Genomic DNA, 57,671 nt, shown 5'->3' with positions numbered 1-57,671 from the left:
GACGCTTCAACTAGGAACCCCAGGCTATGAGTTAGCAGATACGGCACCTATTTTAGCGGCCTTTAAAAAAGCCTGTGAGCATGAAGCTGTTGTTTATCAAGGCGCTGCATGTGGAGGCGGCAGCAATGCCAATGTTTATCGCATGCGTGGAATCAATGCGGTCAATCTATCGACGAATATGCAAAATATTCATTCAGTCAATGAACAGATTGCAGCAGCTGATTTGGAAAAAATGCTGACTGTGTTAAAGCAGCTTCTTCAGAAAGTAAAATGATTTTTGTCGGTGAAGCTCACCGACTTTTTTATTTTCAAGTTAACGAACTGATCAATCATCAATCTTTTCAAAATGCTTTCTACCTCGCAAGGCCTTCACATCATTTTTCAAATTCCCGCCAAAAATCACAATCCCCATGCCAAACAGCAGGGTCCCGGCAATTCCGGCGATGCGTGTCATCGGGTCCGTGACCATCCAAACGCTGCCGATGGTCAGGATAAGCGAGAGGATAAAAAAGAAACCACTCTTAATACTTTGGTAAAGCATGCTGGCTTTAGTTGGAGTCGATTGCTTATCGACATTTTCCTGATTATCTAACTGATAGCTTTCACCTAAATATTGCTCGTGATGATTGGAAAAGTCATCAAAGCCAATCGTCGTACCTAAAATATCATCTTCGTTGATCCAGTCTGTCATTTCAAAGGAATCCAATGCATCGAATAATGCTGAAAACGTTGCGAGTATGTCGGCCGTGTTTTCGAAGAAGAAAAGATAATCCAAGTAGATGAGTTCTAGCTTATCGGCGTACTCGCGTTCTTCGGCAATCAGCTCTTGGAAATCTTGGTAGAGCGCCAGCAAATCAGGATAGACCGTCGCAACATACTCTGAGCGAAAATCAAGATTTTGCAGGAACTCTTCAAACGTTAAGTCAATCACTCCGAATTGTTTCTCTGCTAAACGCCGTTCGAATTCTTTTTCTGAGAGTGTTTCAGCCAATTCGAAGGTTTCGAGTTGTTGCGCGAGCAGCTGCAAGTGTTCTTCCGCTAAGCCCATGAGCCAAAATGTCGGCAGACTATTATTTGATTCGAGAATGTGGGTTGTTTCCGTGGTTAAGTAGCAACGATTGCCCATGTCTGCCCCTCCATTTTTCCTTCTATTTAGAAACATCATAACATATCGTTTAACAGTATTTTTGAAGAAAGAAGCTGGACATGACTACTTTTTGAGCGCCACTCCATGTAGAATGGTCTATAACTAGAACAAAAGGAGGAAGCGATGTTTGTACATGAGTTGAAATTGAGTGAGTTGCCAAAGAACATGGAAATGACTTATCCCTTTGGTGTGTTTGCTGTTCAAGAAATTTTGCGAAACGGCGGGTTGCAGTTTGAGCGGCCAGTTACTTTTCTATCTGGCGATAATGGAACTGGCAAGTCCACGATTTTAGAAGCGATCGCGACAGTATATGGGATAAATCCAGAAGGCGGCAGCCAAAATTTTAATTTTCACACGGTAGACAGCCATTCTAATTTATATGAGTTCATCCGCTTAGTTCGAAAAGGCAGCCTGCCTAAAACAAAGTTCTTTCTGCGCTCAGAAACTTATTACAATGTAGCCTCTGAGTTGGAGGAGCTGGCGCGCGATCCGATGGAAGGCGATCTGGCTTTTGCTTCCTATGGCGGAAAATCCCTGCACACTCGCTCTCACGGGGAAGGATTATTATCGATCATTAAAAATCGTTTTGGTAAAGACGGCTTTTACCTATTAGACGAGCCGGAGGCGGGCCTAGCGACAAGCCGCCAATATGCTTTGCTGCAGGAAATCCATCGTTTGGTACAAGCCGGAAGTCAGTTGATTATTGCAACCCACTCTCCAATATTGATGGCTTATCCTGATGCGACGATCTATCAATTTTCCGAAGAAGGCTTGGAAGTTTTGCAATTAGAAGAAACGACCGCTTTTAAAGAAACGAAACTATTCTATGATGATCCCAAGCGCATGCTGCATTATTTGCTGTATCAATAATGATGAGGGCTTTCTTTTTCTCGTGGAGAAGTTCAATGCTAGAATGAAGCTAGCTAGGATCTTGGGAGATGAAGAAAGTGAGCTTCTTGAAAAAATACGGCTTCCATTTTTTACTGTTGGGAGTCATCAGCGATTTTCTAACGCCCTATGTCTTGGGGCTTTTTTATCCTGAACTTAATCAGATGACTGCAGTCATGAGTATGTTTGGCGAGGTGGGGAGCCCAGTTCGCGGCGCCTTTTTGATTTGGTCGGTGGTTGCCGGTTGTTTTTATACGCTGTCTTTGCCAGCAATTTATACGACCTTTAAAGAAACATCTAAACCATTGGCTGGAATCGTTGCTGCGGCGATCGGTTCATACGGTATTGGAGATTGCATTTTTACCGGCTTATTCAGTGTTGATTCTGCGGAGGCACAATGGAATTTTTCTACATGGGTGCATAATATTGGTTCGGGGATCGGCTATGCGGGCTTTTTACTTTTTCCGTTGTTTCTGAGTTTGATTTATAGAAAACAAAAGAACCTACAAGCTAGTCACCGCTATTTTGTTTTATTGCTATTGAGTCTGGCTATTGCAGCGATCTATGGATTAGCCCGCATCCCGCAATTAAATCAATTTACCCTTTTTCAGCAATTAGGCTTTTGGCAGCGGCTCAGCTTTGTATTTAATTATTTGCCGATGGTTTATCTGGCTATTGGAAGACTACAGAAAAAAGTTTGATAAGGCCGAACTTAGAATACCCAATCCATTGATTTGCAATTTTTAGCCGATCGACACGAAGATTACGTTAAATGTTTAGAACAATAAATTAAAAAAATGGGAATAGACGAGGGAATGAAACAATGGTATATTACCCTTGTTCAATCAAAATATGTGATGTTAATCACATATTTAAGGTCTATAGTTCAGTAATTAAAATTATAAAAAAAATTTTAGAAAGGACCAATATAATGAGTCAGACATTAACGAAATTGATGACAGACGATATTACTACGTTGTTCGTTACGGATGGAGACGGGAATATTCTATTAGCTAATGATTTTACTGCCATGACTTTGGGAATTTCTTTGAATGAATTATTGAATTCAAATGTTTATGATTTAGTTGCGAGTGAGATCTATGATACTTCTGCAACCATCGAAGCCTTAAAATCAGGGAAAAACTCTGAAGTTACTCTTACTACACAAGCAAGGTATCATATCAAATCGAAATCAACGCCGATTTTTTATCCAGATGGTACCTTACATTTAGTAGTCACTAAATCGGAGCCGTTGACTCAAGAAGAATTTGAAGCGTTGTCAAATGATGAACACAGTCAACTATCAAAAGAGGAAGAGCCTAATGGAATAGTGACATCAGTAATTGCAGAAAGTAATGAAATGAAAAAAATTATTCGTGTTTGTAGACAGGTTGCTTCTTATAACAGCCGATTATTACTTTTAGGTGAGTCTGGTGTTGGAAAAGAAGTAATAGCGAACTTTGTTCATCGTCATAGTCAAGTCGCGGACAATAAATTTGTTGCTGTAAACTGTGCGGCGATTCCAGAAAGTCTTTTTGAATCAGAATTTTTTGGTTATGAGAAGGGCACCTTTACTGGTGCTGAAAAAAGTAAACCGGGGTTGATCGAAACAGCAGATGGAGGGACACTATTTTTAGATGAAATTTCGGAGATGCCCTTAGAGCTACAAGCTAAACTTTTACGAGTTTTAGAAACAATGACAGTTCGGCGTGTCGGAGGTGTGAACGAAATACCAGTAGCATTTAGATTGATCTCTGCTTCCAATCAAAACATGCTCGAATTGGTCGAGAAGGGGAAATTTCGCCGTGATTTATATTATCGAATCAATGCTATTCCCATAACGATTCCTCCGCTTAGAAAAAGAAAAAAAGATATTTTATCGTTAGCCAATTATTTTTTGGATTCCTTCAATCAAAAATATGAAGCGAATGTCAAACTAGGAAAGCACCATATCCATCATTTAATGACTTCTCAATGGTTAGGAAATGCGCGTGAGTTGAAAAATTATATTGAATACGTTGTTGTAACAGCAGAACTTCCGATAACTTTAGAAGATACTCCTATTGAAGAAAAAAATGGGGAAAGCGATGAGTTACAAGCTTTGGCGGAAGTTTATGATTACCCGGATTTCATTGAATATGTTGAGAAAATCTACTTTCAGCAGAACTTGAAGAAGAATCAATGGAACATTAGCAAGATGGCCGAGGCCAGTAATGTCAGTCGCCCATTTATCTATAAAAAGATGAGGGAGCTTGATTTGGAAAGAAACGATACAAAATGAAGAAAAGAATGATCAAAGTGTAAAAGTTGATTACACTTTGATCATTCTTTTTTTGGATTTTTCTGTACGCAGATGCGTTTTGTTGTTTTGGCACAACATTTGCTTAATAGAAAAGTAGAAACTAATGTGATTCATTTCACTATATTTGACGAATTAGCAAAAGGGGTCTCTCCTTTAGCTAAATAATCGAGAATGAAGGAGGTAAATAAAAGTGAAAATAATCACCAAAGAAGAAGCCGCTTTACTGGTTAAAGATAACGATACTATAGCTGTTAGCGGTTTCGAGTTAGCTTGTGCAAATGAAGAAGTGGCATTGGCTCTTGAAGAACGATTTATTAAAACAGGAAGTCCGCAACAGTTAACAGTCATACATTCTAGTTGTTGGGGAAATCGACAAGAAAAAGGGATGTCGCACCTCTCGCATAAAGGACTGCTAAAAAGATGGATTGGCGGTATTGTTAAAGCTTCATCTCCGCAGCTTTCAGAGATGATCCAAAACAATGAGTGTGAAGCCTATAATTTTCCGCAAGGTGTTCTGGCTCAGCTATATCGAGAGATTGCGGCTAAAAGACCCGGCTTAATCACAAAGATCGGCTTAGAAACATATATTGATCCGAGGCAAGAAGGCGGGAAAATGAATGAAGCAACTACTGAAGAATTAGTAAGGATCATTGATCTGCTTGATGAAGAATGGATGTTTTATCCGAGCTTACCTCTGCAAATAGGCTTGATTCGCGGGACTGTTGCTGATGAAAATGGGAACGTGACATTGACAAAGGAAGGTCTTCATATGGAGGTTTTACCGATTGCCCAAGCTGTGCATAATAGCGGCGGGAAAGTAATTGTTCAAGTGGAAAGGGTAGTCAAAAACGGTACGCTGCATCCTAAAGATGTAAAGGTACCAGGGATTTTAGTGGATTATGTGGTCGTATCAGAGCCAGAAAATCATTTTCAAACAGGTACAACATTATTTGAACCTTCATTCAGTGGTGATATAAAACTGCCGCTTGAAAGTGTTCCGAAGTTATTATTGGATAATCGTAAAGTCATTGCTCGTCGTGCAGCAATGGAATTAAAAAAAGGAACTGTATTGAACTTGGGTGTGGGTATTCCTGTGAATGTTTCTACAGTTGCTGCTGAAGAAAATATCGATAATCAAATCATTTTGACGACTGAAGCAGGTACGATTGGCGGAATTCCTGCGGGGTTAAAAGATTTTGGTCATGCGTATAACAGTGAAATGATTATTGATCATCATGAACAGTTTGATTTTTATGATGGCGGCGGATTAGATTTATCTGTTTTAGGTCTGGCTGAGGTCGATCAGTTCGGTAATGTAAATGTTAGTAAATTGGGAAATCAAGTGATTGGCTGTGGTGGTTTCATTAATATTTCTCAAACTGCTAAGAAGTTAATTTTTGCTGGAACTTTTACGGCAGGTGGACTAAAAACCGAAGTAGCTGATGGACGTTTAACGATTATTCAAGAAGGTAAGTACAAAAAATTTGTTGAATCTGTAACCCAGATTACGTTTAATGGCAGTTATTCTGCTAAAACGAATCAAGAAGTTTTATTTGTTACAGAAAGAGCCGTCTTTACTTTAGAAAACGGAAAACTTATTTTGATCGAAATTGCACCAGGTGTTGATTTAAAAGAACATATCATAGATCAGATAGAGTTTGATGTACGCGTATCAGATGAATTGAAAGAAATGCCGTCAGAGTTATTTATGGAAAATTGGGGTAAGTTAGCTGAAATAATGGAGGAAGATCATGGAAAGAACTAAAAGTGTCGAACAGGTTACCACCAAAGTAAATCGCTGGGTTGTCTTATTTGCATCGGTAGGAATCATTATTTGTCAAGGAGGAATTTACGCCTTTAGTGTGTTCTCTTCTCCACTGGCGGCAGCAAATGGCTGGTCGGTTCCAGATGTGGCATTGGCTTTCACAATTGCTGTGGGGATTTCACCAATACCGATTATTATCGGTGGACGAATCTCGGATAAAGGAAAATCACGTGAGTTAATTTTATTTAGTTCTTTATTGCTAGCAGCGTCTTTTGCATTGGCTGGGTTATCTACACAGTTATGGCAATTATATCTAACGTATGGATTGTTAGGCGGTTTTGGGTTGAACTTAGGTTATATAGCTTGTGTTAACAATTCCCAACGCTTCTTTCCAGATAAACGTGGTTTGTGTTCAGGTATCGTTATTACCGGTATTGGGGCGGGAACAATGATTTTTGCGCCATTAGGTAGCTGGTTGATTGAACATTTTGGTGTTCGGACGACGTTCATTCAATTAGGTGTGATTTTCTTAGTAATTTCATTGATTTGTTCGGCATTAATTAGAAATGCACCAATTGAAAGTACAAAAGAAACAGTGACAGAAGCAAACGATTCAGCTTTAGAGGCGGAGGATTTTGATTGGAAAGGTATGATCAAAACCTTACGTTTCTATCTGGTGGCGCTGCTGTATGCAACAGGTTGTTTTTCTGGACTAGTGATTTCTTCTAATGCAGCAGATATTGGGCAAAACATGTTTGGTTTGACACCCATGGTTGCAGCGACTTTCGTTAGTGTTTATGCCATGTGTAATTGTTTTGGGAGGGTATTGTGGGGGGCACTTTCCGATAAATTAACGCGAATCAATACATTTTTACTTTTATTCATCTTTATTGCAGCTTCATTATTGAGTATGATCTTTATAAAAGCAACCGTCGGCTTTGGAATTGGCTTGATTGGATTAGGGCTTTGCGAGGGTGGAGTGGCTGCGATGATGTCACCATTGACAATCGAAAACTTTGGCTCAAGAAATCAGGGCGTGAATTATGGTTTTGTTTTCTTAGGGTTTTCCATAGCCGCCTTTATTGCTCCTCGACTGACTGCTTTTGCTGGTGAAAAAAATAGTGGTGATTTCACTTCTGCGTTTATTATTGGTGTGATTGTAGCCGTGATTGGATTTATTTTAACCTTTGCATTGAAACAAATTAATTTAGGTTTAGCAAAAAAGAAACGTTAGAATGAGCAATCTAAATAAAGTAATCAAAAAAATAGTCGTTAAAATTTTATCAATAGCAAAATATGGTCGTCAGTTTTAGTTAGGTTGTACAAAGTGGAGGGGAAGAAATGAAATCAATTGTTTTAGATGGTTCAAGTCTATCATTAGAGGATGCCTGGTTAGTTGCGGAAGAAGCAATGAAAATATCAATTTCTGCTAAAGCGTTGAAACGAGTAGAGCGCTCTTACGAATTATTAATGGCTGGAGCAACTTCGGGGACGCCAGTTTATGGTTTAACAGTTGGTGTAGGTTTGAATAAGGATCAAAAATTATTTGATGCATCAGGAGAATTATCACCAGAAGTCATGAAAGCATCAGAAAACTTTAATCGTTCGATGCTTCGATCACATTCGGCAGGTGTGGGTGCGATGATGCCAGATCATTTAAGTCGTTTGTCCATGGTTATTCGGCTGAATACATTGCTTCAAGGCCAAGCGGCGGTTCAACCAGCGGTTGTTGCGTTGTATAAAGAATTTTTGAATCAAGGAATCACACCCTTGATTCCTAGTCGAGGCAGTATGGGAGAAGCTGATATCATGCTTGCTAGTCATGTTGGACTCGTGATGATGGGGGAATGGCAAGCCAATTATCAAGGTGAAACTATCACTGGGAAAGAGGCGCTACAAAAAGCTGGTTTAAAACAGTTAACACCAGTCGGTAAAGATGGTCTAGCAATTTTATCGACCAATAGCGTTTCAACAGCCTACGCGATAGCGGGAGCTCGCAAGGTTCGACAGACACTAGCTGTTAGTCCGCTAGTTTTTGGATTGAGTTTAGAGGGATTAAATGGAAACATCGCGCCGATCCTGCCACAACCAATCAAAGTCCGTCAGTTCCCGTTACTTAAAGAAACTGCAGAAACAATGCGAGAAGCTTTAGTTGGATCTTATTTATGGGAGTTTAACAAAAAGAGACCATTGCAAGATCCGCTATCATATCGAACAACAGTTTATACTTTATCAGAAGCACAGCGAGCATTAGTTGATTTGGATGAAATGCTAACCATTCAAATTAATAGCTCTGATGATAATCCTAGTGTGATTGATGATGCCGAAGGTGAGTATAAAGAATTTGATCAAGTTGCTCAATACTTCGTTGAGGGCGACACAATCTCCGGCGGAATTTTTCCATCAGCCAATTTTGAATCACTACCAGTTGCTCTAGCAGTTCAGAGACTTAGTTTAGCTTTGGGACATATCTCCCATAATATCATCCAAAGGTGTTTGCGCTTGGAGGAAGCGGAGTTTACAGGATTACCGCGTTTTCTAACAGTACCTGAAAATAAAGGTCACGGCTTTGGTTCTTTACATGTTCCTATTGTTGCATTGCATGGAGAAATTATGTCACTAGCCAATCCTATTTCTTTGAATGTTCAACCTGTTGCAGGAGGAGTAGAAGATACTGGCACGAATACTCTGCAAGCGGCTCAACGCTTATTGGAAATCAATGAAAGTATCAATTATTTATATGGTGTCGAATTGATGCATGCAAGTCAGGCAATTGATTTGAGAATGGAAGAATCTATTCTGCCTTTAGGAAAAGAGACAAAACCATTTTTTGAAGCTTATCGAGAAATAGTGAGCTTTGTTAAAGAGGATCGAATTTTTACGATCGATATAGAGGCGTCAAAATGTTTTTTAGAAAATTATCAGTATTAATCATTAAAAAATTAATTGCGAAGGGAAAGTTACAATGAAGAAAATTACAGAAATTCTAGGAATTCAATACCCAATTTTTCAAGGAGCAATGGCACAAGTTTCTAAATATCAATTAGCTGCTGCTGTATCAAATGCAGGGGGATTAGGGATCATCGCTGCTGGCGGTATGAGCGAGGAGCAGTTAAGAGAAGAAATTATTAACTGTAAAAAATTAACGGACAAGCCTTTCGCTGTAAACATTATGCTAATGGCACCAAATGTACCAGATATGGTTAAAGTGGTTATCGAAGAAGGTGTCAAGATTGTTACTACTGGAGCGGGGACTCCAAAGAATTATATGGAAGCTTTCAAAACTGCTGGTGTAAAAGTAATCCCGGTAATCCCAAGTGCTAAGCTTGCAAAAAAAATGGAAGCTTTGGGAGTAGACGCTGTTGTTGCTGAAGGCTCGGAAGCTGGCGGACATATTGGTGAGCTATCAACGATGGTCTTATTACCACAAGTAGTGGAAGCTGTAGCTATCCCAGTCATTGCTGCTGGCGGAATTGCCAGTGGCAAAGGAATGGCAGCGGCGTATGCATTAGGCGCTCAAGGAGTACAAATGGGAACCGCATTCATGTTAGCAGAAGAATGCCCGATTCCGAAAAATGTAAAGGAGTTTATTGCTAACGCCGAAGAAATGGATACAGCAGTAACTGGTCGAAACGGCGGTGCTCCCGTTAGAAGTTTAAAAAATAAAATGATTAATCAATATGTTCAATGGGAAAAGGAAAACATGCCAAGAGAACAGTTGGAAGAATTAACGATGGGCTCTGCCAGAAAAGCCGCCGCAGGAGATATTGAAAATGGTTCAGTTATGGCTGGACAGGTATCTGGTCTTATCAATCAAATCAAGCCAGCAAAACAAATCATTGAAAATATTTTGACCGATACTGAGAAAACAATAAAAGAGTTGTATTTAATTTAAGGAGTTGAATACAGTACAGTTTTTCTATTTAAGAAGAGCCGAAAGAAAAAAATATTTTCTTTCGGCTCTTTGCTATTTTGATAGAATGTTAAGTTTCATTGTTAACTAAAAAAAATTTTGCATATTAGTGTTTGTATAAATTTACCTGTACCTATATGATGGATAAAAGAATCTTTATTAAAAATGCTTGTTCCATTATGGAGGAGAAAACAATGAAAAAGGTTAGAGTGGTTATAGTTATTGCATTAGCCCTGGTACTTTTTGCTGGATGTAAAAAACAGACACAAAAGGATTTTACAGCGGAGTTAGCGAAGCAAAATGAAATGAATGCTGGAAAGTACTCACTCGTGATTGATAAAATGACTTATTCAAATGATGATGCAGATGCTCGGACTCGCGCTTCGATGGATATGGCGTCAAAAATGGTTACCGGCACAAAAATTTCCGGTGATTATCTAAAAGATACTAAGAAGAAACTAGTTGCGATGGATATGACTGTTGCTGTTTTAGGTCAGCAGATTCCAGTAGAATTAGTCAGCAATCAAAAAGATCATTCTATATACGTGAATGCCAATCTAGCGACAGAAATAAACGAAATCCTAAAAGTTTTTAGTTCTGATATTTCAATTGAAGCTAAAGATTTGGAACAGTTAAAAGGGAAGTATATCCTTGCAACAGAAGCGGATTTGAAAAAGATAATTTCAAGCAAGACAGACACCGCTGTTACTGGTAATAAGGTCAATTCAAAACTCTTCAGCGAATATATTGATACGTTAGAACCTGATTCGTTTGAGAAGAAAGAAGATACCATCAAGCGCACATTTACTAAGAAGGATATTCAAGGATTCATTAAATATGCTAAAGAAAATGGAAATAAAGACGAGAAAAAGTCGGTTAAGAGCTTAGAGAAAAATTTTGATCAGTTGAGTAAATACGAACAAACAATAACCTTGAACACAAAAAAACATACGCAAAAAACAACGATGAAGGTTGCTGCGAAAAAAGATGATACTACCGTTTCTGTTGATTTAACCATGGATAACGAAGCAAAAGAATCGGATAAAGAAGTTCAATTACCCAAAAAAGCCAATACTGTATCTATGGAAAAACTAGAAGAAGTTGTTGGTTCTGCTCAAAAGGAAGAATCTCTTATTTCAGAAGAAGACTTCAATGATTTGTTGGAGGTCATCAGAAGAGGTGGCGGACAATTTTCTCAAACAGAAATCGATCAAATTAAACGCACCTACAAACCATATTTAACAGATGAACAATACAAGCAGCTTGAAGAAGCATTGGATCAGGCTGGTCAGATTACTGCTTAATTCAAAGGATCGATCATTTCGGATGATTGATCCTTTTTTGATTCCATTACGGATTATGCTAAAATATTACTGACGACAATCACATTGAAAAGACAAGGAGCGATTTCGGTCCGGCGCACTACTCATTACGCAACTGAAGTAATTTAGTGAAACGTGGAAAAGGATTCTGACAGCAAATAAACTGAAAAATTTTCGCAAGAAAAGACAGTTTATTTGGTGTGCAGAAATTTTTCGCGTTTTTTTGTTGCCTGTTGGATTGTCGTCAGTCAGAAAGAGGAATGAAGAATGATCAATAAAATTAAAATGGACGTACCAATTTTTAGCCAAAGCCAAGATTCGATTTGGTTAGATGCGCATTTAGCACCGAATATGTTAGCGGCTCATTTGGATACTGAGTTTGACGGTGCGACTAGAAATGCTGAATACATCAATCAATCTATGAAATGGCTGATCGAGACATGCCCGGTACAAGATTTTCCGAAGCTGTTGGATCTGGGCTGCGGACCGGGAATTTATGCTGAAAAATTCGTTGAAGCAGGGTACCAAGTAAAAGGAATTGATTTCTCTGCGTTGAGTATTGATTACGCAAAAAAAGCTGCACAAGAAAAAAATCTTTCGATTGATTATCAATGTGGGGATTATCTGCAAGCGGATCTAGGGAAGGAACAGTATGACATCATCGTTTTGATTTACTGTGATCTCGGTGTCTTTTCAACTGAAGATCGGAAAAGGGTGTTCCAAAAAGTTTATCGCGCGCTGAAAAAGGGTGGACGATTCATTTTTGATGTATTCACACCGCAGAAGTATGCGGATTTTAAAGCTGAGAATACTTGGCAGTTGGAAGAAAATAATTTCTGGACGCAGAAAGCGTGTCTGCATTTAGCGGCGCAGAAAAAATATCCAGAAACGAATACCTATTTGGATCAGCATTATTTGATTTATCCCGACGCTATCAAGGAGTTTTTTATTTGGGAGACGGTCTTTACTCCGAAAGAATTATTAACAGAATTGAAGACGTGTGGTTTTGCAGGCGGCGAAGTATTTGGAGACATTCGCGGCACCCAATATACAGATGATTCAGAAACGCTTTGTCTAGTCGTAGAAAAATAGAATCCCGCAGCTTTTTCTTGCTATAATGGAGAGATAATTAAGCAAGAAGAGGTGGAAGGATGAAAACGATTGGATTACTAGGCGGGATGAGTTGGGAAAGTACGGTGACTTATTACACGCGAATCAATGAGCTGGTGAATGAAAAATTAGGTGGTCTACACTCAGCGAAGATCAAATTGGCGAGTGTTGATTTTGAAGAGATCGAGCAATGCCAGGTGAACAATGAATGGGAAAAAAGCGGGGGAATCTTAGGAAAAGATGCCCAAGGGTTGGAACAGGCTGGGGCTGATTTTTTATTAATCTGCACCAACACGATGCACAAAGTTGCGCCGCAAATCGCTGAGTATGTATCGATTCCGATTCTGCACATTGCTGATGCAACGATCGCTGAGTTGCAGGCTAAGAAAATCAAAAAAGTCGCACTCCTTGGAACGAAATATACGATGACACAAAATTTTTATAAACAGAAGATCATTGAGAGCGGAATCGATGTGTGGATTCCAAATGATGCGGATATCGAAACGGTGAATCAGATTATTTTTGCTGAATTGTGTCACGGCAAGATTTTGGCTGAGTCAAAGGAAGCATTTATTGAGGTAATCAATCAAGCGATTGATGCAGGTGCGGAAGGAGTCATATTGGGCTGCACGGAGATTGGCTTGTTGATCCAGCAGGAAGACGTAGCTATTCCAGTGTTTGATACGACCGAAATTCATTCGCAAAAGGCCGTCGAATTAGCTTTGGCAGATTAAGCGGGGAACTTTTGATGAAGACCATTCTTTTTGCGCCAGCAACTTTCAATTTAGCCGAGACGACTCGTATGATCGAGATCGCAAAAGTTTTGCGTCACGACTATCATTGTGTTTTTTGCGGCTTTTCTGAGACCTATCTTAAATTGATCAAAGAAGAAAAGTTTGAAGTGACTTTACTGAATCCGATACTGACATCAGCACAAGAGGCGGCGATCATAAAATTTGATCAGGGAAAAAGTTTGAAAAATCCTTTTACCACTGGGTTAGTGACAGAACGCGTTGCGAGTGAACTGGCGTTGATTGAGAAGCTGGCTCCTCGTGTCATCGTGACTGGCAGCAATGTGACGATCTTTCTATCTGCCCGCATCGCACGCATTCCTTTAGTCTATGTCAAACCCGTTGCGATGTCGCGACCGCATTTCAATAATGAAGCGGCTTGCATCCTTCCGAGTCAATTGGACCAGCCTTATCTTCCGGCAAAAACACTTTGGAAGGTATTTCTTAAAGCGTCGAAACGCCTCACTTGGAAAACAAAGGCCTTCAAAAGTGTTGCGCAAAGCTATCAATTAGCACTGCCAAAATACACATTAGATATGTTAGATGGGGACTTGAATTTGATTACTACCCATCCGGCATTTACCAAGGACTTGGTGTTTCCAGATAATTACCAATCCGTTGGACCGATTTTCGCTCATCTGCCTTATCAGATCCCAGCTGAAGTCCTGCAGGTGGTCAAATACGCACGGCAAAGAAAAAAAGCAGTGGTCTATCTCGCTCTGGGAAGCACCGGCAATCTTCAAGTGATCGAGCGATTGCTGGCCTATTTTGCAAAAACTGATTTTGAAGTGATTGCCCCGATTAAAAACTATTTGCCAGAGAATTTTATCGCGGGCAATATTCATGTATTTGATTGGCTGCCGGCTTTAGCAGTTTCTGAGCTGGTGGATTTTTCCGTGATTCATGGTGGGGAGGGAACGGTGCAGACTGCCTGTTCCTCGGGGAAACCATTTATCGGAATCGGTTTGCAGTATGAACAAGAAGTCAATGTCGCCTATTGCGTGAAGTTCGGCAATGCTGTGGCTTTAGGTCCCAAGAGGATAACTCCTCAGACATTGGAGGAAGCGATCAGAAAAATTGGTTCAACGGAAATCCGTAAGAAGGCGCAGGAGATGCACGATTTAATGAAGGAAGTTAACGGAGCGGAAAAGGCGGCAGAAGCGATCCAACGGCAGTATCTTGAATAGTTTTAAGTGTAGACAGGTGTTTTCATTAAAAGTAAAAAGCCCTCCAGCTTGATAGTCAAAAGCTGGAGGGCTTCTATTTTAGTGACTGCGCTTACGCATGAAAAGACCAGCGATCAGTCCAATGCCGCCGCAAGCTAAGAGTGTGACGATCGTGATAAAGCTCATTTCGATCGAGTTGTAGATACTCCCTTGATTAGCGATTGTATTAGTAACGAGTACTGCTGGAATTGCTAGAAGGGAAGCTATCCCTAAACATGATCCCATGTTCCAATGCAAAATCTTACGAATGCCGATATTGATCCAGAAATAAGCGATCCAAGTCAACGCGATCGGTAAACCAATTGGCACCAGCCAATAAATCGGCGCATCTAAGTAGTAATTATTCACCGTTCGTTCAAGCACCATGAAATAGGGGATGATCAAAGCGGTAAAGACCGAGACTGAATGAATTACGCGATAGTTTTTGCTGAATAGCAACGCATCCAACAACATCCCACCAAAAATCAAACTGCTTCCCACAATCCGAAACCAAGTAAATTGTTGGTCCATCGCTAAATTAGTAACAGCTGTTATTGCAAACGCTAAAAAAAATAAAATCCAAAAGAACTTTCTGCCAACATTAACCTTTTTATCTGAATGCTTCATTTGTTTTCTCCTTTTTGCCCTTTTCCAAAGTATAGCAGTCCACCCATCTGCTAAGCATCAGACTTACGACTCATTTTTGGCTACAACCAAAAAAACTCTATCAGATTTCGAAGTCTGATAGAGGCCTTTTTATTAAGACTATTTTAACTCACCGTAGATTTCTAAAAATTCTCCTTGATGTGTGCTGCCGTCTAACAGAATTGCAGTGATTTTTTCAGCAACATCGTCTGGTGTATGGAAGCCTTCTGCGGTGATGTTTCCATTTAAATCAGTTGTCGTTGGTCCGGGATGAATGCTGAAGGTTTCCAAATTTTTGTTTTCCTTTTCGAAATCAATGGCTAAAGCCTGCATCATGACATTTTGTGCAGCTTTGGTTGATTTGTAAGCAAAAGGATTCCAGAAAGGATTTGGATCTGTTGGGATTGTGATGTTGACGATCCTTCCGTGGTTTTCTTCTAGTATGGGCAGCAAACCTTGAGTCAATTGAAAAGTTCCGAAGAAATTGACTTGCATAGTAGCTTGCAGGTCTTCAACACTTTCAGTCAGGCTTGAACCATGTCCGCCGGGGATACCTGCGTTGTTGATTAATAGATCGATGTCCGAAAAATCTGATTGGACAGCTTTTACTGCCTGTTCGATTGTTTCTGGCGCGCTAAGATCGATTAATACATAATCGACAATTTCCACGTCTGCTTCTTTAAGTTGAGCGACTGCGGCTTCTGCCCGATCCTTGTTACGTGCACCGATAATCACATGCCAACCTTGTTTTCCAAGGGACTTGGCGATAGCGAATCCGATCCCTTTATTTGCGCCAGTGATTAGTGCTGTTTTCATAATGATTCCTCCATTTGACTATTTTTTCTTATTGAACTATTGTTAGCATAAACCCTAAACCATAGTTTAGGTCAAATGCTTTGTTTATCTCTAGGAGGTACGAATATGACTAAAACTTATACAATCAAAGAAGTTGCTGAAAAATTTGATTTGACGATTTCGACGATTCGCTTTTATGATAAAAAAGGCCTGCTGCCATTTGTAGCCAAGAACGAATCTGGTTATCGCGAATTCACTGAGTCAGATTTAAATATGATCCACACCGTGTGCTGTTTGAAAAATACTGGGATGCCGATCCACGATATTCGTCAATACATCGAATACTGCATGGATGGTTCTAAGACGATCCCGCAGAGAAAAGCGTTATTGCAGTCTCACAAAGAAGAGGTCCTGCGTCGACAGGCGCAATTGATGGAGAATTTAAAGGAGCTCGACATCAAAATCGATCGGTATAACTCACCGATCGCTAAAGAATTGATCGATGCACAAGTCGCCTATGTAAAAAAAGAAAAAGCCGAATTGCAATTGGCAAATGGCTTCCGGGTGTAAAAGCAGGGCCATCATTTTAATACAATGAATCGATAAAATTAAAGCTTCGCAACAAGCACTCATTAAAATCAATAATGAGTGCTTTCTTTTCTTTAGATTATCGGGTGATTTTAAATCAAAAAAAGTATTTATGTTATTAATGTTAAAAATTCAGCTATCGTTTTTATGGAACAAATGCAAAGTAACGTGCATAATCATAATTAATGAAAACGCTTTTAGTAATTAGCATTAATTCAATATTTTAGATTGGATATTTAACAAAAAAATTACAACCGAGTTCTGTAGAAATTGGTGTACATGGAAAGGAGGCCGTTGTCTTTCACACGATTAATCAGGTTGGTATGATCTATATAAAAACTTAGGAGGAACTGTAGATGAAAAAGCTTTTATCGGGTATGTTTGCTGCCGCAGCGTTATTGCTTGGCGGCGCACTATTTATCAATGCTGAAGATGTTGATGCTGCGACTTTGCTGAGGGTCTATAATCCAAATTCGGGGGAGCATCACTACACGGCGAATACGAACGAGCGCAATCATTTAGTAAAAGTCGGTTGGCGTAATGAAGGAACTGCTTGGGAAACACCTGCTAAAGGTGCGGCCGTTTATCGCTTATATAACCCAAACAACGGCGGCGACCATCACTATACTGTTAACGCAAACGAAAAAAATCATTTAGTGAAAGTGGGCTGGCGCTACGAAGGAATCTCTTGGCAGTCAGGAGGAAGTGTTCCTGTTTATCGTTTATATAATCCTAATGCAAAAACCGGAACCCACCATTACACGCTGCATGAGTATGAAAAAAATAATTTAGTAAGAGTCGGCTGGCGCTATGAGGGGATCGGATTCTATTCGACGAAAGCTTCAACGGGCGGCGGCGGAAGTTCGAGTTCGGGCGTCACACCAAAGAAAGTCGATGTTAACATCACAGGACTTGGCGGTGTCGAGCAAGGCGTTTCTGGCTCGTATCGTTTGTTGTATTCAAACAAACCTTTTGATCAAGCAAGTCTAGGCGGAAATGCAACGGTTGATTTTTCAGCTGATGTGGCTATGTCGGGAAATAAGAGCGATTATGAGATGCAGTTCGTTATCGCGGGAAATGGCAAGGCCTGCGGACAAGTTGGGGTAGGGCTGCACTACCAGGCGGGATCAGACGCCAATTTTGCCCAAGGAAGAATTAACACGACGAACATCAATTTTCCGTCAAATTCCGGTGTTTATGGTCAGCAGTATTATTCTGTAAATACAAATGCACCGCGCATCGCTAATGGACAATCTGTAAAACTTCGAGTGAAGTATTTTTCATCGGGCTACATGCAAACGTTTGTTAACAACAGTCTGGTGGGACAATATAAAACAAGCTTGATTCCAGGAAGCAATGCCTACATCTTGCATTTCAATACGAATACACCTATCAAAGTTCGAAATTTAAAAGTCTTAAAAAATGGTGCCGATGTAACGACGAAAGGAAAACCTTCCTTCTCAAGTAATTCTTACGATACATCAAATGGTGCAGTTTCAGGGGCGTACTAAGAATTATTCAAATAAAAAAGGCAGGCAAATCTGAACTTGTGTCAGTTTTGCTTGCCTTTTGTTTTAGTTTACAGTATCAGTGGCTGCTTCATTTTGAGCCATCTTAGCTGTCACATGTTCATCGATCCGCAGGAATGGCAGATAGATAAACACGCTTACTGCGATGATGATGATTTGCAGGACTGCGGCACGCCAATCACCGCCAGTTGCCAAGAATCCTGAGATGACTGGTGGAGTGGTCCATGGTATTTGAACAACGACATGATTGATTAATCCTGCGGCAGTCGCAAAATAGGCTGTCACCAAAGAGAAGATTGGAGCCAAGACGAAAGGAATAATCAAGCTTAGGTTAAATACAATCGGCAGACCAAAGATGATCGGCTCGCTAATATTGAATAGAGCGGGAGTAACAGACAGTTTGGCGAAGTCCTTGTAATCTTTACGACGACTGAAAACAAAGATTGCGATCAATAAAGCAATCGTATTCCCGGAACCGCCCATTACAGCAAACGTATCTTTAAAAGCCATATTAATGATATGAGGAATTTGTTCATGGTTGGCATATGCCGCCATATTTTCCTGCATGTTTTGCAACAAAAATGGATCAAGTAATGAACCAGAAATAACTGCTTGGTGAATCCCGAAGCCAAAGAATAGATTCGCGATCGAAGTAATCAAGACGAAACCAGGTAAACCAGTAGTTATATGACTCAACGGACCTGTGATTGCCTTAGTGATTAAACCATTTACGTCCATATTGAAAAGCTGATTCACGGCAAAGGAAAGAATTGCAAATAATGTGACAGTAATCATGATCGGGATTAATACATTAAATGATTTCAATACTGCTGGTGGGATATTTCCCGATAATTTAATTTGTAGTTTTTCATTAGTAGACAGTTTGATAAAAAGTTCAGTAGCTAAGAGACCCACGAAAATACCGACAAACATACCGGAAGCACCCGTGTGTGATCCTGGAATAACACCAGTAACTTCGATCGCATTTTTTGCATTTTCCGGTGTGAACATTGTTTTCATTGGCGTCAATACTATGAAAGTTGAGATCGAAACTAAAACCGCCGCAATATGATTTGTATAATTTCTACTGACACACATATGATAAGAGACTGCAGCGACAACTAGCAATGTAGTGATGCTCAAGGTTCCGTTAGCGATTGACATGCCAATTTCTTGGATCTTCATCAAGGTTGAAGGATTTACGATTTTCCCCATAAATCCAGTTGGTTCTAAGATAACGTAGTTGATTAGAGTAACGAAGCCGGCCAACATCATAAAGGGCATGAATGTGGCAAATGCGTCTCGTAATGTCCGCATATGAATCTGATTTCCTAGCTTTGTTGCGATAATACCAAAGCGTTCAAAGAGCTGTTCCTTTTTATTGTTTTTCTCCACGATAGTTTCTCCTTATATTTTTATTCTTTGTAAGCACTTACCTTGATTACATAATAAAACGGATCTTGGAAAAAGTAAATACTTTTGTTTAAAAATATATATTTTTATTTAGAGAGCAAGAAAAAAAGAGCTGGATTACTCAGCTCTTAAATCAATTCTCGACAAAGACAGCTTCAAAAACAAAGTCTTGGTACAGATGTCGCGTGATGGAATATTCAAAAGGCGTACCGTTTGTCAAAGAAACACTCTTTTCTATCTCAATCATAAAATCACCAACATCAATTCCTAAGATTTTAGCATCGAACTCTGTTGCCAGTACACCTTTCATCCAAACATGAGAGGCATTGATCTCTAAGTGCAGATCATCGCGAATATAGGAGTAAACTGATTTTTTAAGATGCTTTGGCTCCAATCCTGGAATGATGGAAAGCGGCATAAAAGTTTGTTCCAATGAATATGGCTGCTGATCAACAAAACGGCTGCGGATGATATTATAGATGTATTCCTTTTCATCCAACTGTAGTTTTTCGGCTACCTTTCTTGAAGGCAGTTCAATTGAGAAAGTATGGATCTCTGAATCGACATGATCTTCGCCAACCACGCTCATCAAGCCTTCACTAGGACCAAACACTTTCGAATTATCGATTGGTTTGCGTAAAACTTCTGTACCAAACCCGCTTCGACTATGAAGAACACCCTCAGAAACTAACATGTCCAAACCCTTTTTAACAGTTAATTTACTGGTGCTATACTGTTTAGCCAGCTCAGGTCCTGTCGGCAGCTTTTCTCCGATAGCATAAGTACCATCCTCAACCTTTCTCTTTACATCTAAATAAACTTCCATGTATTTGGCATTTTTCCTCATTGTGACCTCCTTGAACAAGTGTTTAAAGATATAAATAATTATATACTTTTACCCTGTTTTAGCAATGCTTTTATAGATAAAAGAATAAAACAATTTTAAAAGTATATATTTTTAAAATAAAATCTATTCCATTTTTGAGAAAGCGATGTTATGATGAGATGGCATTCAAGAAAACCTTATATATGGTTTGAAGATTGAATTATTTTTACTAGAAAATTCTTTTAACACGAGGAGGATATAATGAATAAACAGCAATTAACATTTCCAAAGGATTTTTGGTGGGGCTCTGCGTGGTCGGCTGAGCAGTCAGAAGGACGTGGTGAAACAGGAAAAGCAGAAACAGTTTGGGAGCGTTGGTACAGAGAACAACCTTATCGATTTTATCAAGGTATTAGTTCAGAAACGACGACCGATCATATTCATCGTTATAAAGAAGATGTGCAGTTGATGAAACAAACAGGTCATAATTCTTTCCGGGTCTCGATCTCTTGGGCGCGAATGTTTCCAGCCGATGGAGTAGGTGAGGTGAATCCAAAAGCGATCGAATTTTATCGTGATCTATTTACCGAGATGAACAATAACGACATTAAGGTATTTGCAAATTTGTATCATTTTGATATGCCGGTAGCTCTACAGGATAAGGGCGGCTGGGAGTCGCGGGAAGTTGTTGATGCTTATGTGAACTTTGCGGATACCTGTTTCAAAGAGTTTGGTGACTTGGTATATCATTGGTTTACTTTTAATGAACCGTTAGGCCCAATTTTGGGTTCGTATTTAGAAGATTTCCACTATCCTAATATAATCGATTTTAAGCGTGGCGCACAGGCAACTCATTTTACGATCTTGGCACATGCAAAGGCAATCGCCGCTCACAAGGAACGTAAGCTGGACAGTAAAATCGGCGTCATCTTGAACTTGAGCCCAACATTCCCACGAAGCCAAAACCCTGCAGATGTGAAGGCGGCAGAAATTGCTGATTTATTTTATGTTCGCAGCTTTTTAGATCCGATGGTCAAAGGCGAATATCCAGAAAAATTGGTGGCACTTTTACGGGATCATGACCAGTTGCCAGTAGATTATACGCAAGAGGATTTAGCTTGTATCAACGAAAACACGGCTCAAATTCTAGGGTTGAATTACTACGAACCACGACGTGTAAAAGCCCGCTTAACGGCTATTAATCCAGAGGGACCATTTTTACCGGAGTGGTTTTTCGAAAATCATGTGATGCCGGGACGTCGAATGAATGAGTATCGCGGTTGGGAAATCTATGAAAAGGGTATCCATGATTTATGCATGGATATTAAAGAAAACTATGGAAATATTGAAGCCTTCATCTCTGAAAATGGGATGGGTGTAGCGAACGAAGAACGCTTCATGGATGAAACGGGACAAGTAATCGATGATTATCGTATCGAGTATATTCAAGATCATTTAGCTTATCTTTGGAAAGCAATCAACGATGGCTGCAATATCAAAGGTTACCATCTATGGACCTTTATCGATTGCTGGTCATGGATCAATGCTTATAAGAATCGCTATGGTTTGATTTCACTTGATCTGCCTACACAAAAACGTACGATTAAGAAAAGCGGCGAATTCTATAGAGAGCTTAGCGATCAAAACGGTTTTGAGTATGACGTGGATCGGTTAGTATGAGTTTTTCATGAATAATAATGATCAGGACAAAAAATCAATCGTTTATGATTGGTTTTTTTGTTGGAATTTGTTTTTTTGGGTAAGAAGGATATTGTAACGAGGGACGATCTTCTTTAAAATTTGATCTAGTAAGTACTAACTAGGAGGATCAATCAATGAATCAAAAAATCTTAGCGATCGATATCGGCGGAACGGCGATCAAAAGCGGATTATGGGAAAATGAAGCGTTAATCGAGCTGCCCAGTTTTGAGACACCAAAAACTTGGGATGAAATGAAAGCGTATTTAAAAATGTTGGTAGAGAAGCATCAAATCACCGACGGAGTGGCGATCAGTGCACCGGGAGCGGTGGATGCTGAAGAGGGCGTGATCTATGGCGTGAGTGCTGTGCCTTATCTTCATCGTTTTCCGATCAAACAAGAATTGGCAGAATTTCTAGGTGTGCCGGTTTCTTTTCAAAATGATGCGAATTGCGCGGCGTTAGCAGAGCTTTGGCAAGGAAATGCCAAAGGCTTAGAGTCTGCGGCGCTGATGATTATCGGAACAGGGATCGGCGGCGGGATCGCGATCAATGGAAAATTACGTCCGGGATCAAATTTATTTGGCGGCGAGTTTGGTTATCAGATCATGAATAATGACACGTTGGAAACACTCAGCGATCTTGGCAGCCCGGTTGCTATGTCGGAACGTTTTTCAAAAATTAAGGCAGATGGCCGCGAATATACCAGCAAAGAGATTTTCGACTTAGCTGAAGCAGGCGATGAACTGGCACAGGAGCAGATCGATCAGCTCTATCAGGCGTTAAGTATCGGCATCTATAATATTTTAATTTCATTGGACCCGGACCGGGTATTGATCGGCGGCGGAATTTCGACGCGGGAAGATTTATTGCTGAACATAGAAGAACGGGTGCAGAAATTATTGCTCAAAAAAGGGGCGAAGGAATTGAAGGCTTCAATCATGCCATGCAAATTCTTGAACCAGGCCAATCTGATCGGTGCAGTGTCTCAATTTTTAACTGAACAAGCATAAAGTAAAACCACTTTCCAAAAAGGAGAGTGGTTTTTTAGCGGGAATAATCAATTGAGGTAGTCTTTTCTGAGAAAGGCGAAGGGCGGTTTACTTATCTTGCCGTATTCATCAGCGGTTAGACAATCGACCTGAACATCGGGATAAGCATTCAGTTCTTCGATGTAATCTTTCAGCATGGGAACTAGGATCAGCCGATCGATTTTGACCTTGTGCATTAATTCTCTGGCTTCTGTCAAAGTTGCGGGACGCCAATCAGGGCTTGGATGCATCTTTGAGATGTTCTCAACCAAATCCGAAGTTCCGTAATCCTTTGCGACAGACCCCCAGTCATCATCGTCTTCTGATTTATATCGATGCACGACGAGCAATGCTTTTTTCATAAGAAATTCCTCCTTTGTAGGAAACTGCTGAGTTTACACCTATTGTACCTAGTTCCAACTAGCTTCACAAATATTAAATGAAACGCTTTACTTCTTAAATTAGCTGGTTTGGCTGGATTTTCAGCAAAAATTGGCGTAGATTACGAAGGAAACTTTTTGAAATTTAGAAGGCGAGTGTTTTATATGGAGAATTTGGATTTAGCGAGAACGGCTTTGGTCGTCATCGATTTGCAAAAAGGAATTATGGAATCTGGCGATTTGCAGCCCTATACTGCTTCAGAAGTTGTAGAAAAAAATAATCAATTGGCGCAAACTATGAAAAATACAGCCGGTTTGATCACGTTAGTCAATGTCGATCCAACGACGATGCGATTTTTGAATCGAAATGGCAGCGACAGAGGCTATGGAAATTTACTAGCTGAATTTTTAGAATATGTGATGCCGATCGTTCAAGATGGAGAAGCCGAAAATGTCATCAAGGTAACGAAGCATAATCACGGAGCTTTCTTTGGAACGGATTTAGATCTGCAATTGCGCCGACGCGGTATCGATACGGTCATTTTGACAGGTGTAGCAACATCCAACGGCGTTTATGCGACAGCTTTAGAGGCTTATCAACACGGATACAAGGTTATCGTTGTTGAAGATGCCTGTGCCGATCGTGATGGCGAGCTGCATCACGTCTTCTTTGACAAATTATTTGTTAAGCTGGGCCAAGTTGCCGTCACAAAAGAAATTTTGGAAAAGATGTAAAAAACTGAGCGAGCCATTCGCTCTTTTTTTGTGTGGTTAATTTTATGTAAGCCCTTTATAATTTGGAGTGAAGGAAGAATAGGAAGGGCGGGTTTTCAATGGAAAAACAGCTACTAAAGATTTTGCCATTTTTTGAAGCGCGAATTTGGGGCGGCAAACGAATGCTGGAAACGTTCAATTATCAGACAGATATTTATCCGATCGGAGAGGTTTACAATGTCGTTGCGTTACCCGGGGCAGCCGATTGTCCTGTAGCAGGGACAGATCTGACGCTCTCGCAGCTTTATACTGCATATCCGGATTGGTTTGACTGCGATACAGAGGAACTGCCGATACGAGTGAATTTGTTGGACCCTTTGGCGGATTTATCGGTTCAGCTTCATCCTGATGATGACTATGCTCTAAAGCATGACAACTCGCGGGGAAAACCGGAAGCATGGGTGATTTTGGATGCTCCTGCTGATGGCAAGATTGAATTTGGCCACCATGCGAAAAATAAAGCAGAGTTCGCAGAATGGGCGCAGGCAGGTGATTGGGGCAAGTTGTTAAAATATTTGCCGGCCAAGAAGGATCACTTCATTGATATTCCTGCTGGGACCTTGCATGCTATCAATCGCGATGTGCTGACCTATAATATTTCTCGCAATGCGGATCTGACCTATCGTTTGTATGATTATGGAAGAATTGATCCGGCGACAGGTGAAGAAAGAGAATTGCATATCGACAAGGTGTTGGAAAATGTTTTGGTTCCAGACACATCAAAAGGGTTTGTTTGGGCTGAACCGTATCAAACGGCTGGCTGTGAAATTACCGATTATTGGGACGAGCCGGGATTATATAGTTTAAGCCGCATCAAAACGAAGACGCAGGGCAGTTATCAGCTGGAGCGTTTTGCCTTTATCACGGTGGTAGAGGGTAAAGGTACGGTAAATGATGTCGCGGTCTCAAAGGGTGAGACGCTATTCGTGCCTGCGGGAATCAGTCAATTAGCATTTTCAGGAACGTTGGACATGTTCGTTGCGAGCTATAAAAATGAGGAGGAGTAAGATGGAAACCAAAGAGGTGGCCTACACGGCAGCGATGGAGCTGGCTGCCGCGCTAAGGAGCATCGATCAAAAGCAGATTGACCAGCTAGCGATTAGTATCAAACAGGCACGGCGGATTTTTGTCTCAGGTGCCGGCCGTTCGTTATTGATGCTGAAGGGGTTGGCGATGCGCTTGATGCATCTGGGCTATGAAGTTTACGTTGTCGGAGAGGTAACAACACCGGCTTTTTTGCCAGAGGATCTATTGATACTAGCCAGTGCTTCAGGCGAGACGTCGTCATTGATCAATACAGCGAACAAAGCGAGTGAAATTGGCGGAAAGATTATCAGTATGACTGTTTTTCCAGATTCGACTTTAGCAAAATTATCAAGCGGCGTGATCAGGATTCCAGCCTATACCGACAAGCTTCCTGAAAGCGAAGAAAATCAAAAGGGCATTTTACCAGGTGGCAGTATGTTTGAAGAAGCGGTCCTGTTATTAGCGGACTCCTTGATCGTTGAATTGGCGCTTGAGCAAAAAATACCAACTGATCGGGCATTTGAAAAGCACGCGAACCTAGAATAGACGAGGAGGAACAGCATGAAGCTGCAATTAGCGATTGATGAATTCAACTTGAAGGAAGCTCTTGAGGTGCTGGAGCGAGTACATTCGTATGTGGATATCATCGAAGTCGGCACCCCATTTTTGATTGATGCCGGTCGAGAAGCGGTACGACAAATAAAAGAAAACTATCCAGAAGTTGAAGTATTATGTGATGCGAAAATCATGGATGCGGGTGAATATGAGGCGCAGTTAGCCTATGATGCTGGAGCTGATTATGTGACTGTCTTAGGAATCACCGATGATTTGACCATTAAGGGATGTGTGGAGCAGGCGCGAAAGCAAGGACGGCAGGTGATGGTGGATCTAATTTGTGTGCCGGATTTTGCGAGGCGTGTTCCCGTATTAGAAAGTTTAGACGTGGACGTGATCGCGGTTCATACAGGGGTGGATCAGCAGCATGCCGGACGAACGCCGCTGGAGGATTTGCAGGAATTGAAGCAGTATGCGAAAAAGGCGCAGATCGCTGTCGCAGGCGGGATCAACAGTGAAACCGTTGGAGAGTATGTTGCATTAGATCCGGATATCGTGATCGTTGGCAGCGGAATCTTGAATGCGGCTGATCCAGTGGAAGCAGCCAAGACCATCAAAGCAGCATTGAAATAGATAAAAGGAGCTGGGATTTTTTCCAGCTCCTTTTATAATTGTTTGATGTGTTTTAAAAAGCTTTGGTAATCGTTTTGCTGCAGGATCGCCTGCTGGATATCTTCTCGCTCCATCAATTCCAGCAGCAGGCTGTAGATTTCACCGGTATCTTCATAGTCTTCTTTGCTGATGGCAAACAGAAAGACGAATTTTACCAGATCGCCGTTGCCCCAGTCCACGCCATTGGGAATGATCGCGACAGATACCGCGGATTGCTCGGCTAATAGCGACATCGGATGGGCAATCGCCAGCCATTCGTTGATATTGGTTTGGTTGATGGCCTCGCGTTTCATAATGCTGTCGTGGAAGCCTTCTGGCACAAAGCCTTTTTGGTATAGTTGCTGAGTCATTTTTTTCAACAGCTGATCTTTATCGTCCACATCGGTGTGTAAATAAAGCTCTTCGCGGAACAAGGAATAAATCTCATCATTCGCCTCATTAAAATTTTCTATGAAGTGTTCGATTTTAACGATTTCTTTATCTAATTTTGCCATATTGATATAGATATGAGGGATACTCAATTGCTCCAGCGGTACCGTCGTGATCACAAAATCAACCGTTGACAGATTGTGCTGCTGCAGCTCTACATAAGAAAGGCGATCGACTACTTCGATGGTTTCTTGATAGTATTTATTGATCTTGGCTTCGATGATGCGGCTCATGGCACGGCCGGTCCCGCAAACCAAAATCACGCGATATTTCCGGTGATCGTTGATGGAATTTCTTTCCATCGCACCAGCGATATGAAGGGCGATATATCCGACCTCATCCTGCGAAAAATACAATCCGTGCTTTTTGCCTAATATTTCTAAATGAGTCAAACACAGGTCGTAAGCCTGCGGAAAGGATTTCTTGATCGTCGCCAGTGAGGGATTGCTGCGGCGCGCTTCCATCAAATTCATATTGATAAAGCCTTCGATATGGGAAGTCAGGTCTTCAACCAGCATCTTGTCTTCGATCCAGTCAAAATTCGAGGTTCGTTTGATGGCCTGCAATAGTTCATCAACGATCGCGGCGGCCGTTTCACTAGATGTATTGCTGGCCGCTTCTGTCTCAACTAAGCGCGGAGCATTCAATGCTAGATAGTAGGTAAAATATTCTTTTTCCCCATTGGTTAACTGAATATCAAAGGCTTGGTCCAGCGCGGCTAAAAAATGGCAAAGTATTTTTTGAGCATGCGGTTTTAACACCGGCACACGCAAAGGAAACTCCGTCATTTCATGACCAGCCAAGAAGCGGCTGATCGCTAACGCGAAATGAGAAAGAATATTTTTATGGTAATAGTCCGAATCCAGCAATTCCAAAGGAGCGAGATGCTTCAGCTCTAATTCCTGTAAAAGATCCAGGTCGATATTATCAAATAGCGCCAGTTCCATCTCGGTGAAGCCGACTAAATATTCCTGTAAATCCTTTTCGATCAACAGATCACTGATCGCCTGCCGCTTCGCAAACTCATTTCCTAAAATCTCAAAACCAATATTCGGCCGATTGACGATTTTTAATTGATAGGTCATTAAGTTGTCGCGGGCCGTTTTTAAATAGGAGTAAAAGGTATTTTTACTAATGAACAGCTGATCCAAAAAATCGTCCAATGATAAAGGGGTTTCATTCTTAAATAGAAGAAAGAGTAAATATGCCTGTCGTTCTTCACTAGTGGTCAAAAAAGAATCCGCAGAAGACATGCTTTCAGTCCACCAATTATTGAACTGTTCTTTAGAAAGAACCTTCAGTAAATACCCTTGACCTCGAACCAGCGTGATCGCAGCCCCAACATTGCTTAATAAATCGTTCAGATTCGCAATATCTGTCCGCACCGTTCGCTCGGAAATAGAAAAGCTCTTGGCTAATTCCTTCATCGGCAGCGGGGTGGTTTGTTTAGCTAGTAATTCTAATAGGTCATCTAATCGTTGGTAAGCAAGCTTTGACACGTGGTTCACCTCCTGTTCTTAACCCAATCATACAATATAGAAGAAAAGATTGAAATCTTTCAGCCGTACTGCATTTTTCCAAAAAAGTTGGAAGTGCTTTTGGAAAACGCTTTACTAATGATTGCCAAATTAGTTGGCAATTGGAAGTGTTTACATAAAAGCTCAAACCTCGTAAATTAAACGTGTAAAGCAAAACGTTACATGATTCAAAAATAAACAAATGAGAAAGGGGCTTCCGATATGGATTTTAAAGAATCAAATATCCTGTTAGATGTGGCGGTCGCTTCGAAAGAAGAATTATTTGAAGTCATTGCAGATTATGCGTATGAATCAGGTTACGTTGCGAATGCGGCTGAGACCTGCAAGGCTTTTAACGAACGAGAAGCAGAATATTCTACCGGACTGCAGGATGGCTTTGCGATCCCGCATGCAAAGGCGGACACGGTCTTGGCGCCGACTGTTTTATTCATTCGTTTGGCCCACGAAGTCGAATGGGAAACCTTTGATGACTCGGCGGTTAAAAATATTTTTGCCTTGATGGTTCCAAAAGAAGACGAAGGCACCGTCCATCTGGAAATGCTGAGTCGTTTGGCGACGGCTTTATTGGAAGATGAATTTATTCAGCAGATTCAAGAATCAGAGGATAAAACCCAATTAGTAGAATTGATCAAAAAGGTAATGATAGGAGAGAAAATCATATGAAAATCGTAGGAATTTCCGCATGTCCGGCAGGCTTGGCCCATACACCGATGGCTGCTAAGGCTTTGGAAAAAGCTGGTGTGAAATTAGGGTATGATGTCAAAATCGAACAACAAGGTTCATTAGGGCAAGTCAATGAGATCACCGCAGCAGAAGCAAAAGAGGCCGATTTTTTACTGTTGGCAACGGATCAAAAGGTCGTTGGTTTGGAACGCTTTGAAGGAAAACCGCAGCTTCGCGTGAATATCAATACCTGCATCAAAGCACCAGAAGCTGTTTTGAAGAAATGTATCGCCGCTGTTGAGCAAAGACAGGCAAATTAAAGAAAAGGGGCAAGAATGATGAAGAAAGTTCTAGCAGATGTAAAAGGCCACTTAATGAGTGGAATCAGTTTTGTACTGCCGTTGATTATTGGTGCTTCGTTGGTTGTCGCGATTCCGAAAATGATCGCGCTGGGCATGGGGTTAACGAGTTTAGATCCATATGCAGAAGCAGAGGGCTTCAAGCATGCACTTTATTTGATTGAACAGGTTGGTTGGACCGGGATTGGTTTGATCAACACCGTATTAGCTGGATTTATTGCTTATTCGATTGGTGACAAAGCTGCTTTAGGTGCCGGCTTTATCGGCGGAGCAGTCGCAACAAGTACGAACGCAGGATTCCTTGGCGCTGTAATCGCCGGTTTCTTAGCAGGTTACTTAGTAAAATGGTCAAAAGAAAAAATCAAATTACCAGAATCATTCTCAGGTGTTATGCCGTTAGTCATCCTGCCGCTGATCGCGACTCTATCGGTGGCAATCGTGATGGGGGCACTGTTATCCGAACCGCTGGCGTGGATTAATACCAGTCTCGTTGATTGGATTCGCAACATGATCGAAAACGATGTGAACAAGATCTTATTGGCGATGATTATGGGTGCCATGATCGGTTCTGACTTAGGCGGACCAGTCAATAAAGCCGCTTGGATGGCAGGCAATGTTTTATTAGCAGAAGGCGTGTATCTACCAGCAATTATCGTAAACGTAGCAATTTGTGCGGTACCGTTTGGCTATGCCTTAGCAACTGTGTTCCATAAAAAACGCTTCAATAAAGAATTATTGGATGCCGGACGTAACAACTTTATCATGGGCTTTATCGGGATCACTGAAGGCGCGATTCCATTTACATTGGTGAATCCGCTGCGTTTAGTTCCGGTCAACATGATCGGCGGGGCGATCGCATCAGGCTTGGGAATTGCACTTGGTATGTACGCGAAAATGCCGCCGGTTGGTGGAATCTACGGCTTCTTCACAGTTGGTAACGGCTGGGCTTACTTGATCGGATTGTTCGTCGGAGCAGCCTTCATCGGATTCGTAGCACCATTATTCGTCAACTTCAATAAACAGGAAGAACAAACTGAAGAAATTGAACTCGACGATATCGATATCAGCTTTGAAAATTAGTAAGAAAAGTATAGCGAACTCGCTAAACTAGACAAAATAAAAATTAATAGGCACTGACGGTGAAAATCGTTGAGTGTACTATAGCGAAACCATGTTCTTTACAAGTTAAATAATTATTATTACGGGTGTTTTGATGTCCGGCTTCACGAACTAGCTTTATCGACAATAAGCGAAAATTTTGTTAAGACTGAGAAACGCCAAGTAGGTATCAATCAACATCAGCTCCTAAAGATCGCTGTGTTTCTTGACAACTTATCAAAATTTTAGTCTTATTGCTCAGCTAACTCCAATGTAGGAAATCATTTTTCAAAAATCGCGAAAAATGCTTCTGACTGTTGTTACGCATACCATTCCACTAATCACGCTAAAGCGTGAAGTAGAACTGGTAAAAGCTGAACGAGTTCGTGAAGCCTTTCTTATTATTTTAATCAAACGAGAGGGATTTTTGCATGAAAAAAACAGTACACGTAGTACCTCACAGTCATTGGGATCGCGAGTGGTATTTTACTACCAGCCGCTCAAAAATTTATTTGATGCACGACTTGAAAAAAGTTTTAGAACAGTTGGAAAAAGAGAATCCCTATGAGAGCTTTATTTTAGATGGACAGGCTTCTTTGCTGGATGACTATTTGAAATGGCGTCCGCAGGATAAAGGGCGGATCGAAAAGCTGGTCCAACAAGGCAAGCTGATCATTGGTCCATGGTACACCCAAACGGATCAGCTGGTGATTTCTGGTGAAAGCATTGTCCGTAATATGCTGTACGGTATGAAAATCTGTGAAGATTTCGGCGATTATATGAATGTCGGCTACGTGCCGGATTCCTTTGGCCAAGCCGCCAGTATGCCGCAAATTTACCGCGAGTTTGGTATCAGCGACACGATGTTCTGGCGCGGGGTGAGTGATGATGATGTGGCCCACACAGAATACAAATGGCGGGGCGAAGATGGATCAGTAGTCAATGTCTATCAAATTCCCAGCGGGTATTACATCGGCGGTGCGATTCCAGAACGGGAAGCTGATTTGGCAGAATTCCTGCATCAAGAACCATTTAAAACAACTTGGGGCCGCAGTTCAACCGATCAAGTTTATTTTCCGAATGGCTTTGACCAAGCGCCGGTAAGAGAGAACTTGCCGGAACTTGTCGATCAAATGAATGAGCTTTATCAAGACGAATACGAGCTGCAATTTTCAACGATTGAAAAGTATATCGCCGCAGTCAAAGAACGCCAGCCAGAATTGGAGGAAATCGCTGGAGAGCTGATCAACGGTAAATTGATGCGTATCCACAAAACGATCTTTTCTTCCCGGCCGGACTTAAAAGCGCTGAATACAAAAATTCAGCATTATCTAGTAAACGTGATGGAGCCTGTATTGACGATGGCGATGCAGCTCGGCTTTGAGTATCCAGTCGAAACGGTCAAAGAAATTTGGAAGCTGATGTTTGAGACTGCGGCGCATGATTCGATCGGTTCTTGCGTATCTGATACTACCAACGAAGATGTCTATATGCGTTACAAGCAGGCGCGGGATATTTCTATGAACCTAGTAGAGCTGACTCTGCGCCAAATCTCAACGGCGATCAATAATCCGCAGGCACAAGAAATCACCTTCACACTTTTCAATACCTATGACACGATTCGCGATGGTGTGGTCGAAGCGGAGGTTTACTTGCCGCAGCAGAATTTCGCAATTCTTGATCAAGCGGGGAATTCTCTGCCTTACACGATTTTAGAACTGATCGACCAAACCGAATATGTCTTAAATCAAGGCAATGTGCTGAATCAGGTCAAGGAGATCTATTTGCCGGAGAAGGTCTATAAAGCTAAAATCGCCTTTGAAACAACAGAAGTGCCAAGCATGGGCTATACGCAATTAACGATTGATCTCAAGGGTGACAGCAGCGCGCCGATCCAAGAGCTTTCAAGTGATACGATTGAAAATGAGCATTATCGAATTACCATTAACAAAAATGGTTCTTTAGATATTTTAGACAAAGCCAATGAGGTTCTTTATCAGAATCAGGGGATCATTGAAGAAAATGGCGATGATGGAGATTCCTTCAACTATTCGCCGCCAATGAAGGATTGGGTGATTTCTTCTAGCGAGGCTGAACCTCAAGTCACGATCAAGCAGTCAGCGATCTATCAATCGGTACGCGTAGAATTTTTACTAACGGTACCAAAGGATCTAACTGAGCGGGCTGAGCAAAAAGCCTCTGCGAAATTACCGATCACACTTGAATTAGCCTTGAAGAAAGGATCACCGTTGTTAGATTTCAAGCTGACCGTTGAGAATCAAAACGTGGACAGTCATCGTGTTTGTGTGCTGTTTGATACTGGGATCGCTTCGAAGTTCTCGATTGCCGACCAGCAATTCGGTACCTTGCAACGTCCGGTTGTTTTTGAAAAGGAAATGGCTCTTTGGGAAGCTAATAAAGACCAATGGAACGAACAGCCGATCGCGATTGAAACGTGTCAAAGCTTTGCTGGATTATTCGATGACGGTCGGGGAGTCGCTGTGATGCCGAAGGGCGTGCGGGAATATGAAATTATTGGCGAGCAATTCGATACGATCCGTTTAACGATCTTCCGGACCTATGGCTTCATGGGCAAAGAAAATCTGATGTATCGTCCCGGTCGTGCTTCCGGTGAAACGGTGATCGCGACTCCGGATGCGCAGTGCCATAAAACCATGAGCTTTGAATTTTCGGTAGCCTATTTTGCGGAAGGCTTTGATCAAGCCAATGTCGCCCAATTAGCGAAGCAAGCTGTTACACCGATCGAAGTCTATCAATACGCGGAATTCCTGAATTCCCGCCTGATTTTCACTTTGGGGGATGTGGAACAAACACTGCCGGCAAGCTTTAGTCTTTTGAGCATCACAGGCAATTTGACCTTGAGTGTTTTGAAAAAGGCCGAGGACCGCCCGGGGTATATCCTGCGTCTGTATAATGGACTGTTGGAAGAAGAGGGTCGAGCAGCGATCAGCTTCAAGCACCCAATCAAAACGGCAGAAAAAGTTGACCTGAAAGAAAAAACGAAGGAACCGCTGTCAATAAATAATGATACAATAGAGCTTGAGAACATCGGGCACGCAAAATTCGTGACCTTGTATGTTGAATAAATCTAAATGATTGCGAGTGAAGCTTAGTGGAAAAATTATTTGGCGGGATCGAAGCCGGCGGTACAAAATTTGTTTGCTCGGTGGGAAATAGTGAGCTGGAGATCGTCGAACGGGTCAGCTATCCTACGACGACACCAGAAGAAACGATGGACTTAGTGATCGGCTTTTTCAAGCAGTATGCAGAACAATTGGTAAGTATCGGTGTCGGTTCATTCGGTCCGATCGATATCCATCGCGATTCGAAAACCTATGGCTACATCACTTCGACACCAAAACTAGCGTGGCAGAATTATAACTTTGTCGGTGCGTTGAAAAATGAATTCGACTTGCCGATCGCTTGGACAACCGATGTCAATGCAGCTTGTTACGGCGAGTATGTGAAGGGGCGCGGCGATGGTGTCAACAGTGTCGTTTATTATACGATCGGCACAGGGATTGGCGGCGGTGCGCTGCAAAAAGGCAATTTTATCGAAGGCTTTAGTCATCCGGAAATGGGTCACGTGCTGGTAAGCCGCAACCCGAATGATGATTTTGAAGGCAGCTGTCCATTCCACGGACATTGCTTAGAAGGCATGGCGGCTGGTCCAGCGATCGAGAAACGTTTAGGACGCAAAGGCCAAGACTTGAGCGAAGACGATCCGTATTGGGAGATCGAAGCCGATTATATCGCCCAATGTGCGTATAATACGACCTTGATGTTTTCACCAGATGTGATCATCTTTGGCGGCGGCGTGATGCAGCAAGAGCACTTGGTCAAAAAAGTGCGCGCTCGTTTCAAAGAGCTGGTGAATGATTACGTGAAAACACCTGATTTGGAAGACTATATCGTGACACCAAAATTAGGCAACAACGCCGGCACGATCGGTTGTTTAGCCTTAGCCAAAGAAGCAAAATTACATTCATAATAAAGAAAGGTTCCGCAATTCGATTACAGCAAGCGGCTGTTTGAATTGGCGGAGCCTTTTTTGGTGCGTATCTTTTCTGATTTAAATAAAGAATTGCTATACTTTAAATGAAATCGACTAAGGGGGACAGGCCATGAAAGAGAATTATTTTTTGAAGTTTGAAAAAACAATCAGTACGATCGTGGATATTTTATTGGCTTTGTTGATCGTCGTGGTAGTGATCGTCATGGGAGAGGGCATCTTCAATATCGTCATGCATGTGATTCCGCTGAATAATGTCTCCGAACTGACACTGTTGATCGAGGAGATCGCAACCCTCTTTATTTTATTAGAGGTTATCCTGATGCTGCTGCGCTATATCAAGGAAGGGCATCATATTCCTGTCCGCTATTTGATCCTGATCAGCATCACCGCTATTTTGCGGGAGCTTTTGCTGGCTCACGGAAACGGCACCAATTCCTTATTATTGTCGCTTTCGATTTTGATTTTAGTGGGTGTCTTGTTCATTTTGGAAAAGGTCAAGGCCTTTCATAAAGGCGAAAATAGAATCGAAAAATAAAAAGGCTCCGTACCAAAATCAAATCAGGTACAGAGTTTTTTTTACCGTAAAACTGAGTGCGCTAGGCTGCCGCAGTTTTGCGTGATTTTAGAATGTATTGAATTCCAGTATAGAAAATAATGACAATAACTAAATAAGTAACCATCGAAATGTCTAGGTTCATTAAGAATTGAGAGGCAATGATTACGCCGGGAATCCCGCCGATCGTGATCGCTAGCGCAATTTTTCTAGAGTAGGCTTTTTCACGAATGAAGTTGATACTTGCGACTGGTTGAAGGCCCGCACATGAACACATCATGATCGGGAAAGCCGCTAACGGTGTCATACCTAACATGTAAACCATCGCCATACATGGCGCATACAAACCAACACCAACAGTCATTAAGGCTCCAAAGAAAAAGTTTCCGATGATGCCGACAATTAATTTAACGCCGGTCAATCCCATGGCCGTATTGCCTTTACCTAATAAGGCAATGACTTCTGTTTGGCGCAGCAACATTAAAATAGCAGTGATCAAAAGTGCCCAGCCGATCCATTTCTGAACAGCCGTTTCCGAAAGCTTCGTAACGTATTTTGAGCCAAACCAAGAGCCGACGATCGCTGCTAAAATCAAGGTAACTAAAGTTAATGAATCAACCTTGATGACTGTGACGAAAATCACAGCTTCCGTCAATACCGGAATCGCATGTCCAACATTCAAAATCCCCGGTAATTTTCGGTCGTCATTGTTTTGCTTTGTAACATTTAACATCATGGTAGTAAGAGCAAAACTCCCAATCCCAATCGTGTCCGCAAAGTCTGCAATAAAGCCAATAATTCCACTAATAAGCCAATTCCCTGGTCCTAAATCATCACGATGGGTCACAACATCGCGCACAAGCATGAGCGCTTGAAAGATCATCAGACCAATCAAAACATAAAAAATAATCTGTGCCATAAGTCCTCCCGTAGGTCTTTTTCCTTTTATTATAACAATAAAAAGAAAGGAAAAACTATAAAATTTTAAATTTTTGTGAATTGCTGAACTATTGGCATAGAAAATAAGTTCTTTTATATCTTGAATTTAGTGGTTTCTTCTTTGAATAAAAAATTTGAGCTGTAAAGGAGGATGACTCAAAAAGTCTCTTGAGTTATTAAGCTGAAAACAAAAACCGAACAACTTTGCAGCTATCAAAAATGATAGTACATGGTCGTTCGGCTATTTTCAGTCCGTTTTTTTCAACTATTCAATTAACAGCAATCCAACGGACAGCCCAAGCGTTCGGCGATCGCCAGACCAGAGGGTGTTTGAGCGATGCCGGCGTGACCGGTACAACGCAATTCTGGCGGGATCATCCGTCCGACTTTATTGAAGCTTTCGATTGTCTCATCTAGTGGAACGACGACATCATAGCCGGCTAGTGCCATATTGGCGGCGCCCAGCGCATTCATGCCGCACATCATATTTTTTCCAAGACAAGGAACCTCTACACGTACACCGATAGGATCACAGGTCATGCCAAAGACATTTTGCAATCCCATGGATGCGGCGTTTACCGCTTCTTCGATGGTGCCGCCCATTAATTGGACCAAAGCGCCCGCCGTCATACCTGATCCCGAACCGCATTCGGCCTGACAGCCGGCAACTTCTGCCGCAAACGTGGCGTATTCCGCGATAAAGACTCCGATCATTCCAGCGGCCAATAAGGCCCGAACTAATTCATCGTGCGATTTTTTCTGATAATCACTGACAGCGATCAAGGTTCCCGGCAAGGCTCCGCAAGAACCGGCAGTAGGTGCCGCCACAAAGACATTCATGGAGCTTTTGACTTCCATCAACGCGGAAATATTCTCGATGATTTTGGCTGGCAGCTCATCACCGATCAGCTTGTCGCGGTTGGCTTTTATCTTCGGTGCTTGTGAGCCTAGCATTCGATCTTCGTAGGAAGTGCCCGCCAAGCCCACCTTGATTCCGTTAGCCATGATTTCAAGAATGTCTTCGGCTTTTTGATAGACCTCTTCTTCGGAAATACTGCCGCGATGGCTTTCGTAGCGCAGGGCCATATCCGCTAAATCCAGCTTTTCTTTTTTCGCCGCAGCGATCATTTCTTCCGCCGTTGCAAAAAGCATTTTCGGTTCCTTTTGCGACATGATCGGCAGGACAGGGTCGAAGGCGATGAAGCGTTCGACCGTCATCTGCTCATTCAGCCAGGCGATCTCGTTTTCTGGAATGGCCTGCTGCGTTTTGATATGCAGCAATGTTTTACCGTCTTGCTCTTTGATCGCCGCAAAGCAGAACTTGCTGATCTTTTCAGGCAGTTCAGTTTCTGATACGGTTAATTGATCGCCAAAGAGCAGCGTTTCATAAAATCCGCCTGTGACTTCTACTTCAAAGTGATCAATCTCAATGATCTCGATCATTCCACCGCCGACCGAAAGAGCTACAACATCCAGCTCTTCACCACGATCGGTTTTGATCGTCATTTTGTAGGTGTTGGGGTGGTTATTCTCATAGGAAATGACACGGAAAAGAATTTCCATCCCGTCGTCTTCTGCAATTTGAATGGCGCTCGTCAGCCGACTATCAGTCGGGTCCATCCCCAATAAGCCGCCCACCAGACCAATGTCTGAACACTGGCTGATATAGCTTGCGGCCAAAGAGCCTTCAGGATCAAAGTCCGCTTGAAAATAAGTGATCTTGCCGGCGACCATCTGGCGCAGGGCACGACCGATCCGAACAGAAGCAGCGGTATGGGAACTGGAAGGACCGATCATCACCGGCCCTAAAACGTCGTTAAAAATACTCGCATGTTCTTTCATCCACGGCCTCCTTAGAAATCGGATTCGATATAAACATCTTCACCGGCGATTTCATCACCGATCACGTCTTTCCATTTGTCCGCGTCGATCTCTTTGAATGAAACAGAGACGACGTTAGGTTCACAGCCTAATTCCTTCACTACGAAATCCTGCAGCTTGTCCGCAAACTCCTGTTTTACTTCTTTTGAACGACCGGGATACATTCTGACTGATAAATGTGGCATGGTTTATTCCTCCTTTTTCATATTTATGAATTCATTTTTAAGCCGTATATCATCCAACTAGTTTTTTGATCAAGCTAAGACCATTGCGTCCCAACTTTTTCTTCAAGTGCCCGTTCATAAATTTTTTGCGCGGTAACTAAGTCTTGCGCGCCGATCCCGACTGTTTTGAAGACGATGATTTCTTCATCATTCTCACGGCCGCCGATTTTGCCCATCAATACCTCACCGATATCGCCAGTGAAGTCCTCTTTGGTAATCGTGCCGTCCTCTAACGGGATCAAAATATCGCCGGCCTCAGAAAGCACCGCTTCTTCTGAATCAAAATAAATTTTGCTGGCCCGTTCTAAAATCACCGGGTCCATTTCCTGCATGTGGGGCTGATAAGAGCCGACACAGCTGACAGTCGCGCCCGCCTTGACTTTGCTGCCGTCAAAAACAGGAGAAGTCGCTGGTGTAACTGTGATGATCAAATCAGCGTCACTGATGGCTTCATCAGAGGTAGCTGCTGGTAAAATCTGTGTACCATAAGCCTTCAGCTCTTCATTCATTTGGGCTGAGAAATCCTTTGTCCGCTCAGGATTTTGATCGAAAACATAGACCGTCTCCAAATCACGGGCGCAAACCATCGCTTCTAATTGAGTCGCCGCTTGTCCGCCAGTCCCGATCAAAGCGCCTTTTTTCGCATCCTTGCGACCTAAAACATCAAGAGCAACACCCGAAGCAGCGCCAGTTCTAAATTTAGTAACGGTCACGCCGTCTAACAAAGCATTGATATAGCCGGTCTTGCCGTCCACCAACAACACTTGTGCCGGAGCAGATGCTAAGCCTTTATCAATATTGTCAGGAAAAATATTGATGACTTTTACCGCTGCTGCATCTAAATCAGGAACATACGAAGGCATGAATAGGAACGTCCCATTCTGCTTTTCCGACACGATCTGAGTGCGCAAGGGCACATCGGTTTTGCCTTCACTGAATAATTGGAAGGCTGTCTTGTCCGCCTCGATGGCGTCTTTCATAGTAAAAACTTCTTTGATATTGGCGCGAGATAAAAGTAACATAGAATCCCCCTTTAGATTTTTTCTTTCACACCTAGAAGTATAAGCGATTACATTGGCGGATACAAAACAATTCCCGAAGTTTCTCTTTTGTTCTGATGAAAAATCGATTAAGCTGTTTAGGAGAAGAGCAGGAAAGGAACACGAACATGAGTGAGAAAACACTGCACCTGATGGGGACGGTCATCAAGCTTTGGGTCCAGCACCCTGAAGCAGACGAATTATTAGCTAAAGCAGAAGCACGACTGCGGGACTTTGAGCAGCGCTTCAGTGCCAATGCAGAAGACTCAGAACTAATGAAAATCAATCATCAAGCAGGCCTTGCGCCAGTCAAGGTAGCTGCGGATTTATTTGAATTAATAAAAATCGGCAAAGAACAAAGCTTGATACCCGATAGCGCACTGAATATCGCCATCGGTCCTTTGATCCAGGAGTGGCGGGTCGGCTTCACCGACGCGAAATATCCATCCGCCGAAAAAATCCAAGAACTGCTTCCTCTGATTGATCCGCTGGCGATCCACTTAGATGAAGGAAAGCAGACGGTTTACTTGGCACATGCGGGCATGGCAATCGATCTCGGCGCATTAGCAAAGGGCTACTTTGCCGATCAGATCATCGCCGATTTTAAAGCCGCCCAAGCCGATGCCGCCTTTATTGATCTAGGCGGAAACGTGCTGACCTATGGACCGGCGCCGCAACGAGCAGAAGGACGTTGGCGAATCGGTATTCAAAATCCCTTCCTGCCTCGAGGAAACTATGTCGCGGTGGTAAAAGCCCAGAACGAATCGGTCGTGACCTCAGGCATTTATGAACGCAAATTCGAATGGCAGGGTCAAACCTACCATCATATTTTTGACAGCCGGACTGGATATCCCATCCAAACCGATCTAGCCAGCCTGACGATCGTATCCGACAAATCGCTGGACGGTGAGATCTGGACGACGCGCTTATTTGGCAAAAATGCTCAGGAAGCATTAACCGAACTGAATCAGCTTGAAGGTATCGATGGGATCGTCATTACCACCGATCAGCAGATGGCGTATAGCGATGGCTTAAAAACGAAAATCGAAATCTGATCAAAAGGCACAAGGATGTTTGGTGCCTTTTTATTATTTGTCCTTAATGCATGGGTATATGGCTAAAATTGAATTAAAGCGCAATTCAGAGTATAATAAACTCAAAATAGAGAGTATTTTATTATAAATGAGTACATTGTTCTCCGAAAAGAGGCGGTAAAAGTGAAAAAAAGGAAAGAAAGAATTCAAGTAGGAATCGATAAAGAATTAAAAGAGACTGCTGAAATGATATTAGGCGAATTAGGAATGAATCCCACTACAGCAATCACGATCCTGTATAAGCAAGTCGTAGAAAGAGGGGAGTTTCCGATAGACATAAAATTAAGCGAGGATACCAAGCAAGATATTCGTTTGAGACAACTGACAAAACAACTGCCTATAAAAATGTTAGAGACAGAAAAAGAAATTGCTGAGTGGCTAGATGAAGAGTAATGAAATAGTCACGGTCTATGTAGCCTTTGCAAACGGACAAGGCGGAAAAAGAAGACCAATTCTAGTGGTAGAGGATAAAGAGGAACGAGTGGCATTTTTCAGTATCACGACGAAATATGAAAAAAAATCAGAAGCGATTAAAAATCTATATTATCCAATCAGGGATTGGAAAGAGGCAGGTTTGCATAAGCAGTCGTGGATAGATGTAGGAACGCTTAGAGGAATTTCTAGAACACGGAGAGATATTACCTTTAAAAAGGTTGGCAAATTAACAACGACCGATAAAAAAATGTTAAATGATTTTATCGAAAAATTAATTCCTAATAGTGATGAGAAAAACTAAACTAAAATCTGATCAAAGGCACAAGCGCTGAATCTTGTGTCTTTTTCTAATTGGAATTTAAGCTGCCGTAACATTGTGTATATTTTCTCATTGTCATTGAAAAAGCGTTTTCCTTTATATATACTTTGTTAGGAGATAACCCTTACATTATGCACTGGAGGTGGAAGAAATGGCAAAACGACTATGACTATGAGGCCAAATTTTACTTAGAGTCTCTAAGCGAGTGTATTTAGCATTCTTTCCCTCAAAATATCTATGTGATTAAACACACAATCCGAACCTTTCGTAGCATACGTACAGCATCAGTATGTCTATTTGTGCGGAAAAATTTTTGATGGTTGGAACGCTGAAGCTCATGCAGCAAATGCTCCAAACAAAAATTAAACGAAAGAAGGATTTAGAAAAATGAAAAAAAGAATTAGCGGATTATTGATCGCTTTGGCGATGTTGGCAATTGTATTGACAGGCTGTTCAAACAATGACAAGAAAGAAGAAACAAAGGACCGTGCAGAAGCCGATATCGAATGGCAAATGATCGCACCAGAAGATATGAAAAAAGTGCTTGAAACCGATGATGCAACGGATTATCAAATCATCGACATCCAGCCAGAAGATGACTATGCTAAAGGCCATCTGCCAAACTCCATCAGCGTACCCGCTTATCCAGTCGACACAGAAGAATTAGAAAAACTAGTCGTTGATAGTGCTGACGATTTCAAAGAAGGCGACAATCCAATCTATGTCGTTTGCCCAGGCGGCGGTGGCGGAGCAAAACGCACGATCTCACTCTTGATCGATGAAGGGATCGACGAATCACGCCTGTTCATCATTGAAAACGGCGCGAAGAAATGGCCTTACAAAGACGACAGCAAGCTTTGGGTGACAGATTAATCATTGAAATTCAGAGAACTCTCTTAATTAGAGGGTTCTTTCAGACTGTAGGCAAAATCCGTTTTCTGGATGTTGTCTACAGTCTTTTTATCTAGCTAACAAAATTAAATGCGTATGTTTATATACAAAGATAGGTATTATACATAACAATTTCAAATTTTGACATCAATGCGCATTGTGCGTATAATTAAATTGTGAGAAGGCAGCGTGTATGCCCCTTACTGGAAAAGAGATGCTGAAACTTGCTAAAAAACATGGTTGGGACATGGTTGGATAATGGTTAGAATAAACGGGAGCCATCATATCATGGTAAAAGAGGGACATTTACCAGTCTCTATTCCTGTTCATAATAAGGATTTGAAAATCGGACAGAGCAAAAAATATTAAAAGATTTAGGTTTGAAATAACTTTCAGGCACCAATCTTTTAAGGAGGATGATCCAAGTGAAAAAAAGTTATCCGGCAGTATTCTCAAAAGAAGATGAGGGCTTCTCAATAATTTTTCCTGATTTTGCCGGAGCTGCTCAAGGGGATAATTTAGAAGACGCGCTGTCTAATGCGAAAGAATTTTTGGATGGAATACTGGCTTATTATATTGACGAAGACATCCCGCTTCCAGAACCGACAGAAATAGTGGCTATCCAAGTGGAGAGCAATACTCAATTTGTATCCCTTATCCAAGGAGATCCTTCTCCTTATATCAAAAAAAAGACCGTGCGAAAAAATGTGACTATACCAGAATGGCTGGCTAGTCGCGGAGAAAAGGACAACGTGAATTTCTCCAAACTACTTACCGATGCCTTATTTGAAAAATATGGATAATGTAACAAACGGAATCATGGGAATCTCAGGAGCAGAAAGCTGCTCTTGAGGTTCCTTTTTCAATCTCCTAAAAATAAACCAACTTCTCTTTGTAGCCGAATGGAATCAATAGTATTATTTAGGTAATTAGCAGTTAAAGAAAAATGAAGGGGGCTTTCATATGTCGATCGGAATGTATCTAGCTAGTGACCATAAGTTAACGACCACGCCGCAATCAGCTTCTTCAGAATTATTGTCGATAAATGATCTTAAGAAGTACGAAAATTATGCCACGTTGATCTCCAATTTGAAAACGAATCTAGGAATCGATCCTCAAGCAAGCGACCCTAACGAAAAGCTGTTTGTCCTGCTGGATGATGAGGAGGAAGTATTCTCAGTGATGAGGGATCGAGACGAAGGAACCATCAATCAATATACTGACAAGCCATTTATTTACTATGTTGATATTTATAATTGGGAGCAGTTTTATCACTCCTTCGCGAACTATCTACAGTCTTTGGAGGCACCCTTTGAGTTGTGGAAAGTCTGGGAAGGGACAGTTGAATTGCAGGCGTTAGAAACCGTACAGCTGGACGAGTTAAATGAACAAGCATTGGAAAAGCTGTTCGGGAACAATGAATATATGAACCCAGTCGTTGGTGTGCATTAGTTTTTTCGACTCAAAATTATAGGAATCTCAGGAGCAGAAAGCTGCCCTTGAGGTTCCTTTTTTATTACACTAAAAAACACTTTTTCAATCATATCTCGTCCCTCAACAGAAGATACTAGCAACAAAATAATTGTGCGCAGCGAAAATTAATGAGTAACGGACAGCGAAAATAATAGTTTGAAAAGACTGAATAAAGATAGTAATAAAGCTTCGATAATAAAATAAAGGTGGAAATAAGGAATGGTTTCTTCGAATTGGAATAGTTATTATCTATTTATTATTCGTTATTGATAATTTTATATTGAATCTGTAAACGCTATTTTAATGCTATTTATATGCGAGTATTATTTACTTAGTTCGTGAAAAATGTTATTTTTAATACTGATGATGTTTAATTGGAAAAGGGTATCGTTTGAACAGAACGGAAACGATATTAAGGGGAAGGTGGGAAATCGTTGGTAATAAAAATGGAAGCTGCACCAAAAATTGAAAATCAAGCAGAACTGCTCAGCACTCGGCTAGCAAAGCTCTGTCGGGTAAATGAGCTGCACGATGATTTCGGCGTTGATTTTGCGTGTGCACTGGCTTCAGCTGAAACAGGTACAATCAGAGAATTCTTTGCTCAATACAAAGGAACGGAAAAAACGACGGAAGATGAAGAGTCTGTCTCACTACAGCTTCAAACAGCGACAGTTCGGCAGTGGTTTAAAAAACGCTCGTTGACCGTGCTGTTTTATGTCGATCTTGAAGAACAAGCGGTCTATTGGGTGGACCCCTTTGAACAGCTTTTTGAAAAGGTCAAAGAAATTACAAGTGCTCAAGAAACGATCGTACTCAAGGTTCCCAAAGCGAATCAGCTCTCTGAAGAGGACGGACTTCCGGCAGTATTTTTTGAACGGATCGATCGCTTTGATAATTATCTATTTAATGGCGCATTGGAGCGAATCAGTCAGGATATCGCGATCTTTCCAGAAGTAGAGGAATACGCCGATGAAATGACTGTGGAAGAAACCGAAGAGACCATCACGATTAAGTATAAAAATGTCTGTCTGACAGCGGCTTATCCTAAAGATGACCTTGCTTCTCGTGAAGACAGCTGTACGATCCAATTTGCCAGACTTAGCCAAAAGGCGGAGGCCGAGATCAAATTAACGCCTAGAGAAATTCTGGATTTGTTTTATTTCGGCAAGGAAACAGCCGCAAAATTAGGCATGCGAAAGTTCATCAAGGTGTATCTGGAGGAACTCAATCAATACTTTGCGGATTTTGGCGACAGCATCGCCTATTTGTATCCAGCTGAGGTCGATGAGCTGTGTTCAGTCATCGATATATTCATAAAGAAATACGTTGCGAAGATCACCAGCTTTATGAAAAGCTTGGAGTCCTTCGCCTTTGAACCGTATCGCGGCAGTCACAGTACCTTCAAGCTGATGCAGCTGGAGGTCGAGCTCTGGGAGAAAATCCGCGAGCATGTGCATACCTATCAAACAAGCAACGGTACCTATAAAGACGGCTATATCTTTACTCCCTTTGAAGATCATAATCGGATCGGGATCGAAGACGAACTGCGCCGCGAGCTCTTCAATGTTTATGGCAGCTACGAGCAATCCGCTTATGACCCAGAAAAGCTGGTGGTCGATGTGATATGGGAGTATCTCGATTACCCAGATGAGACGAATAAACCGGAGCAGCCCTATAATGTGGCCGACACCTATTCATTTTTCGTCAATGACCTGCTGCCTAAGTTTCTCACGAATGAGTTTACGGTCAGAAAAAAACGTCTCTTTGGAACCAAGCTGATCAAGGTCTATAAGACGCTGACCAAAGAAGAGATCGAGAAAAAAATCTTTGTGCCAAAATATAAGCTGACACAATATCCCAATAGCAATTCCGAGCTGGGCAGTACGTTTTATTACCTGGCTGAATATATGAAGGAAAAGGATTTCTATTTTATCGAACCTGCGTCGATCGAAAAACTGCTGAAAAACTTTGATCACATCGTTCAAGCAGAACTAAAGATCGGCGGTAATGCAGCCAAAGCTTGGTATGAAGGAAAGAAAAAAGATTTGTTGGAAGATTTAGCGCAGATGAAGCAGGAGCAAGCCAAAGAAACACTTAGCGAAGGCTATTTCTTAGCCAATATCTTCAGCAAGCTGCAAATGATCACTCGTCAGTACAAAGGCTCCTTCGATGGGAAAAAAATTCGCGAGAGTGATCTGCTGAAGGACTTTTCTGAGCTGATCGCAGATTACAATGAAGATCGCTTGATCCGATTGTTGATTAGTTAAGTAGTAGAAAAATATATTATTACAAACACCTGCGGTCGCATAAACCGCAGGTGTATTTGTCTTCCAGTCGTCATGGATCGTGCCCGCTCAACCAGTGGTTGACCAGAGCCACGATCAGCCCCACAAAGAGCGGAGCGAGGACATATCGGATCAGCTCGCTCAAGGTGCATCACCTCCTCTCATTAGTGGAGGCTGACGACATGAGCGAAATTACCTACGCAAAGGGTATTAAGTTGTCAATGACCGAGTTTAGTTAGACGCTTCGCTGTTAGTGAATGTCCGGGTCGTCTTTGTTCCGACTTTTCTTGCGCCGTACCCAAGCCAACAGACGCTGCTGTGGACTCATGGATTCGTGTGCTTCAGACTGCGCTGTCTCAGAAGTTGAAAGGACTTCGGCAGAGCATTCCTTACAATCAATCGTGTGCTTATCTCCGATTTCTGTTGATTGTTTTATTAATGAATTTTGGTTATTTCCCGCTTCTGCCGGGCCTTTCAGTTTCTCTTCGATCGCTGTTCTGGTTGGCTCGAATACATGGTCATAGCTTCTGTTTGTTTTGACAGGAGTGATTGATTTTGGTTCTTCAGAATGAATCGGTTCCTCCGTTTTCGCTGGAGAATCTGCTGCCTCATTTAATTTTTCGCAAGACTGCTCGCTTGGAGTTTCGGTTTCAAGTTTCATTGCAGCTTCTTTATTTAGCTGTTCAGCCGGAGTGTTTACATCGACTTTCGGCTCATTTTCTAAGTCGAAAATCTCGTGGTCTGTCGTGGTGACGATCTTGCCTGTGACCACAGTATCAAATAGTTTTACGCCGTTTTTTTCAAAAATGTCGAGTTGAGTTAATAATTCGCAAGCTTCTTTGAGCTGTGCCGCTGGCAGGTCGGCATTCACATTCTTATAGGTCCAGTCGTGTTCTTTGCCTAGACCATTGGTGAAGGTCGTGACTAAATCATGGGTCATCTTTCTACATTCCTTTCTTATTTTTTTTCTGCGTAGGTAGGTTTACTCTCAAGGTTCATTCGTTTCATCAGGACGGACTTTTGCGATTAAGGAACGGACAAGGGACATGGCTTTTTCACCAAAGTTACGGACAGGAAATACTTTTGACGTCAACGAGCGCCATTCAGGTGTCATGAAGTAATCTTGGAAATAATAGAAGAACCGCTTCATGGTCCGAGTTGCTTTAGTATGCATGAAGATATCGCGGACAAGATCCTTTAGAATGAAGGCAAACTCCTCCGCACCAAGTTGAAACCGTACACGTAAAGCTAAAATATATTTGATCGTTAAGCTGCTATTTTGTGTTTGATAATAATAAGTTGTAATTCGTTTTTCTAGTGTTGTTGATTTAAGATTGAACAATTGTCGGCAAGTCAGAGTTTGTTCATTCATGGATTTTCATCCTCCTTTTTTTAGTAGAGGAAGGCGGTTGTTAGCCGCCGATCCTCAGTTTTTGTTTAAAAGATAATCGTTTCGACTGTTTCCACATACTTGGCACTGACGACGTGGTCGAACAGCTTTTCGCCGTCCTTTTCAAAGATCGTCAAGAGTGTCAGTCTTTCTAAGATGCCTCGGATCTCATCACTGGATCGGTCTTGTGCGGGATTTTGGTAGCTCCATGTTTGGGAGCGTCCGCCGCTGGTTTTAAAGATCGCTACTAATTTTTTCATTTATGCTTTTCCTCCTCTTATTTGCTTACTCGTGATTGGCTGGTGATAATCACGCCGTCTAATTGTGTGTCTTCTACGTCGAGTTCCTTCATAAGCTGTCCTAGTTTAAGGATTTGTGTTTCGTCTGGATTTTCGACGACGTTTTGGAACGTGACTTTCTTTAATTTTTCCGCTCCTGGTAATGAGAGCTGCACTTGTAATTTTGTACTTAATCGTTGGATCATAATTTAACGCCTCCGTGTTTTGTATTGTTGTACCGGCCGGTGACTAAAAGATAAATGATTTCAAAAAAGAATGCGAATCGCAAAACAGCCGTTGCCCCCCCCAATTTGACTCGTTTGGGGCTGGAAACGGCTATTTTGGACCCTAAAGCGGTCAAATTGGGGGGTGCAGGTGTCAAATTGCGATTTGATAAAGAAGTTTGATTGGATTATAATGAATAGTTTTACCAAAAAAAATGGAGATAGGCAGAAAAATAGCGGAACACTTGATATTCAAGCGTTCCGCTATTTTGTTAAATTTAAAGCCAATCAATATGGTCACTATCGTCTGGATCATACATCAAGGGTTCGCAATGATAGAGAGAGTAGGTCTTCTGGTACAGACTATTGATCTCACCGATCGCGGTACGGAAATTTTCCAGACTAGCACGTTTGCTTAATGTATTCGCAAAAACGGTATTTGGAAAATAGAGGAAATCTAACGGTGTTTCACCTTGTAGTACATAATGGAATAACCCTCGACGGATCGTTGCCAAGACCAGACAGGCAATCTCTGCTCGGCGAATGATCCGCCGACGATGGACAGGAAGAAGTAAACAGAGATCATTAGTCATCTGTGCATAGTATTGATCGTTGGCTTTGAAGATATTTTTGATGTTAATGGGATTGATCCACGTTGTCTGTTCCCTTGACTCTAGTGGAAAGAGCGCAAAGTAGGGGCAGACCCAAGGCATTTTGTACTTGCCGAAATGCCCCAGCTCCTTTAGGCTGCTGGATAAGACTTGGTAATCGGAAAAGGAATGAATCGAAGAAAATTGATGCAGTGTTTTCAACGCGTTCATATTACTGAAATGCACGTCACTCTCTGTAAAGATCAATACCCCTGACCTTTCAGGCAACGGCAGAATGCAATTTATTTCATGAATCTTGAATGGATCGAAAACAACGGCCTCCTTTAAATACGTCTCCCATAATGGAGACCACTGTTTATCATCTAAATACATTTCTGGTTCATTGTTTCTCATTTTAATAACCTCCCTCAAATTAAAAAAACGTTTACAATAAGACTATACAACAGATAAGAAAAGAATAAATATTTGTTTTCAGCGTTTGTAATTAAAGAAAGATTAGAATATTTTTATTAGTGTTTTTTTATTTTGAAGATTAAATAAGGATAATAGGTTTATTTTATTATTTTTAATGACAGAAATATAATGTGGACATATAATATAAAGGCATCTTCCTGTTTTAAGGAAGATGCCTTTATCTATTTTGTTCCAAATTAAGGGAGGATTTCTTGCATTTTTTGCTTAAAAAGTTGCTTAGTCTTATAAAAAACTAGAAATATACGGGACGCAACAAAATAATATAACTTATTTATTTGATACATCACGTGAGAATTCATAAATCAATTATATATTATTAATTATTAATAGGCAATATGAATCATAAAAATAATTATTTTTGAGAAAAACATGATAATAAGTTGATCTATCCACTCTTTTTCTTGTTTTTTAAACAGGAAAACCACAAGAAATCACAATATATGCACCGTCAGTGAAGCCGTCAAATTAGGAGGAAGTATAAGATGCGTAAAGGTGAAAATATTTATCTGAGAAAAGATGGTCGCTGGGAAGGGCGCTTCCCAAAAGGCCGAAAAACCAATGGACGAATCAAGTATGGTTACGTGTATGGAAAAAGCTACACAGAAGTAAAACAAAAACTCTATCCGCTTCGTATTCGGTACCAATCGTTGCAACGAATTCAAGGATTTTCTGCCGAATCGTTTGAAGATTGGACAGCAGAATGGCTCAATGAAGTGCAGGATGAGGTCAAACCATCGACACTTTCAAGTTATCGCTACAAACTAACTAAATATGTTCTGCCGGTACTCAATGAAACTCCGTTGAATGAACTGTCGATTGATTCTGGAAGAAGCCTTTTAAAAATATTGCAAGAAAAATTGTCGCGTTCCACTATTCAAGTGATCTTTCGAATTGTAAACAAATGTCTCAATCGCGCCAGAAAAAAGGGCAAAATTCATACCAATCCCTTTTCTGAGCTGACTATTCCCAAGGCAAAACAAAAGAAAGTCCATTCATTATCCTTCTCTGAACAAAAGAAAATCATGGCGGTCGCTGCGAAAGAAAAGAAAGGTTATGGGATTCCGTCACTATTGGCCCTATATTCTGGTATGCGGATTGGGGAAATCGCGGCGCTTCAATGGTCAGACATTGATTTTAATGCCAACTTGATCTATGTGAACCATACGTACCAAAGAATTACAACAAGCCAAGCAGACAAAAGAACACAATTGATCTTAGCAGATTCCAAAACAGAAGCTTCGGTTCGAATGATTCCAATCGGTAAGACCTTGAAAAAGCTCTTATTGAATCATCGAAAACAATCAAAAGGCTCCTTTGTCTTTTCAACCAAGGGTCAACCTTGTGAACCGCGGCTGCTTACGTATCATTTTCATCGGATTCGAGAAAAAGCGGCGCTTGCTCATATCCATTTCCACCAATTGCGTCATAGTTTTGCGACTCGCTGCTTAGAAATAAATAAAGATATTTCATCGGTCAGTGCACTTTTGGGGCATGCGTCTACTCAGATGACGTTGGATACGTACGTGGATGCCATGTTAGAACAACGATTCCGCGTGATTGATCAATTGGATCGATTGATTAGTTAACTAAATAAGCGGACTATAAGTGAAACCATTTTCAAAAAAGGTAACTAATTTTTTGGAGGAGTTCTTTTTTATTTTTCTAAGAAAACGCTTTCTTTCGGTGAGGAATATTTTATCAGCTAGCAATGATTCAAAAACGATAATTTTTTTAAAGAAAAAGAATCCGGCGAATTCCGCAAAATAAAATAAGCCGTCGGTTTCCGTCAAAAAGCACTATAACTCCTTGTGTATCAAGGGTTATAGTGCTTTTCTAGTTTTTTATAAGACTAAGAAGAAAATAGCTTAGATACTTATTGTCAACTAGAGATTTTAATGAAAATGATGAATTTATAACAGCTTTTGAAAGGAGGTATGTTTATCGAAGGACAGACATACTAGTTTTTCATTAGTTTCCAATACAGAAGTGGGCGCAAAAAAAAGCGTCATTTGTGTATTGGAAAAAAGTAAGTATTTGAGAAAACGGCGGCAACCTCTTCTAAGTACTTATTTTAACTAATTTAGGAGTAAAAAACAAAAAAGAGTAAAGGAGTTTATTTATGAAGACGAAAAGAAAATGGATAAGTAGAGCAGCAGTAAGTTTAGGATTGTTAACAATGTTTGGGGGAGTAGCATTAAGTGCAGGGAGTGTTGCTGTTCAGGCGGCACAAACGATCAGTGATAATCCAACATCAGATAACAAAACACCTCGGACAATCACGTTATGGAAATATGAAATCAAGAGTGCTGCTGAATTAGGTGAACGTGGAGATGGTCTTGAACTATCTGGTACTGCGCCTGAGTTAGATGGTAAAACAGTGATGCAGGATGTTCATTTTGAAATTGTACGTGTTAAAGCAAATGATGGGAAGAAATTAACAGATCCATTGAAACAAAAAGAAGGCGCAAGTGAAGATTATACGATTGACACATCTTTCCCAAGCACAACTGGTTACACAGATTCAAGCGGGAAATTAACATTTGATGCTAGTTCAATTCTTGGCCTCGATGGTACTGCTGGTAAGGAACATAAACTAGCAGATGGTATTTATATGATTAAAGAAATACCAAATCCTGATACTGGAAAATATGACTATACGGTAGCTGCAGCAGGACCAGGAACATACCTTGATTCAACAGGGAAACACAAGAAGGAAATTTCCACACCAATGAGTCCATTCTTTGCGTATTTACCGCAAACAAAACGTGAAAAAGACCCTTCTAATCCAGGTCAGTACATTTCAAGTGGCGAATTGATTTATGATGTGCATGTTCATCCAAAGAACATTGTAACGGACAGTGAATTGGACAAGACGATTATGGGAGGTAAAGGCTATTCGATCAAAGCTGGACAACCTTTCCAATGGGAAGCAACAACGAAACTTCCTGATGGGTTATACAGCAAAGTCAAAGAAGATATGACACTCATTAATAGGCATGATAAAGATGGGCATCCATTGCCAGATTTAGATGTTCCTGCTGGAACCGAATTATACGCTGATTACTTCTTTGTACATGATGAACTTGCGCAAGAATTACATTTAGATGGTGTAGAAGTGCAATTTTACAATCCTAATACTAGTGCTTGGGACACTATGACACTTAATACTGAATATGAAGTATATAAAAATGGTAGTTCGAACAAAGAAACAACTGATCCAATTACTGATGGTGTAACAGCTAAGACAGATATTCGGGTTGAATTGACACAGGCAGGTATGAAGAAAATCGAAGATCTTACTACGAAACGCTATTCTGATATCCGAGTAATCTATAAAACGCATACCGAAGTTGATTTTAACGGGATTATCGAAAATGAATATGATACAGGATACTTGATTCCGGGTCAAAAGCCTAAAACAGATAAAAGTGAAAAGAATCCAGAGTATTACGATGGCGGATTCAATATCAAGAAGGAAACAGAAACTGGTGCAGATTTAGCAGGTGCGGAATTCCATATCGCATTGACAAAAGCAGATGCAGAAGCTGAAATTTTCTTAGCGGATGATGGCAAAGCTTATCCAAAAGGAACAACTGGCGTTAACTTCTTAACCACTACATCAGACGCATCAGGAAATGCGAAGTTTGATGGTTTGAAACTAGATTGGTTTACGGATGATGATGGTGATGGAGAGCAGGATCCTGATAATCCAGTGGAAGCAACATGGCCTAAGACAGAACCAGCGGGCGGCGGAGATTATATTCATAAAGAATACTGGGTAGTGGAAACGAAAGCCCCAGCAGGTTACGAATTATTGAAGACACCGCAAAGAGTGATTGTTACTACGGATACTCACAAAGATGATGGTAATGGCGTTGTTATTCCAGAACTTACTGTAGAAAACAAATCTAAAACTGATCTACCATTCACCGGTGGCGCTGGTACAACATTACTAATCATTATCGCAATCGGAGCAATCACTATTGGTACAGCATCAATCGCAATTGATAAAAAACGTCGTCAAGCTTAAAAATGGGACAGAAAGGAAGGACAGACCATGCGCGAAAAGATCAAGAATAAACCAATAGTCGCAGTTCTTCTTCCAATCTTATTTCTGCTGGTAGCCCTCATCTCGGTCTACCAGTGGAATCCATTGAAAGCAGATGACCAGAATGCTCATTTGGTTGATGTGAAAGTCAATGGGAAAAAAATTGATGATAATTACTCAGTGACGGAGCAGGGGACACTTTTAGAGATGAGCGCCAAAGAACCGCAATTACTGAAGTTTTTAGAATCAGATAAATACAAGGTGGAGCTTCTCAATGAAAAAGGGGAACCACTGCCTTTTGAGAAGTTATCGAATGAGAAACTGACACACTTTCAGGGATTAGTGGAATCAATTCAAAAAAGTAACGAGTCCACTGAGAAGACAGATCAAACAAGTAGTTCAACTACTGAAACAAGTACACCACCAGAAACAGAAGAAATTGTCAGTCAATTGTTTTACGTGGTAGAAGATGAAAAACAGGTTCCTTACCTTTTATTAGATAAGGAAGAAACAATCTGGTTGAGCGTTACAAATAAGAAACCAGAAGAAGCTACAAATGTTGTGCTTGAAGTACCAAATGCGGACAAGAAGCAATCGCTAATTAACTTCAAACCGAAGAAAGTTGAAACGACTGAAACTTCTAAGAAAGAAGAAAAAGCGTCCTCTTCTTCTGAAAAAAAAGAGAGCACTAAAAACACTGAAAAACAGGAACAAGCAACAAGTAAAAGCAGTGCTAGCAACAATGAAAAGAGCACCACTTCTTCTATTAAAAAGGAAGAAACTTCTAGTAGTAAGGAAAAAGAAACAACTAAGAAATCCGCAACTAAAACAAAAGCAACAAAACTAACTAAAGAAGAAAAGAAACGCAATTTAGCGATTGAACAATTATTGGATGAGAAATACGAAGAAAAAGACTCGTTTAAGCCAATTGAGCTGCCGGCTGAGGGAGCAAGCAGTCGAGAAACTAAATCTGGCTCATCACCGATTTCAGTGACTGGTGCGAAGATGACGATCAAAGATGGAACTGCAAGTTTTGACACTGGTAATGACAATCCTGGATATGATTCTGGAGATAACAATCAGCTTGTCCGTTCATTTGACTCAATAATCTATCTCTTGACTTTTTCACTAGAAGCGAGTGATCCAACGACTACTTACTCAGATATTAAATATGAAGTAGAAATGGAATTACCAAATGCGTACGCTCTAGATGATTCTGGAAAGCAGCGTTTTAATGCAGAAGTTGTGAGCGATGATAGTAGTTTAGATGGTAATGATACTACAAAGACTTCGAAAGGTTCTGTTGAATCCACAATAAGTGCCAATGGTCAGATTCTCTTACCTATGTTTGTGAATGTTTATGGTGCACAAAACGGAACCGTGATTAAACCAACAATGAAGATCACTATTATTAGTGCTAAAAATAATAAAACCGGTGAAATAGAGGATGTTAACAAAGTATATAGTGAGTTATTTGATCCTACAAATACGTATGATGTATTAAAACCTAGAGAAACTAAAGTTTCAGCCAAACCTTCTGTTAAAGCAAATATTGAACAAGGTGGACGAACAGAAGCACCCAATTTTCTTTCTGGTCACTATAGTAGTTGGGAAGCGATAGGGATTGGCATTACTTTAGGGTTAAAACCAATTGGTAGTCGTGGGATAGCTGACTTTAGAGGAGCAACTTTCCCTGTTGGCGATGTTGATTTAAAACTTGATTCAAAAACATTTTATCAAACTAATTTAGGAGCTAATAAAGCAGAGGTAATCACTTCTTTGACAGGAAACACGTCAACAACAACGAGGCCAGTGCAGGCTATGGCTTCAGCTGTTGCGACTGATCAACTTACTGGATGGGATCAAGTAAAATACTCTGGATCAATGAATCTAACAGATAGTTTAATTTATATGGGAGTTCCAAGAGGGAAGACAGGAGAGATATATACTCAAGAACCCCAAGTTAGTACAGAGGAAAAGAAGCAAATTGGAGTCTATGATAGTGGGGATGTCATTGCAACAAACTCTGGATTGAGCATTAATGTTAAGAATTCTGATTATGCTCCAATCCATAATCCTTATACATACAATTATACTGGAACAAAAACTAGTGATAATGAGAAAATTTTCTCAAGCTCTATGATGATTGTTGAATGGTGTAAGGATTATATTGAAAATAAAGGTTCGGGAGTCTATACAACTGACTTAGAAATAGTAAATATATCATATGAAGGAGGTGACTATTCAAATTCTGCTAAGACCACTTTTTCAGATATAAGAGTATTGGGAGAAAAATTCTTTGGTGGAGCAACTTTTGTTGATAAAACTCTAGTTGGTACATCGGGAATAAGTTCATCAAATAGCTGGGCGATTTCGTACGGAGATGGAAAAGTCGGAATGGGACAGGACGATTTATACCTTGGTGGGCACACACAAGTACAGTTCTATCGCAGTAATAGGGTTGTGCAACTTGTTAGGTGGAACGCGAATTCTTTTGAATTTGATCCAAGTAGAGATCTTTTTGTACAGCCGGCTGCTATAGGATTATGGATACAGCCGAATACAAGATATGGAGTTGGAAAGACTCAGAATCATCCAAGTTTAAAAGGAGATACACAAGCTAACATTGAGAGTCAGTATACTTGGTATGAAACAGCGGCTGATGCCATGTCTGCTGGTGGGAAAATCTCGGCAGTAAAATTTGAATATAAAAAAGATGGATATTATGGCGTCTGGAATGGTGTTCCGATAAAAGTAATCGGACCAGTTGGAGGAAAGGATGAATATGGAAATCCTAATGTTTGTACATTAGATGGATATAGCTATATAAATGATACTCTTGAACATCAGGAACCTGCAGTAGGACGCGATTACACACCATCAATATTTAATCAAGAAGGCGACCTGATCGGTGGACACAGTAATGAATATCGGGATACCGTCTTTATTAAATCATTTGGAATTACAACAACAACAACACCTAAGAAGCCAGTCTACAAGACTACTGAAGAAGTTGAATGGACCGTTAAAGGGAATATCTTAAGTGAGGTAAATACTGAATATGGGATCAGATTGAAGACGACTCTGCCTAAAGGATTAGAGTATCAGCATGGTTCTTCAACAGACGGATCTGGAACATCACATGAACCAACTAGCGTTGTAAAAGATACTGTAACTGGACAAACGGAACTAATATGGGACTTCAGTGGTATGAATCCAACAGAGGGAGATTCTCCTGAAATTAACTTTAAAACTACACCTAACCTAAGAGATTTAGTATTTGACGAGGCATCTATTTCAGAGGCTACGGTTAAAACGGTGGGTGATATATGGTGGCAGAGTGATCCTAGTAAAAAGGATACATCAAAAGAGTCAGTAAGAGCTTCTTCTGGAAAAGTACAGCTATATCAAATGCAACAAATAGTTCTAACTAAAGAAGTAGATAAAAGTTTGATCGAAGTTGGAGATAATGATCCTGCCAATCCTTCAGCATTTAATGATATTACTTATAAGGTTACATTGTTGAACAATAGCTCTGACAAATTAGTCAATGCTAAAGTGATAGATGAGCTACCGTACGACGCCGATGTCTTACAAACTGATTTCGATGGTTCTTATACTGTAAAAAATATCAAAATTACAGAAGGTGATGGTGAAATCACCTATACAAATGATCCAGTACATCCAGATAAAAGGGATGATCCAAATAAGAATTTGGGAACATGGTCTTCTTATGTACCTGGTACGTCGAATTCAGCATTAATCAAAAATGCCAAAGGGTTTGTTGTTACGTCTAAAGAGTTAGCAGTTGGAGATTCATTGGTATTTGAGGTAACTATTTCACCTAATGGACAGAAGGCAGGAAACATTTTGCGAAATAGAGCTGCCTTTAACAGTCATCTCAACCTTCCAGTGAAAAGTAATATTGTTCAAACTCAAGTATTAGGTCGTGACCTAACTGGTTACGTCTGGTATGACGATGATTACAAAGGGTTGATTGATCCGGGTGAAGAACCTGTCGGAGATATTCCTGTAAAACTTTATCGAACGAGTTTGGTAAATGGCACCTATGTCAAACAACTCGTGGAGAGAAGTTTAACGGGAGAAGAATTTATTGATTCTTCAGGTAATTCGAAGATTAAGACAGAAGCTACGGGTTCTGATAAAGGAAGGTACAAATTTGAAAATCTTCCTGAAGGGGAATATATTGCTGAATTCATTGTAGGTGATATCGTTGTGACTCGAAAAGTTGCGATTGTCACTAAACAGTTACAGGGTACTGGTGAATATGATCCGCTGAATTCAAAAGCCGATCCAGCAGCTCCTTTCAGAACACCAGAAAAGAATGATGCTGGTGATCCGTTCTATGTTCACCCAGAATTGAAAGATTTACCTGCGATTCTGACGGGTACTGATAAGGTGCAACACATCACTGACGTGAACGCTGGTTTGACTCGTTTATCCAAGATACGTCTCTTCAAGTATGAAGAAGGAACGGTCATTGATGCTGATGGTGATGGTCATTTAAGCGATGAGGAGATTGAAGCAAGTACAACTCGTGCGTTAGAAGGTGCGGAGTTCCAGCTATATAAGGCGAATAGTGAGGATCCGGATAATCCTAGACCAGAAGATAAAATTGGTGATCCTGTAACTACAGGTGCAGATGGATGGTTAGAATTTGGAAGTCTTCCTCCTGGCGACTATACCATCGTTGAGACAAAAGCGCCTGAAGGCTTTGAATTGTTGAAAAAACCAGAACATGTCACAGTCCCAACGTATAACTATATCGCGATCGTTCATGTACCGGATAGCGCGCAAACTAAATTACCATTCACCGGAAGCACCAAGGCCATGCGGATCATCTTGATCGCAGCCGCGGTACTAATGGTTGTCGGAATGACAGGCGTCTTCCTGCATTTTCGACCGATCAACGTAAAGGGAGGAAAATAAAATGAAAAAACTACGTCGTTTGTTGTTCGCTTTGTTTGTTTTCTCTCTGATCGTTGGTGGGGTG

55 protein-coding genes (1 of these 55 running past the window's edge) are annotated in these 57,671 nt (G+C 41.1%); 38 read left to right on the top strand and 17 right to left on the bottom strand.

Annotated features, from left to right (window positions below):
• Window positions 1-274, top strand: partial view of a M20/M25/M40 family metallo-hydrolase gene (locus tag FFR60_RS04265; RefSeq protein WP_171004865.1) — the final stretch only. It extends 830 nt beyond the left edge of the window; the window shows 274 of its 1,104 coding nt (coding positions 831-1,104); its start codon lies off the left edge, out of view; its stop codon occupies window positions 272-274.
• Between the two features lie 51 nt (window positions 275-325).
• Here the strand turns inward: FFR60_RS04265 and FFR60_RS04260 are convergent, their stop codons facing one another.
• Window positions 326-1,126: a hypothetical protein gene (locus tag FFR60_RS04260; RefSeq protein WP_137663182.1), complete on the bottom strand. Its 801-nt coding sequence runs from the start codon at window positions 1,124-1,126 to the stop codon at window positions 326-328.
• A gap of 144 nt (window positions 1,127-1,270) precedes the next feature.
• Between FFR60_RS04260 and FFR60_RS04255 the strand changes: the two genes are divergently transcribed.
• From FFR60_RS04255 to FFR60_RS04205, 11 genes are all read left to right on the top strand, one after another.
• On the top strand, window positions 1,271-2,017 hold the full coding sequence (locus tag FFR60_RS04255; protein WP_137663181.1) for an AAA family ATPase: 747 nt from the start codon (window positions 1,271-1,273) through the stop codon (window positions 2,015-2,017).
• A 77-nt stretch (window positions 2,018-2,094) separates the two neighbouring features.
• Window positions 2,095-2,736: a DUF998 domain-containing protein gene (locus tag FFR60_RS04250; RefSeq protein WP_137663331.1), complete on the top strand. Its 642-nt coding sequence runs from the start codon at window positions 2,095-2,097 to the stop codon at window positions 2,734-2,736.
• Window positions 2,737-2,966: 230 nt separating this feature from the next.
• A complete protein-coding gene (locus FFR60_RS04245) occupies window positions 2,967-4,316 on the top strand; it encodes a sigma-54 interaction domain-containing protein (RefSeq protein WP_137663180.1) in 1,350 nt (449 codons plus the stop codon).
• A gap of 211 nt (window positions 4,317-4,527) precedes the next feature.
• Window positions 4,528-6,102 carry an acyl CoA:acetate/3-ketoacid CoA transferase gene (locus FFR60_RS04240; RefSeq protein ID WP_137663179.1) on the top strand — a complete coding sequence of 525 codons (1,575 nt, stop codon included), beginning with the start codon at window positions 4,528-4,530 and terminating at the stop codon, window positions 6,100-6,102.
• Entirely contained in the window at window positions 6,089-7,336 is a 1,248-nt protein-coding gene (locus FFR60_RS04235; RefSeq protein WP_137663178.1) for an L-lactate MFS transporter, read from the top strand. Before FFR60_RS04240 ends, FFR60_RS04235 begins: the two co-directional genes overlap by 14 nt.
• Before the next feature lie 107 nt (window positions 7,337-7,443).
• The gene (locus FFR60_RS04230) at window positions 7,444-9,033 is read left to right on the top strand and encodes an HAL/PAL/TAL family ammonia-lyase (RefSeq protein ID WP_137663177.1); all 1,590 of its coding nucleotides are present in this window, start codon (window positions 7,444-7,446) and stop codon (window positions 9,031-9,033) included.
• A 34-nt stretch (window positions 9,034-9,067) separates the two neighbouring features.
• A complete protein-coding gene (locus FFR60_RS04225) occupies window positions 9,068-9,997 on the top strand; it encodes a nitronate monooxygenase (RefSeq protein ID WP_137663176.1) in 930 nt (309 codons plus the stop codon).
• Window positions 9,998-10,209: 212 nt separating this feature from the next.
• Window positions 10,210-11,319 carry a hypothetical protein gene (locus tag FFR60_RS04220; RefSeq protein ID WP_137663175.1) on the top strand — a complete coding sequence of 370 codons (1,110 nt, stop codon included), beginning with the start codon at window positions 10,210-10,212 and terminating at the stop codon, window positions 11,317-11,319.
• Window positions 11,320-11,604: 285 nt separating this feature from the next.
• A complete protein-coding gene (locus FFR60_RS04215) occupies window positions 11,605-12,429 on the top strand; it encodes a class I SAM-dependent methyltransferase (protein WP_137663174.1) in 825 nt (274 codons plus the stop codon).
• A gap of 59 nt (window positions 12,430-12,488) precedes the next feature.
• The gene (locus FFR60_RS04210; protein WP_137663173.1) at window positions 12,489-13,181 is read left to right on the top strand and encodes an aspartate/glutamate racemase family protein; all 693 of its coding nucleotides are present in this window, start codon (window positions 12,489-12,491) and stop codon (window positions 13,179-13,181) included.
• A 14-nt stretch (window positions 13,182-13,195) separates the two neighbouring features.
• Entirely contained in the window at window positions 13,196-14,425 is a 1,230-nt protein-coding gene (locus FFR60_RS04205) for a glycosyltransferase (RefSeq protein ID WP_137663172.1), read from the top strand.
• A 78-nt stretch (window positions 14,426-14,503) separates the two neighbouring features.
• Here the strand turns inward: FFR60_RS04205 and FFR60_RS04200 are convergent, their stop codons facing one another.
• Window positions 14,504-15,070, bottom strand: coding sequence for a hypothetical protein (locus FFR60_RS04200; RefSeq protein ID WP_137663171.1), 567 nt, complete (start codon window positions 15,068-15,070; stop codon window positions 14,504-14,506).
• Window positions 15,071-15,208: 138 nt separating this feature from the next.
• Window positions 15,209-15,904, bottom strand: coding sequence for an SDR family NAD(P)-dependent oxidoreductase (locus tag FFR60_RS04195; protein WP_088934485.1), 696 nt, complete (start codon window positions 15,902-15,904; stop codon window positions 15,209-15,211).
• 105 nt (window positions 15,905-16,009) lie between these two features.
• Between FFR60_RS04195 and FFR60_RS04190 the strand changes: the two genes are divergently transcribed.
• Both FFR60_RS04190 and FFR60_RS04185 read left to right on the top strand, forming a co-directional pair.
• A complete protein-coding gene (locus FFR60_RS04190; RefSeq protein ID WP_137663170.1) occupies window positions 16,010-16,453 on the top strand; it encodes a MerR family transcriptional regulator in 444 nt (147 codons plus the stop codon).
• Window positions 16,454-16,827: 374 nt separating this feature from the next.
• Window positions 16,828-17,982, top strand: coding sequence for a hypothetical protein (locus tag FFR60_RS04185; RefSeq protein WP_137663169.1), 1,155 nt, complete (start codon window positions 16,828-16,830; stop codon window positions 17,980-17,982).
• 63 nt (window positions 17,983-18,045) lie between these two features.
• Here FFR60_RS04185 and FFR60_RS04180 read toward each other — a convergent pair whose 3' ends face one another.
• On the bottom strand, window positions 18,046-19,395 hold the full coding sequence (locus tag FFR60_RS04180; protein ID WP_137663168.1) for a PTS sugar transporter subunit IIC: 1,350 nt from the start codon (window positions 19,393-19,395) through the stop codon (window positions 18,046-18,048).
• Between the two features lie 151 nt (window positions 19,396-19,546).
• Window positions 19,547-20,260, bottom strand: coding sequence for a GntR family transcriptional regulator (locus FFR60_RS04175; protein ID WP_137663167.1), 714 nt, complete (start codon window positions 20,258-20,260; stop codon window positions 19,547-19,549).
• 240 nt (window positions 20,261-20,500) lie between these two features.
• On the opposite strand from FFR60_RS04175, the gene FFR60_RS04170 reads away from it, so the two are divergent.
• Together FFR60_RS04170 and FFR60_RS04165 are read left to right on the top strand one after the other, a co-directional pair.
• Window positions 20,501-21,919 (top strand): glycoside hydrolase family 1 protein, encoded by a 1,419-nt coding sequence (locus FFR60_RS04170; protein ID WP_137663166.1) that lies wholly within the window; start codon window positions 20,501-20,503, stop codon window positions 21,917-21,919.
• A gap of 155 nt (window positions 21,920-22,074) precedes the next feature.
• Complete coding sequence (locus tag FFR60_RS04165; RefSeq protein ID WP_088934487.1) at window positions 22,075-22,950, top strand: ROK family protein; 876 nt, start codon at window positions 22,075-22,077, stop codon at window positions 22,948-22,950.
• A gap of 47 nt (window positions 22,951-22,997) precedes the next feature.
• On the opposite strand, the gene FFR60_RS04160 is transcribed toward FFR60_RS04165, so the two are convergent.
• Window positions 22,998-23,330, bottom strand: a complete 333-nt coding sequence (locus tag FFR60_RS04160; RefSeq protein WP_137663165.1) for a hypothetical protein — start codon at window positions 23,328-23,330, stop codon at window positions 22,998-23,000.
• Between the two features lie 183 nt (window positions 23,331-23,513).
• Here FFR60_RS04160 and FFR60_RS04155 point away from each other — a divergent pair, with 183 nt between their 5' ends.
• From FFR60_RS04155 to hxlA, 4 genes are all read left to right on the top strand, one after another.
• Entirely contained in the window at window positions 23,514-24,083 is a 570-nt protein-coding gene (locus FFR60_RS04155) for an isochorismatase family protein (protein WP_137663164.1), read from the top strand.
• Window positions 24,084-24,181: 98 nt separating this feature from the next.
• Window positions 24,182-25,129 (top strand): class I mannose-6-phosphate isomerase, encoded by a 948-nt coding sequence (locus FFR60_RS04150; RefSeq protein ID WP_137663163.1) that lies wholly within the window; start codon window positions 24,182-24,184, stop codon window positions 25,127-25,129.
• A 1-nt stretch (window position 25,130) separates the two neighbouring features.
• Window positions 25,131-25,694, top strand: coding sequence for a 6-phospho-3-hexuloisomerase (hxlB, locus tag FFR60_RS04145; RefSeq protein ID WP_137663162.1), 564 nt, complete (start codon window positions 25,131-25,133; stop codon window positions 25,692-25,694).
• A 15-nt stretch (window positions 25,695-25,709) separates the two neighbouring features.
• A complete protein-coding gene (hxlA, locus tag FFR60_RS04140; RefSeq protein WP_137663161.1) occupies window positions 25,710-26,336 on the top strand; it encodes a 3-hexulose-6-phosphate synthase in 627 nt (208 codons plus the stop codon).
• A 32-nt stretch (window positions 26,337-26,368) separates the two neighbouring features.
• Here the strand turns inward: hxlA and FFR60_RS04135 are convergent, their stop codons facing one another.
• Window positions 26,369-28,303, bottom strand: a complete 1,935-nt coding sequence (locus FFR60_RS04135) for a BglG family transcription antiterminator (protein ID WP_137663160.1) — start codon at window positions 28,301-28,303, stop codon at window positions 26,369-26,371.
• 240 nt (window positions 28,304-28,543) lie between these two features.
• Between FFR60_RS04135 and FFR60_RS04130 the strand changes: the two genes are divergently transcribed.
• The 6 genes from FFR60_RS04130 (at window position 28,544) to FFR60_RS04105 (ending at window position 35,033) form a co-directional block, all read left to right on the top strand.
• Window positions 28,544-29,005 carry a PTS sugar transporter subunit IIA gene (locus tag FFR60_RS04130; RefSeq protein ID WP_137663159.1) on the top strand — a complete coding sequence of 154 codons (462 nt, stop codon included), beginning with the start codon at window positions 28,544-28,546 and terminating at the stop codon, window positions 29,003-29,005.
• On the top strand, window positions 29,002-29,325 hold the full coding sequence (locus FFR60_RS04125; RefSeq protein WP_088934495.1) for a PTS fructose transporter subunit IIB: 324 nt from the start codon (window positions 29,002-29,004) through the stop codon (window positions 29,323-29,325). The genes FFR60_RS04130 and FFR60_RS04125 overlap by 4 nt, the downstream gene beginning before the upstream one ends.
• A gap of 18 nt (window positions 29,326-29,343) precedes the next feature.
• On the top strand, window positions 29,344-30,444 hold the full coding sequence (locus tag FFR60_RS04120; protein WP_137663330.1) for a PTS fructose transporter subunit IIC: 1,101 nt from the start codon (window positions 29,344-29,346) through the stop codon (window positions 30,442-30,444).
• A 449-nt stretch (window positions 30,445-30,893) separates the two neighbouring features.
• On the top strand, window positions 30,894-33,569 hold the full coding sequence (gene mngB, locus FFR60_RS04115) for a mannosylglycerate hydrolase (protein ID WP_137663158.1): 2,676 nt from the start codon (window positions 30,894-30,896) through the stop codon (window positions 33,567-33,569).
• Window positions 33,570-33,595: 26 nt separating this feature from the next.
• Window positions 33,596-34,474 (top strand): fructokinase ScrK, encoded by an 879-nt coding sequence (scrK, locus tag FFR60_RS04110; RefSeq protein WP_088934498.1) that lies wholly within the window; start codon window positions 33,596-33,598, stop codon window positions 34,472-34,474.
• Between the two features lie 133 nt (window positions 34,475-34,607).
• Window positions 34,608-35,033, top strand: a complete 426-nt coding sequence (locus FFR60_RS04105; RefSeq protein ID WP_137663157.1) for a phosphate-starvation-inducible PsiE family protein — start codon at window positions 34,608-34,610, stop codon at window positions 35,031-35,033.
• Between the two features lie 61 nt (window positions 35,034-35,094).
• Here FFR60_RS04105 and FFR60_RS04100 read toward each other — a convergent pair whose 3' ends face one another.
• From FFR60_RS04100 to FFR60_RS04085, 4 genes are all read right to left on the bottom strand, one after another.
• Window positions 35,095-35,970 (bottom strand): sulfite exporter TauE/SafE family protein, encoded by an 876-nt coding sequence (locus tag FFR60_RS04100; RefSeq protein ID WP_137663156.1) that lies wholly within the window; start codon window positions 35,968-35,970, stop codon window positions 35,095-35,097.
• Window positions 35,971-36,263: 293 nt separating this feature from the next.
• Window positions 36,264-37,832, bottom strand: coding sequence for an L-serine ammonia-lyase, iron-sulfur-dependent, subunit alpha (locus FFR60_RS04095; protein ID WP_137663155.1), 1,569 nt, complete (start codon window positions 37,830-37,832; stop codon window positions 36,264-36,266).
• Between the two features lie 11 nt (window positions 37,833-37,843).
• On the bottom strand, window positions 37,844-38,056 hold the full coding sequence (locus FFR60_RS04090; protein WP_137663154.1) for a tautomerase family protein: 213 nt from the start codon (window positions 38,054-38,056) through the stop codon (window positions 37,844-37,846).
• A 74-nt stretch (window positions 38,057-38,130) separates the two neighbouring features.
• Window positions 38,131-39,117, bottom strand: coding sequence for an ornithine cyclodeaminase family protein (locus FFR60_RS04085; protein ID WP_137663153.1), 987 nt, complete (start codon window positions 39,115-39,117; stop codon window positions 38,131-38,133).
• A gap of 146 nt (window positions 39,118-39,263) precedes the next feature.
• Here FFR60_RS04085 and FFR60_RS04080 point away from each other — a divergent pair, with 146 nt between their 5' ends.
• The 8 genes from FFR60_RS04080 to FFR60_RS04045 all read left to right on the top strand — a co-directional run bounded on the left by FFR60_RS04080 (window position 39,264) and on the right by FFR60_RS04045 (window position 45,614).
• Window positions 39,264-40,190 (top strand): FAD:protein FMN transferase, encoded by a 927-nt coding sequence (locus FFR60_RS04080; RefSeq protein ID WP_137663152.1) that lies wholly within the window; start codon window positions 39,264-39,266, stop codon window positions 40,188-40,190.
• Between the two features lie 162 nt (window positions 40,191-40,352).
• Window positions 40,353-40,622 (top strand): type II toxin-antitoxin system RelB/DinJ family antitoxin, encoded by a 270-nt coding sequence (locus FFR60_RS04075; RefSeq protein ID WP_137663151.1) that lies wholly within the window; start codon window positions 40,353-40,355, stop codon window positions 40,620-40,622.
• Window positions 40,612-40,965, top strand: a complete 354-nt coding sequence (locus tag FFR60_RS04070) for a type II toxin-antitoxin system PemK/MazF family toxin (protein ID WP_088934508.1) — start codon at window positions 40,612-40,614, stop codon at window positions 40,963-40,965. The genes FFR60_RS04075 and FFR60_RS04070 overlap by 11 nt, the downstream gene beginning before the upstream one ends.
• A 405-nt stretch (window positions 40,966-41,370) precedes the next feature.
• Window positions 41,371-41,856, top strand: coding sequence for a rhodanese-like domain-containing protein (locus FFR60_RS04065; RefSeq protein WP_137663150.1), 486 nt, complete (start codon window positions 41,371-41,373; stop codon window positions 41,854-41,856).
• Between the two features lie 276 nt (window positions 41,857-42,132).
• Window positions 42,133-42,243 (top strand): type II toxin-antitoxin system HicA family toxin, encoded by a 111-nt coding sequence (locus FFR60_RS23175; RefSeq protein WP_137663149.1) that lies wholly within the window; start codon window positions 42,133-42,135, stop codon window positions 42,241-42,243.
• 56 nt (window positions 42,244-42,299) lie between these two features.
• Window positions 42,300-42,677: a type II toxin-antitoxin system HicB family antitoxin gene (locus FFR60_RS04055; protein ID WP_137663148.1), complete on the top strand. Its 378-nt coding sequence runs from the start codon at window positions 42,300-42,302 to the stop codon at window positions 42,675-42,677.
• A 160-nt stretch (window positions 42,678-42,837) separates the two neighbouring features.
• On the top strand, window positions 42,838-43,326 hold the full coding sequence (locus tag FFR60_RS04050) for a hypothetical protein (protein ID WP_137663147.1): 489 nt from the start codon (window positions 42,838-42,840) through the stop codon (window positions 43,324-43,326).
• 455 nt (window positions 43,327-43,781) lie between these two features.
• On the top strand, window positions 43,782-45,614 hold the full coding sequence (locus tag FFR60_RS04045; RefSeq protein WP_137663146.1) for a DUF4365 domain-containing protein: 1,833 nt from the start codon (window positions 43,782-43,784) through the stop codon (window positions 45,612-45,614).
• A gap of 70 nt (window positions 45,615-45,684) precedes the next feature.
• Here the strand turns inward: FFR60_RS04045 and FFR60_RS23075 are convergent, their stop codons facing one another.
• The 5 genes from FFR60_RS23075 to FFR60_RS04020 all read right to left on the bottom strand — a co-directional run bounded on the left by FFR60_RS23075 (window position 45,685) and on the right by FFR60_RS04020 (window position 47,506).
• Complete coding sequence (locus FFR60_RS23075; RefSeq protein WP_137663145.1) at window positions 45,685-45,777, bottom strand: type I toxin-antitoxin system Fst family toxin; 93 nt, start codon at window positions 45,775-45,777, stop codon at window positions 45,685-45,687.
• Window positions 45,778-45,882: 105 nt separating this feature from the next.
• Window positions 45,883-46,572 (bottom strand): DUF2922 domain-containing protein, encoded by a 690-nt coding sequence (locus FFR60_RS04035; protein WP_137663144.1) that lies wholly within the window; start codon window positions 46,570-46,572, stop codon window positions 45,883-45,885.
• Between the two features lie 48 nt (window positions 46,573-46,620).
• Complete coding sequence (locus FFR60_RS04030) at window positions 46,621-47,004, bottom strand: hypothetical protein (protein ID WP_137663143.1); 384 nt, start codon at window positions 47,002-47,004, stop codon at window positions 46,621-46,623.
• Window positions 47,005-47,069: 65 nt separating this feature from the next.
• A complete protein-coding gene (locus tag FFR60_RS04025) occupies window positions 47,070-47,282 on the bottom strand; it encodes a DUF2922 domain-containing protein (RefSeq protein ID WP_088934285.1) in 213 nt (70 codons plus the stop codon).
• Window positions 47,283-47,299: 17 nt separating this feature from the next.
• Entirely contained in the window at window positions 47,300-47,506 is a 207-nt protein-coding gene (locus FFR60_RS04020) for a DUF1659 domain-containing protein (RefSeq protein ID WP_137663142.1), read from the bottom strand.
• A 54-nt stretch (window positions 47,507-47,560) separates the two neighbouring features.
• Between FFR60_RS04020 and FFR60_RS04015 the strand changes: the two genes are divergently transcribed.
• Window positions 47,561-47,707, top strand: coding sequence for a hypothetical protein (locus tag FFR60_RS04015; RefSeq protein WP_171004864.1), 147 nt, complete (start codon window positions 47,561-47,563; stop codon window positions 47,705-47,707).
• 95 nt (window positions 47,708-47,802) lie between these two features.
• Here the strand turns inward: FFR60_RS04015 and FFR60_RS04010 are convergent, their stop codons facing one another.
• Window positions 47,803-48,528 (bottom strand): hypothetical protein, encoded by a 726-nt coding sequence (locus FFR60_RS04010; protein ID WP_137663141.1) that lies wholly within the window; start codon window positions 48,526-48,528, stop codon window positions 47,803-47,805.
• A gap of 563 nt (window positions 48,529-49,091) precedes the next feature.
• On the opposite strand from FFR60_RS04010, the gene FFR60_RS04005 reads away from it, so the two are divergent.
• The 3 genes from FFR60_RS04005 to FFR60_RS03995 all read left to right on the top strand — a co-directional run bounded on the left by FFR60_RS04005 (window position 49,092) and on the right by FFR60_RS03995 (window position 57,607).
• Complete coding sequence (locus FFR60_RS04005; RefSeq protein ID WP_137663140.1) at window positions 49,092-50,195, top strand: tyrosine-type recombinase/integrase; 1,104 nt, start codon at window positions 49,092-49,094, stop codon at window positions 50,193-50,195.
• A 533-nt stretch (window positions 50,196-50,728) separates the two neighbouring features.
• Window positions 50,729-52,639, top strand: coding sequence for a SpaH/EbpB family LPXTG-anchored major pilin (locus FFR60_RS04000; RefSeq protein WP_137663139.1), 1,911 nt, complete (start codon window positions 50,729-50,731; stop codon window positions 52,637-52,639).
• A 27-nt stretch (window positions 52,640-52,666) separates the two neighbouring features.
• Entirely contained in the window at window positions 52,667-57,607 is a 4,941-nt protein-coding gene (locus FFR60_RS03995; protein WP_137663138.1) for a SpaA isopeptide-forming pilin-related protein, read from the top strand.
• The last annotated feature ends 64 nt before the right edge of the window (window positions 57,608-57,671 follow it).

This window comes from Enterococcus hulanensis, assembly GCF_005405485.1.
Taxonomy (GTDB): Bacteria; Bacillota; Bacilli; order Lactobacillales; family Enterococcaceae; genus Enterococcus_A; species Enterococcus_A hulanensis.
The sequence above is the reverse complement of the archived record's forward strand: the minus strand, read 5'-3'. Positions and strand labels throughout refer to the sequence as shown.

Excerpts from the sequence above, each read along its gene's own strand:
- FFR60_RS04260 (WP_137663182.1), bottom strand. The coding sequence starts at position 1,126 with ATGGGCAATCGTTGCTACTTAACCACGGAAACAACCCACATTCTCGAA.
- FFR60_RS04255 (WP_137663181.1), top strand. The coding sequence starts at position 1,271 with ATGTTTGTACATGAGTTGAAATTGAGTGAGTTGCCAAAGAACATGGAA.
- FFR60_RS04245 (WP_137663180.1), top strand. The coding sequence starts at position 2,967 with ATGAGTCAGACATTAACGAAATTGATGACAGACGATATTACTACGTTG.
- FFR60_RS04235 (WP_137663178.1), top strand. The coding sequence starts at position 6,089 with ATGGAAAGAACTAAAAGTGTCGAACAGGTTACCACCAAAGTAAATCGC.
- FFR60_RS04230 (WP_137663177.1), top strand. The coding sequence starts at position 7,444 with ATGAAATCAATTGTTTTAGATGGTTCAAGTCTATCATTAGAGGATGCC.
- FFR60_RS04225 (WP_137663176.1), top strand. The coding sequence starts at position 9,068 with ATGAAGAAAATTACAGAAATTCTAGGAATTCAATACCCAATTTTTCAA.
- FFR60_RS04220 (WP_137663175.1), top strand. The coding sequence starts at position 10,210 with ATGAAAAAGGTTAGAGTGGTTATAGTTATTGCATTAGCCCTGGTACTT.
- FFR60_RS04215 (WP_137663174.1), top strand. The coding sequence starts at position 11,605 with ATGATCAATAAAATTAAAATGGACGTACCAATTTTTAGCCAAAGCCAA.
- FFR60_RS04210 (WP_137663173.1), top strand. The coding sequence starts at position 12,489 with ATGAAAACGATTGGATTACTAGGCGGGATGAGTTGGGAAAGTACGGTG.
- FFR60_RS04205 (WP_137663172.1), top strand. The coding sequence starts at position 13,196 with ATGAAGACCATTCTTTTTGCGCCAGCAACTTTCAATTTAGCCGAGACG.
- FFR60_RS04200 (WP_137663171.1), bottom strand. The coding sequence starts at position 15,070 with ATGAAGCATTCAGATAAAAAGGTTAATGTTGGCAGAAAGTTCTTTTGG.
- FFR60_RS04195 (WP_088934485.1), bottom strand. The coding sequence starts at position 15,904 with ATGAAAACAGCACTAATCACTGGCGCAAATAAAGGGATCGGATTCGCT.
- FFR60_RS04190 (WP_137663170.1), top strand. The coding sequence starts at position 16,010 with ATGACTAAAACTTATACAATCAAAGAAGTTGCTGAAAAATTTGATTTG.
- FFR60_RS04185 (WP_137663169.1), top strand. The coding sequence starts at position 16,828 with ATGAAAAAGCTTTTATCGGGTATGTTTGCTGCCGCAGCGTTATTGCTT.
- FFR60_RS04175 (WP_137663167.1), bottom strand. The coding sequence starts at position 20,260 with ATGAGGAAAAATGCCAAATACATGGAAGTTTATTTAGATGTAAAGAGA.
- FFR60_RS04170 (WP_137663166.1), top strand. The coding sequence starts at position 20,501 with ATGAATAAACAGCAATTAACATTTCCAAAGGATTTTTGGTGGGGCTCT.
- FFR60_RS04165 (WP_088934487.1), top strand. The coding sequence starts at position 22,075 with ATGAATCAAAAAATCTTAGCGATCGATATCGGCGGAACGGCGATCAAA.
- FFR60_RS04160 (WP_137663165.1), bottom strand. The coding sequence starts at position 23,330 with ATGAAAAAAGCATTGCTCGTCGTGCATCGATATAAATCAGAAGACGAT.
- FFR60_RS04155 (WP_137663164.1), top strand. The coding sequence starts at position 23,514 with ATGGAGAATTTGGATTTAGCGAGAACGGCTTTGGTCGTCATCGATTTG.
- FFR60_RS04150 (WP_137663163.1), top strand. The coding sequence starts at position 24,182 with ATGGAAAAACAGCTACTAAAGATTTTGCCATTTTTTGAAGCGCGAATT.
- hxlB (WP_137663162.1), top strand. The coding sequence starts at position 25,131 with ATGGAAACCAAAGAGGTGGCCTACACGGCAGCGATGGAGCTGGCTGCC.
- hxlA (WP_137663161.1), top strand. The coding sequence starts at position 25,710 with ATGAAGCTGCAATTAGCGATTGATGAATTCAACTTGAAGGAAGCTCTT.
- FFR60_RS04130 (WP_137663159.1), top strand. The coding sequence starts at position 28,544 with ATGGATTTTAAAGAATCAAATATCCTGTTAGATGTGGCGGTCGCTTCG.
- FFR60_RS04125 (WP_088934495.1), top strand. The coding sequence starts at position 29,002 with ATGAAAATCGTAGGAATTTCCGCATGTCCGGCAGGCTTGGCCCATACA.
- FFR60_RS04120 (WP_137663330.1), top strand. The coding sequence starts at position 29,344 with ATGAAGAAAGTTCTAGCAGATGTAAAAGGCCACTTAATGAGTGGAATC.
- mngB (WP_137663158.1), top strand. The coding sequence starts at position 30,894 with ATGAAAAAAACAGTACACGTAGTACCTCACAGTCATTGGGATCGCGAG.
- FFR60_RS04105 (WP_137663157.1), top strand. The coding sequence starts at position 34,608 with ATGAAAGAGAATTATTTTTTGAAGTTTGAAAAAACAATCAGTACGATC.
- FFR60_RS04100 (WP_137663156.1), bottom strand. The coding sequence starts at position 35,970 with ATGGCACAGATTATTTTTTATGTTTTGATTGGTCTGATGATCTTTCAA.
- FFR60_RS04095 (WP_137663155.1), bottom strand. The coding sequence starts at position 37,832 with ATGAAAGAACATGCGAGTATTTTTAACGACGTTTTAGGGCCGGTGATG.
- FFR60_RS04090 (WP_137663154.1), bottom strand. The coding sequence starts at position 38,056 with ATGCCACATTTATCAGTCAGAATGTATCCCGGTCGTTCAAAAGAAGTA.
- FFR60_RS04085 (WP_137663153.1), bottom strand. The coding sequence starts at position 39,117 with ATGTTACTTTTATCTCGCGCCAATATCAAAGAAGTTTTTACTATGAAA.
- FFR60_RS04080 (WP_137663152.1), top strand. The coding sequence starts at position 39,264 with ATGAGTGAGAAAACACTGCACCTGATGGGGACGGTCATCAAGCTTTGG.
- FFR60_RS04070 (WP_088934508.1), top strand. The coding sequence starts at position 40,612 with ATGAAGAGTAATGAAATAGTCACGGTCTATGTAGCCTTTGCAAACGGA.
- FFR60_RS04065 (WP_137663150.1), top strand. The coding sequence starts at position 41,371 with ATGAAAAAAAGAATTAGCGGATTATTGATCGCTTTGGCGATGTTGGCA.
- FFR60_RS23175 (WP_137663149.1), top strand. The coding sequence starts at position 42,133 with ATGGTTAGAATAAACGGGAGCCATCATATCATGGTAAAAGAGGGACAT.
- FFR60_RS04050 (WP_137663147.1), top strand. The coding sequence starts at position 42,838 with ATGTCGATCGGAATGTATCTAGCTAGTGACCATAAGTTAACGACCACG.
- FFR60_RS04035 (WP_137663144.1), bottom strand. The coding sequence starts at position 46,572 with ATGACCCATGATTTAGTCACGACCTTCACCAATGGTCTAGGCAAAGAA.
- FFR60_RS04030 (WP_137663143.1), bottom strand. The coding sequence starts at position 47,004 with ATGAATGAACAAACTCTGACTTGCCGACAATTGTTCAATCTTAAATCA.
- FFR60_RS04025 (WP_088934285.1), bottom strand. The coding sequence starts at position 47,282 with ATGAAAAAATTAGTAGCGATCTTTAAAACCAGCGGCGGACGCTCCCAA.
- FFR60_RS04020 (WP_137663142.1), bottom strand. The coding sequence starts at position 47,506 with ATGATCCAACGATTAAGTACAAAATTACAAGTGCAGCTCTCATTACCA.
- FFR60_RS04015 (WP_171004864.1), top strand. The coding sequence starts at position 47,561 with ATGATTTCAAAAAAGAATGCGAATCGCAAAACAGCCGTTGCCCCCCCC.
- FFR60_RS04010 (WP_137663141.1), bottom strand. The coding sequence starts at position 48,528 with ATGAGAAACAATGAACCAGAAATGTATTTAGATGATAAACAGTGGTCT.
- FFR60_RS04005 (WP_137663140.1), top strand. The coding sequence starts at position 49,092 with ATGCGTAAAGGTGAAAATATTTATCTGAGAAAAGATGGTCGCTGGGAA.
- FFR60_RS04000 (WP_137663139.1), top strand. The coding sequence starts at position 50,729 with ATGAAGACGAAAAGAAAATGGATAAGTAGAGCAGCAGTAAGTTTAGGA.
- FFR60_RS03995 (WP_137663138.1), top strand. The coding sequence starts at position 52,667 with ATGCGCGAAAAGATCAAGAATAAACCAATAGTCGCAGTTCTTCTTCCA.